The sequence below is a fragment of the Streptomyces sp. NPDC048254 genome (assembly GCF_043201895.1).
In the GTDB taxonomy this organism is placed as follows: Bacteria; Actinomycetota; Actinomycetes; order Streptomycetales; family Streptomycetaceae; genus Streptomyces.
The window spans coordinates 396624-451117 of record NZ_JBICZJ010000009.1 but is presented as its reverse complement, the minus strand read 5'-3'; the positions used below and the strand labels follow the sequence as shown (position 1 = coordinate 451117).

At 70.0% G+C, this 54494-nt stretch carries 58 protein-coding genes and 1 pseudogene (2 of these 59 cut by a window edge); 28 read left to right on the top strand and 31 right to left on the bottom strand.

What is annotated here, in order from left to right:
- The 6 genes from ACGFZQ_RS26805 to ACGFZQ_RS26780 all read right to left on the bottom strand — a co-directional run.
- A protein-coding gene (locus tag ACGFZQ_RS26805) for a hypothetical protein (RefSeq protein WP_393842435.1) crosses the window boundary here: on the bottom strand, positions 1-355 show its 5' end (the start). It extends 989 nt beyond the left edge of the window; the window shows 355 of its 1344 coding nt (coding positions 1-355); the start codon lies at positions 353-355; its stop codon lies beyond the left edge, outside the window.
- Positions 345-1184 carry a hypothetical protein gene (locus ACGFZQ_RS26800; RefSeq protein ID WP_393842434.1) on the bottom strand — a complete coding sequence of 280 codons (840 nt, stop codon included), beginning with the start codon at positions 1182-1184 and terminating at the stop codon, positions 345-347. Before ACGFZQ_RS26800 ends, ACGFZQ_RS26805 begins: the two co-directional genes overlap by 11 nt.
- Before the next feature lie 141 nt (positions 1185-1325).
- The gene (locus ACGFZQ_RS26795; RefSeq protein ID WP_351328461.1) at positions 1326-1634 is read right to left on the bottom strand and encodes a hypothetical protein; all 309 of its coding nucleotides are present in this window, start codon (positions 1632-1634) and stop codon (positions 1326-1328) included.
- A 349-nt stretch (positions 1635-1983) separates the two neighbouring features.
- Positions 1984-3294, bottom strand: coding sequence for a peptidase S8 (locus ACGFZQ_RS26790; RefSeq protein ID WP_393842433.1), 1311 nt, complete (start codon positions 3292-3294; stop codon positions 1984-1986).
- Between the two features lie 370 nt (positions 3295-3664).
- Positions 3665-5032 (bottom strand): peptidase S8, encoded by a 1368-nt coding sequence (locus ACGFZQ_RS26785; protein WP_393842432.1) that lies wholly within the window; start codon positions 5030-5032, stop codon positions 3665-3667.
- A gap of 267 nt (positions 5033-5299) precedes the next feature.
- Entirely contained in the window at positions 5300-5902 is a 603-nt protein-coding gene (locus ACGFZQ_RS26780; protein ID WP_393842431.1) for a TetR/AcrR family transcriptional regulator, read from the bottom strand.
- Between the two features lie 91 nt (positions 5903-5993).
- On the opposite strand from ACGFZQ_RS26780, the gene ACGFZQ_RS26775 reads away from it, so the two are divergent.
- From ACGFZQ_RS26775 to ACGFZQ_RS26755, 5 genes are all read left to right on the top strand, one after another.
- Entirely contained in the window at positions 5994-6902 is a 909-nt protein-coding gene (locus ACGFZQ_RS26775) for an oxidoreductase (RefSeq protein ID WP_393842430.1), read from the top strand.
- Positions 6903-7044: 142 nt separating this feature from the next.
- Positions 7045-7806, top strand: a complete 762-nt coding sequence (locus ACGFZQ_RS26770) for an SDR family oxidoreductase (RefSeq protein ID WP_393842429.1) — start codon at positions 7045-7047, stop codon at positions 7804-7806.
- A gap of 85 nt (positions 7807-7891) precedes the next feature.
- Positions 7892-8662 carry a trypsin-like serine peptidase gene (locus ACGFZQ_RS26765; RefSeq protein WP_393842428.1) on the top strand — a complete coding sequence of 257 codons (771 nt, stop codon included), beginning with the start codon at positions 7892-7894 and terminating at the stop codon, positions 8660-8662.
- Positions 8663-8735: 73 nt separating this feature from the next.
- A complete protein-coding gene (locus tag ACGFZQ_RS26760; RefSeq protein WP_393842427.1) occupies positions 8736-9755 on the top strand; it encodes an NlpC/P60 family protein in 1020 nt (339 codons plus the stop codon).
- A gap of 193 nt (positions 9756-9948) precedes the next feature.
- Complete coding sequence (locus ACGFZQ_RS26755) at positions 9949-10641, top strand: phosphatase PAP2 family protein (RefSeq protein WP_393842426.1); 693 nt, start codon at positions 9949-9951, stop codon at positions 10639-10641.
- Positions 10642-10732: 91 nt separating this feature from the next.
- Here the strand turns inward: ACGFZQ_RS26755 and ACGFZQ_RS26750 are convergent, their stop codons facing one another.
- Complete coding sequence (locus ACGFZQ_RS26750; RefSeq protein ID WP_393842425.1) at positions 10733-12295, bottom strand: FAD-binding oxidoreductase; 1563 nt, start codon at positions 12293-12295, stop codon at positions 10733-10735.
- Positions 12296-12659: 364 nt separating this feature from the next.
- On the opposite strand from ACGFZQ_RS26750, the gene pstS reads away from it, so the two are divergent.
- From pstS to pstB, 4 genes are all read left to right on the top strand, one after another.
- Entirely contained in the window at positions 12660-13790 is a 1131-nt protein-coding gene (gene pstS / locus ACGFZQ_RS26745; protein WP_382535024.1) for a phosphate ABC transporter substrate-binding protein PstS, read from the top strand.
- 143 nt (positions 13791-13933) lie between these two features.
- Entirely contained in the window at positions 13934-14941 is a 1008-nt protein-coding gene (gene pstC, locus ACGFZQ_RS26740) for a phosphate ABC transporter permease subunit PstC (protein WP_393842424.1), read from the top strand.
- Positions 14938-15993 carry a phosphate ABC transporter permease PstA gene (pstA, locus tag ACGFZQ_RS26735; protein WP_393842423.1) on the top strand — a complete coding sequence of 352 codons (1056 nt, stop codon included), beginning with the start codon at positions 14938-14940 and terminating at the stop codon, positions 15991-15993. Before pstC ends, pstA begins: the two co-directional genes overlap by 4 nt.
- A 39-nt stretch (positions 15994-16032) precedes the next feature.
- Entirely contained in the window at positions 16033-16809 is a 777-nt protein-coding gene (gene pstB, locus ACGFZQ_RS26730) for a phosphate ABC transporter ATP-binding protein PstB (protein WP_351708834.1), read from the top strand.
- Positions 16810-16941: 132 nt separating this feature from the next.
- On the opposite strand, the gene ACGFZQ_RS26725 is transcribed toward pstB, so the two are convergent.
- The 3 genes from ACGFZQ_RS26725 to ACGFZQ_RS26715 form a co-directional block, all read right to left on the bottom strand.
- The gene (locus ACGFZQ_RS26725; protein ID WP_393842422.1) at positions 16942-17826 is read right to left on the bottom strand and encodes a hypothetical protein; all 885 of its coding nucleotides are present in this window, start codon (positions 17824-17826) and stop codon (positions 16942-16944) included.
- Positions 17827-17993: 167 nt separating this feature from the next.
- Positions 17994-18992 carry an anion permease gene (locus ACGFZQ_RS26720; protein ID WP_393842421.1) on the bottom strand — a complete coding sequence of 333 codons (999 nt, stop codon included), beginning with the start codon at positions 18990-18992 and terminating at the stop codon, positions 17994-17996.
- Positions 18993-18999: 7 nt separating this feature from the next.
- Positions 19000-19620 (bottom strand): DUF47 domain-containing protein, encoded by a 621-nt coding sequence (locus tag ACGFZQ_RS26715; protein WP_382535013.1) that lies wholly within the window; start codon positions 19618-19620, stop codon positions 19000-19002.
- A 197-nt stretch (positions 19621-19817) separates the two neighbouring features.
- On the opposite strand from ACGFZQ_RS26715, the gene ACGFZQ_RS26710 reads away from it, so the two are divergent.
- On the top strand, positions 19818-20180 hold the full coding sequence (locus ACGFZQ_RS26710; protein WP_382535011.1) for a metal-sensitive transcriptional regulator: 363 nt from the start codon (positions 19818-19820) through the stop codon (positions 20178-20180).
- A gap of 33 nt (positions 20181-20213) precedes the next feature.
- Here the strand turns inward: ACGFZQ_RS26710 and ACGFZQ_RS26705 are convergent, their stop codons facing one another.
- The 3 genes from ACGFZQ_RS26705 to ACGFZQ_RS26695 all read right to left on the bottom strand — a co-directional run bounded on the left by ACGFZQ_RS26705 (position 20214) and on the right by ACGFZQ_RS26695 (position 22631).
- On the bottom strand, positions 20214-20381 hold the full coding sequence (locus ACGFZQ_RS26705) for a hypothetical protein (protein WP_351747093.1): 168 nt from the start codon (positions 20379-20381) through the stop codon (positions 20214-20216).
- A gap of 104 nt (positions 20382-20485) precedes the next feature.
- Entirely contained in the window at positions 20486-21340 is an 855-nt protein-coding gene (locus ACGFZQ_RS26700; RefSeq protein ID WP_351747091.1) for a hypothetical protein, read from the bottom strand.
- 376 nt (positions 21341-21716) lie between these two features.
- Positions 21717-22631 (bottom strand): S41 family peptidase, encoded by a 915-nt coding sequence (locus ACGFZQ_RS26695; protein WP_393842420.1) that lies wholly within the window; start codon positions 22629-22631, stop codon positions 21717-21719.
- 223 nt (positions 22632-22854) lie between these two features.
- Between ACGFZQ_RS26695 and ACGFZQ_RS26690 the strand changes: the two genes are divergently transcribed.
- Both ACGFZQ_RS26690 and ACGFZQ_RS26685 read left to right on the top strand, forming a co-directional pair.
- A complete protein-coding gene (locus ACGFZQ_RS26690) occupies positions 22855-23289 on the top strand; it encodes an NUDIX hydrolase (protein ID WP_393842419.1) in 435 nt (144 codons plus the stop codon).
- Positions 23290-23529: 240 nt separating this feature from the next.
- On the top strand, positions 23530-23667 hold the full coding sequence (locus tag ACGFZQ_RS26685) for a hypothetical protein (RefSeq protein WP_393842418.1): 138 nt from the start codon (positions 23530-23532) through the stop codon (positions 23665-23667).
- A 1763-nt stretch (positions 23668-25430) separates the two neighbouring features.
- On the opposite strand, the pseudogene ACGFZQ_RS26680 reads toward ACGFZQ_RS26685, so the two are convergent.
- The 7 genes and pseudogenes from ACGFZQ_RS26680 to ACGFZQ_RS26650 all read right to left on the bottom strand — a co-directional run.
- Positions 25431-25571 (bottom strand): annotated as a pseudogene (locus ACGFZQ_RS26680) (NUDIX hydrolase); the annotation flags it as partial.
- A complete protein-coding gene (locus ACGFZQ_RS26675) occupies positions 25541-26563 on the bottom strand; it encodes a CHAD domain-containing protein (RefSeq protein ID WP_393842417.1) in 1023 nt (340 codons plus the stop codon). The gene ACGFZQ_RS26675 and the pseudogene ACGFZQ_RS26680, both read right to left, overlap by 31 nt.
- Entirely contained in the window at positions 26544-28901 is a 2358-nt protein-coding gene (locus tag ACGFZQ_RS26670; protein WP_393842416.1) for an RNA degradosome polyphosphate kinase, read from the bottom strand. Before ACGFZQ_RS26670 ends, ACGFZQ_RS26675 begins: the two co-directional genes overlap by 20 nt.
- 196 nt (positions 28902-29097) lie before the next feature.
- Positions 29098-29895: a hypothetical protein gene (locus ACGFZQ_RS26665; protein WP_393842415.1), complete on the bottom strand. Its 798-nt coding sequence runs from the start codon at positions 29893-29895 to the stop codon at positions 29098-29100.
- On the bottom strand, positions 29895-30803 hold the full coding sequence (locus ACGFZQ_RS26660) for an ABC transporter permease (RefSeq protein WP_393842414.1): 909 nt from the start codon (positions 30801-30803) through the stop codon (positions 29895-29897). The genes ACGFZQ_RS26665 and ACGFZQ_RS26660 overlap by 1 nt, the downstream gene beginning before the upstream one ends.
- Positions 30800-31678, bottom strand: a complete 879-nt coding sequence (locus ACGFZQ_RS26655) for an ABC transporter ATP-binding protein (RefSeq protein WP_393842413.1) — start codon at positions 31676-31678, stop codon at positions 30800-30802. The genes ACGFZQ_RS26660 and ACGFZQ_RS26655 overlap by 4 nt, the downstream gene beginning before the upstream one ends.
- Positions 31675-32082 (bottom strand): GntR family transcriptional regulator, encoded by a 408-nt coding sequence (locus tag ACGFZQ_RS26650; protein ID WP_351747074.1) that lies wholly within the window; start codon positions 32080-32082, stop codon positions 31675-31677. Before ACGFZQ_RS26650 ends, ACGFZQ_RS26655 begins: the two co-directional genes overlap by 4 nt.
- Positions 32083-32217: 135 nt before the next feature.
- Here ACGFZQ_RS26650 and ACGFZQ_RS26645 point away from each other — a divergent pair, with 135 nt between their 5' ends.
- Genes ACGFZQ_RS26645 through ACGFZQ_RS26630 form a run of 4 tightly spaced genes read left to right on the top strand, consistent with a single transcriptional unit; the run spans position 32218 to position 36000 of the window.
- Positions 32218-32760: an RNA polymerase sigma factor gene (locus ACGFZQ_RS26645; RefSeq protein WP_351708875.1), complete on the top strand. Its 543-nt coding sequence runs from the start codon at positions 32218-32220 to the stop codon at positions 32758-32760.
- Positions 32757-33566, top strand: coding sequence for a zf-HC2 domain-containing protein (locus tag ACGFZQ_RS26640; RefSeq protein WP_351747069.1), 810 nt, complete (start codon positions 32757-32759; stop codon positions 33564-33566). The genes ACGFZQ_RS26645 and ACGFZQ_RS26640 overlap by 4 nt, the downstream gene beginning before the upstream one ends.
- Before the next feature lie 38 nt (positions 33567-33604).
- Positions 33605-34468 (top strand): ABC transporter ATP-binding protein, encoded by an 864-nt coding sequence (locus ACGFZQ_RS26635; RefSeq protein ID WP_393842412.1) that lies wholly within the window; start codon positions 33605-33607, stop codon positions 34466-34468.
- Entirely contained in the window at positions 34465-36000 is a 1536-nt protein-coding gene (locus ACGFZQ_RS26630; RefSeq protein WP_393842411.1) for an ABC transporter permease, read from the top strand. Before ACGFZQ_RS26635 ends, ACGFZQ_RS26630 begins: the two co-directional genes overlap by 4 nt.
- Before the next feature lie 38 nt (positions 36001-36038).
- Here ACGFZQ_RS26630 and mshD read toward each other — a convergent pair whose 3' ends face one another.
- Positions 36039-36968 carry a mycothiol synthase gene (gene mshD / locus ACGFZQ_RS26625; RefSeq protein WP_393842410.1) on the bottom strand — a complete coding sequence of 310 codons (930 nt, stop codon included), beginning with the start codon at positions 36966-36968 and terminating at the stop codon, positions 36039-36041.
- A 168-nt stretch (positions 36969-37136) separates the two neighbouring features.
- Here mshD and ACGFZQ_RS26620 point away from each other — a divergent pair, with 168 nt between their 5' ends.
- The 3 genes from ACGFZQ_RS26620 (at position 37137) to ACGFZQ_RS26610 (ending at position 41558) form a co-directional block, all read left to right on the top strand.
- Positions 37137-38930 carry a bifunctional metallophosphatase/5'-nucleotidase gene (locus ACGFZQ_RS26620; protein ID WP_393842409.1) on the top strand — a complete coding sequence of 598 codons (1794 nt, stop codon included), beginning with the start codon at positions 37137-37139 and terminating at the stop codon, positions 38928-38930.
- 188 nt (positions 38931-39118) lie between these two features.
- Positions 39119-39280 (top strand): hypothetical protein, encoded by a 162-nt coding sequence (locus tag ACGFZQ_RS26615; RefSeq protein WP_393842408.1) that lies wholly within the window; start codon positions 39119-39121, stop codon positions 39278-39280.
- A 490-nt stretch (positions 39281-39770) separates the two neighbouring features.
- On the top strand, positions 39771-41558 hold the full coding sequence (locus tag ACGFZQ_RS26610) for an ABC transporter ATP-binding protein (RefSeq protein WP_393842407.1): 1788 nt from the start codon (positions 39771-39773) through the stop codon (positions 41556-41558).
- Here the strand turns inward: ACGFZQ_RS26610 and ACGFZQ_RS26605 are convergent.
- The 3 genes from ACGFZQ_RS26605 to ACGFZQ_RS26595 all read right to left on the bottom strand — a co-directional run bounded on the left by ACGFZQ_RS26605 (position 41548) and on the right by ACGFZQ_RS26595 (position 43725).
- Positions 41548-42273, bottom strand: a complete 726-nt coding sequence (locus tag ACGFZQ_RS26605) for a response regulator transcription factor (RefSeq protein WP_393842406.1) — start codon at positions 42271-42273, stop codon at positions 41548-41550. The genes ACGFZQ_RS26610 and ACGFZQ_RS26605 overlap by 11 nt on opposite strands.
- Before the next feature lie 76 nt (positions 42274-42349).
- On the bottom strand, positions 42350-42949 hold the full coding sequence (locus ACGFZQ_RS26600; protein WP_393842405.1) for a PH domain-containing protein: 600 nt from the start codon (positions 42947-42949) through the stop codon (positions 42350-42352).
- A 50-nt stretch (positions 42950-42999) separates the two neighbouring features.
- On the bottom strand, positions 43000-43725 hold the full coding sequence (locus ACGFZQ_RS26595) for a PH domain-containing protein (RefSeq protein WP_393842404.1): 726 nt from the start codon (positions 43723-43725) through the stop codon (positions 43000-43002).
- 196 nt (positions 43726-43921) lie between these two features.
- On the opposite strand from ACGFZQ_RS26595, the gene ACGFZQ_RS26590 reads away from it, so the two are divergent.
- Together ACGFZQ_RS26590 and ACGFZQ_RS26585 are read left to right on the top strand one after the other, a co-directional pair.
- On the top strand, positions 43922-44209 hold the full coding sequence (locus ACGFZQ_RS26590; RefSeq protein WP_393842403.1) for a hypothetical protein: 288 nt from the start codon (positions 43922-43924) through the stop codon (positions 44207-44209).
- The gene (locus ACGFZQ_RS26585) at positions 44206-44604 is read left to right on the top strand and encodes a hypothetical protein (protein WP_393842402.1); all 399 of its coding nucleotides are present in this window, start codon (positions 44206-44208) and stop codon (positions 44602-44604) included. Before ACGFZQ_RS26590 ends, ACGFZQ_RS26585 begins: the two co-directional genes overlap by 4 nt.
- 17 nt (positions 44605-44621) lie before the next feature.
- On the opposite strand, the gene ACGFZQ_RS26580 is transcribed toward ACGFZQ_RS26585, so the two are convergent.
- Positions 44622-44891 carry a hypothetical protein gene (locus ACGFZQ_RS26580; RefSeq protein ID WP_393842457.1) on the bottom strand — a complete coding sequence of 90 codons (270 nt, stop codon included), beginning with the start codon at positions 44889-44891 and terminating at the stop codon, positions 44622-44624.
- Here ACGFZQ_RS26580 and ACGFZQ_RS26575 point away from each other — a divergent pair.
- The 4 genes from ACGFZQ_RS26575 (at position 44790) to ACGFZQ_RS26560 (ending at position 46366) form a co-directional block, all read left to right on the top strand.
- The gene (locus ACGFZQ_RS26575; protein WP_393842456.1) at positions 44790-45299 is read left to right on the top strand and encodes a DUF5753 domain-containing protein; all 510 of its coding nucleotides are present in this window, start codon (positions 44790-44792) and stop codon (positions 45297-45299) included. The two genes, ACGFZQ_RS26580 and ACGFZQ_RS26575, sit on opposite strands and share 102 nt — an antisense overlap.
- The gene (locus ACGFZQ_RS26570) at positions 45296-45517 is read left to right on the top strand and encodes a DUF397 domain-containing protein (protein ID WP_393842401.1); all 222 of its coding nucleotides are present in this window, start codon (positions 45296-45298) and stop codon (positions 45515-45517) included. The genes ACGFZQ_RS26575 and ACGFZQ_RS26570 overlap by 4 nt, the downstream gene beginning before the upstream one ends.
- Before the next feature lie 136 nt (positions 45518-45653).
- Positions 45654-46010, top strand: a complete 357-nt coding sequence (locus ACGFZQ_RS26565; RefSeq protein WP_393842400.1) for a DUF6247 family protein — start codon at positions 45654-45656, stop codon at positions 46008-46010.
- A complete protein-coding gene (locus ACGFZQ_RS26560) occupies positions 46007-46366 on the top strand; it encodes a hypothetical protein (protein ID WP_393842399.1) in 360 nt (119 codons plus the stop codon). Before ACGFZQ_RS26565 ends, ACGFZQ_RS26560 begins: the two co-directional genes overlap by 4 nt.
- Here the strand turns inward: ACGFZQ_RS26560 and ACGFZQ_RS26555 are convergent.
- The 6 genes from ACGFZQ_RS26555 to ACGFZQ_RS26530 form a co-directional block, all read right to left on the bottom strand.
- A complete protein-coding gene (locus ACGFZQ_RS26555) occupies positions 46341-47768 on the bottom strand; it encodes an ATP-binding protein (protein WP_393842398.1) in 1428 nt (475 codons plus the stop codon). The genes ACGFZQ_RS26560 and ACGFZQ_RS26555 overlap by 26 nt on opposite strands.
- Positions 47765-48499: a response regulator transcription factor gene (locus tag ACGFZQ_RS26550; RefSeq protein ID WP_393842397.1), complete on the bottom strand. Its 735-nt coding sequence runs from the start codon at positions 48497-48499 to the stop codon at positions 47765-47767. The genes ACGFZQ_RS26555 and ACGFZQ_RS26550 overlap by 4 nt, the downstream gene beginning before the upstream one ends.
- A gap of 118 nt (positions 48500-48617) precedes the next feature.
- Positions 48618-48845 (bottom strand): hypothetical protein, encoded by a 228-nt coding sequence (locus ACGFZQ_RS26545; RefSeq protein ID WP_393842396.1) that lies wholly within the window; start codon positions 48843-48845, stop codon positions 48618-48620.
- Positions 48846-48886: 41 nt separating this feature from the next.
- On the bottom strand, positions 48887-50041 hold the full coding sequence (locus tag ACGFZQ_RS26540; protein WP_393842395.1) for a S1C family serine protease: 1155 nt from the start codon (positions 50039-50041) through the stop codon (positions 48887-48889).
- A gap of 286 nt (positions 50042-50327) precedes the next feature.
- The gene (locus ACGFZQ_RS26535) at positions 50328-51350 is read right to left on the bottom strand and encodes a LacI family DNA-binding transcriptional regulator (protein WP_351747036.1); all 1023 of its coding nucleotides are present in this window, start codon (positions 51348-51350) and stop codon (positions 50328-50330) included.
- Between the two features lie 107 nt (positions 51351-51457).
- A complete protein-coding gene (locus tag ACGFZQ_RS26530) occupies positions 51458-52246 on the bottom strand; it encodes a response regulator transcription factor (protein WP_351747033.1) in 789 nt (262 codons plus the stop codon).
- Between the two features lie 179 nt (positions 52247-52425).
- Here ACGFZQ_RS26530 and ACGFZQ_RS26525 point away from each other — a divergent pair, with 179 nt between their 5' ends.
- From ACGFZQ_RS26525 to ACGFZQ_RS26515, 3 genes are all read left to right on the top strand, one after another.
- Positions 52426-53262, top strand: coding sequence for an alpha/beta hydrolase (locus tag ACGFZQ_RS26525; protein ID WP_393842394.1), 837 nt, complete (start codon positions 52426-52428; stop codon positions 53260-53262).
- Positions 53263-53361: 99 nt separating this feature from the next.
- A complete protein-coding gene (locus ACGFZQ_RS26520; protein WP_351747028.1) occupies positions 53362-53616 on the top strand; it encodes a MoaD/ThiS family protein in 255 nt (84 codons plus the stop codon).
- 9 nt (positions 53617-53625) lie between these two features.
- On the top strand, positions 53626-54494 hold the 5' portion of the coding sequence (locus tag ACGFZQ_RS26515) for a hypothetical protein (protein ID WP_393842393.1). Its footprint extends 316 nt past the window's final position; 869 of the gene's 1185 nt are visible here — the first part of the coding sequence; the start codon lies at positions 53626-53628; its stop codon lies off the right edge, out of view.

Here is a 54494-nt window from a genome sequence, read left to right as displayed (position 1 = left end):
GCTGGAGGAACTTCTCGTTGGTGAAGTCGACGTTCGCGGTCTCCTTCACGGCGTCGCTGAGCTTGTCGACGGTCCAGGAGGCGGCCTTGGCACAGCCCTGGGCGAGCGAGGAGAGGGGGTCGAGGGTGGAGGTGAGGGGGTCGGTGGTGGAGCCGCCGGTGCTGCCGCCGCTGCCATTCTCGCAGTAGTCCTTCGCGGGACCGCGAATGAGGTCGCAGGCGTCGTTGCTCGCCGTGGGGGACGGAGTGGCGGAGGGCGTGGGGGCGGCGACGGCATGGGTGGCCAGCAGCACTGCGGCCGTTTGAAGGGCGCCGAGGATCGCGCCGACTTTGAGGAAACGGTGGCTAGCGCGCATACGTGAACCCTCCGAACTCCTCCACGGCCCTGGTCATGTCGTCGGCGGTGGAGGCCTGCTGGTCACGACCGACGGGGACTGGGCCGTCCTTCTGCTGGAAGTCGGTGATCTTCCAGTCGTTGTCGACCCACGTCAGTTCATAGGTGGTGGTGTACCAGCTCTCGGTCACCGGGTTGGTCGAGGCTGCACCGGACAGTCCGAAGAGCGAGGTGTACCAGACCGCGACCGTGGCGGCGTCCGTGCTGGACGCGGTGACCTTCGTGCCTACCGGGATGACCCGGGAGACGAAGGTCTCGCCGACCGGTGCGCTGCCGTCGTTGTTAAGGCCGATGTTTGTGAGGAACTTCGCGCTGGAATAGGCGCTGTCCAGCCCCGCTTGTCTGCTCGCGGCGACGTCGGGGGCGTAGATCGTGTTCACGAGCGCGTGTCGCTTGGCCATGACGAACATGTCGGTCGAGCCAAGTGCAACGGAATAGTTCGCCGCCGCGCTCTGCGCCCCCTGCGAGCTGTGCGCGAACCCGGTCGGGATTCCCTCTCCGCTCTTCGTCTCCACCGGCTTCGTGCCGCTCGCCGCCGTTGACGAAGTTGTCGGCTGGCCCCCGCTGCCGCTGCCGCCGTTGCCCGTGGCGGACGACGAGTCCCCGTCCCCGCCCCTGTTCGCGAAGGCGATCGCTGCGATGAGGAGGACGACCACGCCTACGACGGTGACCAGGCTTCTGGAGGAGGAGCGGCCGCCGCGGCGGGACGCGCCGCCGTACGGGTCGCTCTCGGGCAGGCGGGTGCGGGTGTGGCCCGTATCCGGGTAGCCGGGCTCGTCTCCGAGGCTCATGCCGCGTACTCCCCCTCCACGTCGTACCGGAACGCGTAGCAGTACGACGGTAGCCGTGCTGGTTCCCGCGCGGGCGCGGTGTGGTGACTCGACATCAGGGAAACGCAACCTCGGAGCGGGGGAAAGGGAGGTGCAGATTGGCTAGACGGCCATGCCGTACACGATGGTGAACAGGGTGCCGAGTGAGCCGATGATGAAGACTCCGGTCAGTCCGGCGATGATGAGGCCCTTGCCCTGTTCGGCACTGAAGGTGTCGCGGAGGGCCGTGGCGCCGATGCGCTGTTTGGCGGCGCCCCAGACGGCGATGCCGAGGCAGAGCAGGATGGCGACGGCCATGACCACCTGGATCATCGTCTTCGCCTCGTTGCCCAGGCTGCCGAAGGGGCCCCAGTCCGGAGCGATCCCGCCGATGATGGTGTTGATGTCTCCCTTGTCGGCCGCATAGAACACGTAAGTCACCGCCCCTGGTGGGTAGTTCCGTTCGCCCCTGCCGGGTGCAGAGGTCACGCATCATTCTCGCCGAAAACGTCGCCGGAGTATGTCGACTTGACGTCATCGATTGGCGGGTTTCGTACGAAGTGCTCGTACGGTCACTCTGTGTATCACGGCAGGTCACGCCGGGCAATGAGGCCTGAGCGGAACCTGTCGTGTGGTTCCGTCGTTGACCCCCTCTATGACCTGGCACGTTTGATGGCGGCCGGTCGGGTGAGGGGTCGAGACGATGTTCTCACGGTAGTCATGGGGAAATGGCCAGTGGGCCCCGGCACCGGCCGGGGCCCACTGGCTTCCTGAGGTCGTGTCAGCCCGCGAAGGCCGTGGTGCCCTCCGGGGTGCCCCAGCCGGTCGGACCGTCGTAGCCGGTCGTGGCGGTGCAGTAGTAGGAGGTGGTGCAGGTGCCGTTGTTGCCGCTGGTCACGTCGTTGAGGTACGAGGTGCCGGCGTAGTTGTACGGGAACTTGGCCGGGTAGGAGCCGCTGGACGGGGTGCCGGCGAGGGCGTAGACGCCGGCGATGATCGGCGCGGAGACGCTGGTGCCGCCGAAGGTGTACCAGCCGGCGGTGACGCCGTAGGAGTCGTAGACGGAGACGCCGGTCGCCGGGTCGGCCACCGCGGAGACGTCTGAGATCATGCGCTTGGTGCAGGTGGTGTCGGTCTGCCAGGTGGGCTTGGCGTCGTAGGCGGAGCAGCCGGAGCCGGTGCCCTCGGTGCTCGACGTCTTCCACACCGTCTCGGTCCAGCCGCGGGTGGTGGAGGAGGTGGCGAGCTTGGTGCCGCCGACCGAGGTGACGTACTTGGAGGCGGCCGGGTACTCGGCGCCGTAGCCGCTGTCACCGGCGGAGACGGTGATGGCGACACCGGTGTGGTTGAAGTACGAGGAGTCGTACGAGGTGTCGGACGAGGACTCGCTGCCGCCGTAGCTGTTGGAGACGAACTTGGCGCCCAGGGTGACCGCCTCGTTCACCGCGGTGCCCAGGTTGGCCATGGTGGCGCTGGTCGCCTCGACGAGCAGGATGTTGCAGTTCGGGCAGATCGCGGAGGCCATGTCGAGGTCGAGGGAGATCTCCTCGGACCAGCCGGCGTCGGAGGAGGGCAGCGAGGTGGTGGAACCGGTCTGGCTGACCTTCTTGAAGCAGCCGTTGGCCGTCGTGCAGGCGGAGAGGCCGTAGTACGAGCGGTAGGTCGCGAGGTCGGTCTCGGCGTTGGGGTCGTTGTACGCGTCGACGATCGCGATGGTCTCGCCCGAGCCGTTGGAGGCGGCCGCCGAGGTCAGGCCGTAGGCCGCCCGGAGGTTGGTCGGGCTGTAGCCGGAGGGGGTGGTGGCGTCGGCGGCCTTGGGGGTGATGCCGGTCTTCGCGGCCTGCTGCTTCTGGGCGGCGGTGAGGCCGCCGGTGACGCGGTAGGAGTTGCAGGCGAGTTCGCCCGTGTGCCTCGGGGTGGCACAGGGGGTCGCGGTGTAGGTCACCTTGGCGGAGGAGGCGGAAGGTGCCGCGTCGGCCTGGACGGCGGTGCCGAATCCGGTGAGCAGCAGTGCGGCCGTGGCCGCTGCCGCTGTGCCGAGTCGGCGCCAGCCACCGCGCAGGGAGGATCTGTTGGGGGGAGTGGAACGCATGCGTGCAGCCTCCTGAGTTCCGGTATGGGGGAGGAACAGGGGCGGTGCGGGTGCGATCTGGTGCGTTGTGGTGCGCGATGAGAATCCTTTGTTGAGTACGCGACAACAAGAGGGTTCAGGAATCATGACTTCCGCATTGCCGAACGGGGCCTTCGCGTGACCCGTCGATGGCCGCCCGTTGTCCTGCGGGTGACGGATGATTGACCCAACTCACAGAATTTTCACGGGCGTTGCCAAGGTGCCTGAGGCGCGGAAAACGGGTCACGGCCGGCTGCCGTGACCCGTTTCCCTTTCTGTGCCGCCGAGGGGACCCCACGTCCCCCTCACGGTGGCGGCTCCCCGTGACCCGACGGGGAGGTCTTGCCGGGGCCTAGCCGGTGAAGGCGTCGGTCCCTTCCGGAGTGCCCCAGCCGGTCGGGCCGTCGTAGCCCGACTTGGCGGTGCAGAAGTACGACGTGGAACACGAGCCGTTGGATCCACTCGTCACGTCGTTCAGGGCGGAGGTGCCGGCCGCGGCGTACGGGTACTGGGCCGGGTAGTCGCTGCTGCCCGGGGTGCCGGCCAGGGCGTAGACCGAGGCGATGATCGGCGAGGAGGCGCTGGTGCCGCCGTAGGTGTTCCAGCCGGTGCCGTCGGAGCCGTAGCTGTCGTAGACGGAGACGCCGGTGGCCGGGTCGGCGACCGCGGAGACGTCGGCGATCATGCGCTTGGTGCAGGTGGTGTCGGTCTGCCAGGTGGGCTTGGCGTCGTAGGCGGAGCAGCCGGAGCCGGTGCCCTCGGTGGAGCTGGTCTTCCAGACGCTCTCGGTCCAGCCGCGGCTGGTGGAGGAGGTCTTGAGGGCGGTGCCGCCGACGGCGGTCACGTAGCGGGAGCCGGCCGGGTACTCGGCGCCGTAGCCCTCGTCACCGGCGCTCGCGGTGATGGCCACGCCCGCGTGCTTGTAGTACGAGGTGTCGTACGACGTGTCCGACGACGACTCGGCGCCGCCGTAGCTGTTGGAGACGAACTTGGCGCCCAGCTTGACGGCCTCGTTCACCGCGGTGCCCAGGTTGGCGTCGGAGGCCGACTTGGCCTCGACGAGCAGGATGTTGCAGTTCGGGCAGGTCGCGCTGACCATGTCGAGGTCGAGGGACTCCTCACCGGCCCAGCCGCTGTCGGCGGAGGGGAGCGAGGTCGTCGAGCCGGTCTGGGAGACCTTCTTGAAGCAGCCGTTGTCGGTGGTGCAGTCCGACAGGCCGTAGTACGACCGGTAGGTGGCCAGGTCCTCCTCGGCGTTCGGGTCGTCGTACGCGTCGACGATGGCGACGGTCTCGCCCGAGCCGTTCGAGGCGGCGGCGGAGGGCAGGCCGTAGGCCGACTGGAGGTCCGAAGGGCCGTATCCGGTGGGGGTGTCGGAGGCGGCGTCCGGCTTGACGGTCTTCGGCGTCACGCCCTTGAGCGCGGCCTGCTTCTCCATGAAGGCGGTGGTGCCGCCGGTGACCCGCAGGGCGTCGCACGCGGCGAAGCCCTTCTTCGGGGTGGCGCCGCAGCCGGCCTTCTCGTACTGGACATGGGCCTTGGCGACCTGGGCGGCGATGGCCTTGGTGCTGGCCTTGTGGGCCGTGGTGGCGGTGGCCGCGGTGGCGTGTGCCGCGGTGCCGAGTCCGGCGACGAGCAGGGCGGCGGTGGCCGCGGCTGCCGAGCCGACGCGGCGCCATCTGCCGCGTATGTGGGGGGTGTTGGGGGTGGTCGTGCGCAACGTACAGCCTCCTGGATGAGGGGGAGAGAGGCCTGCGGGTGGGGGCCACCGGTGTGGTTGCCGGTGGGGGCGGCGGCCCGCGACGACCATCGCGTTGTTGGGGACGCGACAACAAGACGGGTTTCGGAATCCTGACTTCCGCGTTACTGAAGGGCGGCCTGGGGTTACTGATCATTGGGTCGCGGATGGCCGGAAGTTGGGGTTCGGTTGACCTGGGGGTGCCGGCGGCGGTGGGTCAATGCGCGTTGATCGGGGCGTACCGAGCGGTCAGCGGGGCTTCAGGCCGTGCAGCAGGAGATGGACGTGTTCGTCCAGGCCGGCCAGCGCCTCGTCCGCCGGGAGCATGCAGTTGGCGACCAGGGTGGCCAGACCGTGGATGGCGGACGCCGCGACCAGCGTGATGCGCTCGGGGTCGCCGTCGACGATCTCGTCCCGCTGCTGGGCGTCGGTGAGCAGCCGCACGAAGGAGCCCATGGAGCGGTCGACCGCCTCGGCCAACGGCGTGGAGATGTCCGGGTCGTGCTTGCGGGAGAACATCAGTTCCAGCAGCTCGGGGTTCTCGACGGCGAAGGTCAGATAGGTCCGGGCGAGCGAGACGATGCGCGATTCGAGGGGGGTGTCCGGATCGTGCGCCGACTCCAGGCCCTGGTTGAGACGGTCGTACCCGTTGAGTGCGAGCGCGTCCAGCAGGGCCTGCTTGTCCTTGAAGTGCCGGCCGGGGGCGGCATGGCTCACCCCGATGTCGCGGGCCAGTTCGCGCAGGGACAGCGCGGCGGCACCCTTCTCGCGCAAAGTGCGTTCGGCGCTGGCGAGCAGGGCGGCGCGCAGGTCTCCGTGGTGGTAGGGGCGGCTGTGCGGCATGGGCGTCATCGTAACCCGGATGTTGGCGTCGCCATCTTTGTTGGCAGTGCCATCTTTGTTGTCGTTGACATCATTGTAGGCGCCGCCTACATTGGCGGGCATGGCTGAGAAAACTGGCACATGGAACGCGTCCCGTCTCCCCGACCTCTCCGGCCGTACGGCCGTGGTCACCGGTGCCAACAGCGGCATCGGCTTCACCGCCGCGGACGCGCTGGCCCGGTCCGGTGCGCACGTGGTGTTCGCGGTACGGGACTTGGAGCGCGGGCGTGCGGCCGCGGTGAAGGTGTCCGGCAGTACGGAGGTGCGCCGCCTGGACCTGGCGGACCTGGCCTCGGTACGGGAGTTCGCGGCGGGCTGGGACCGGCCGCTGGACCTCCTGATCAACAACGCCGGCGTGATGATGCTCCCGGAGCAGTCCACCAAGGACGGCTTCGAGATGCAGTTCGGCACGAACCACCTGGGCCACTTCGCGCTGACGAACCTGCTGCTGCCGTTCCTCGAGGACCGGGTGGTGACGGTCTCCTCCGGGCTGCACCGCGGCGGCGACGGCACGATCCACTTCGACGACGTCAACCTGCGCGGCACCTACAGCCCGACCCGCGCCTACGCCCAGTCCAAGCTGGCGAACCTTCTGTTCACCCTGGAGCTCCAGCGCCGTCTGACGGAGGCCGGCTCCCCGGTCCGCGCGCTGGCCGCCCACCCCGGCTACGCGGCCACCAACCTCCAGAGCCACACCGCCAACCCGCTCGCCCGGCTCGGCATGCGCCTCGGCAACCTGCTCGTCGCCCAGGACGACCGCGGGGGCACGCTCCCCACGCTGTACGCGGCGACCCAGGACCTGCCCGGCGCCAGCTACGTCGGCCCGAGCGGCCTCGGCGAGATGCGGGGCGCACCGGCGCTGGCGGGCCGCAGCGCGGCGGCGAGCGACCCGGTGGCGGCCCGCAGGCTGTGGACGCTGTCGGAGGAGATGACGGGGGTGACGTGGCCGCTCGGGGTCGAGGCCGTGTGACCGCCGCCCGGCACACCGCCGCCCGGCACGCCTTCTCCCAGTACGCCTTCTCCCAGTACCCGGACGCCCGTCGGTCCGTCCGCGGCCGCCGGATACGGTGAGCCGGTACGGCGGATACAACAGTTCTCCGGGAGGTGGCCGGATGAGCGGGGGCGTGGACTTCGCGCTCGACGGGCGTACGGCCCTGGTGACCGGCTCCGTGCGCGGACTGGGCCTGGAGATGGCCCGGGGGCTGGCCGGCGCCGGTGCGCGGGTGATCCTCAACGGCCGTGACCCGGCGGCACTGGAGGCGGCGGCCGATGCGCTCCGCGACGAGGGGCTCGACGCGGTGGGCGCGGCGTTCGACGTGACCGACCGGGAGGCCGCCGAGGCCGCGGTGACCGGCCTCGGTGCGATCGACGTCCTGGTCAACAACGTGGGCCACCGCGACCGGCGCGGGGTCCACGAGATGACCCCGGACGAGCTGTCCGCGCTGCTCGACGTCCACCTGACCTCGGCGTACGCGCTGAGCCAGACGGTCGCCCGCGGCCTGGCGGCCCGTGACACCCCGGGCCGTATCGTCAACGTCTCGTCGGTCGTCGGCCAGTTGGGCCGCACCGGGGACATCGCCTACGCCACGGCGAAGGCGGGCCTCGACGGTCTGACCCGGGCCCTGGCGGCCGACCTCGGACCCAGCGGCACGACGGTGAACTCGGTGGCACCGGGCACGTTCGCGACGGACGTCAACGCGGAGCTGGCGAAGGACCCCGAGTGGGCGCGATGGCTGCGCACCCGCACGGCCCTGGGCCGTTGGGGCCGACCCGCCGAGATCGCCGGCATCGTCGTCTTCCTGGCGAGCGACGCGGCGTCCTTCATCACGGGTCAGACGATCGCGGTGGACGGCGGGATGACCACGACGTTCTGAGCGGGGTGCGGTGAGGGCGGTTCACAGGTAAATCTCAGTGAAGCAGGGAACCGTTTCTCACCTTTGTGGGACACAGTGGGGCCTGATGAAGCGCACCTCACGCATCTCTTCAGCCTCGCGCCGTGTCGCGCTCGGCGCGGCGGTCGTGCTCGCCGCCACCTCGGCCTCCGTGGCGGCCGCCGATGACGGGCCCGGCCCGTTCGGGGTGACCGCGCTGGTCGGACCGACCGCGGAGAGCGCGCGGGTCGGGGCGCTGTTCACCGCCGACGAGGCCGGGAGCCTGGCCGGCCACCACTTCTGCACCGCCTCCGTCGTGCACAGCCCGCAGCGGGACCTGATCGTCAGCGCCGCGCACTGCGTCGACGGGGACGACACCACGGGGCTCGTCTTCGTGCCGGGGTACCGGGACGGGCAGGCGCCGTACGGGGTGTGGAAGGTGGGGAGGCGGTATCTGCCCGACGGGTGGGCGAAGGGGCAGGACGAGGACAGCGACGTCGCCTTCGCCGTCGTGGACGAACTGGGCGGCAAGCGGGTCGAGGAGGTGACCGGCGCCAATCGGTTCGTCAGCGGCGTGGCCACCGGGGCCACCGCCGTCACCGTCACCGGGTATCCCGACTCCCGTGAGGTGCCGATCAGTTGCACCAACAAGCCCGTCGCCCACAGCGCCACTCAGCAGCGGATCGACTGCCCCGAGTTCACGGGGGGCACCAGCGGGAGCCCCTGGGTGAACGGGGACCATCAGGTGGTCGGGGTGCTGGGCGGGCACGAGCAGGGCGGTTCGACCGCCGACACGTCCTACAGTGTCGTGCTCGGGAGCGAGGCCGGCGAACTGTACAAGGACGCCGCAGGCGGCTGAGACGGCGTCATGTGCGCCGTCTTGCTGTGAAATAGCGCCACTCTCGGCCGAAATGGCGTTGAACAGCCCTGACATGGGGGAGGGTTGGGGCGTGCGGAAAGTATGGGTGATCGGCGGTGCGGCGGTCGGGCTCGGGCTGAGCTTCGTCATGCTGCTCGTCGTCGGGGTGTACGTCGTCGCCGGGAACCTGCTGGGCGGCGCCGGCGGTGCGACCAAGGCGCTGGCCAAGGGAGCCGTGCCGGCCGCGTACTCCACGCTCGTGCAGAAGTGGGGCAACCTCTGCTCCGCCATCAACCCCGCCCTGCTCGCCGCGCAGCTGTACCAGGAGAGCGGGTTCAACCCGAAGGCGCAGAGCGCGGCGGCCGCGCAGGGGATAGCTCAGTTCATCCCGGGGACCTGGGCCACCCACGGCATCGACGGCGACGGCGACGGGGACCGCGACGTCTGGGACCCGAATGACGCGATTCCGTCGGCCGCCTCCTACGACTGCCAGCTCGCCTCGTACGTCAAGGACGTCCCCGGCGACGTCTCCGACAACATGCTCGCCGCCTACAACGCGGGCGCGTACGCGGTCATCAAGTACAAGGGTGTGCCGCCGTACAAGGAGACCCAGAACTACGTCAGGACGATCACCACTCTCGAGGACAGCTTCGCCGCGCCCGTCAGCCGGCTCTCCCCGACCAAGCAGGCCGCCGGCGCCATCGAGTACGCCCAGAACAAGCTCGGCACCCCCTACCTCTGGGGCGGCAACGGCACAGCTCAGGACGGCGGCCGGTTCGACTGCTCGGGGCTGACCAAGGCGGCGTACGCGCGTGTGGGGATCACGCTGCCGCGCGTCGCCAACGACCAGTACAACGCCGGTCCGCACCCCTCGCGCAAGGAACTGCTCCCGGGGGACCTGGTCTTCTTCTCCACCGACCTCACCAACTCCCGCGCCATCCACCACGTGGGGATCTATGTCGGTGGCGGGTACATGATCGACGCGCCGTACACCGGGGCGGTCATCCGGTTCGACCCCATCGACAGCGCCGACTACTTCGGGGCCACCCGGGTCACCGAGGATGGCGCGAAAGCGCTGCCCACCTCGGTGTGAACGGAGCGTATAACCCACCCCCTGAGCTGGGGCTTTGTGTCTCTCTTCGATAACGTCTGCGTGATCATTCGGTGGAACCTGGAACGTAGTGACGGGGACCGTGCGTTCCTGTTGACGAAGCCGACCACGGGGGTGGCAGCGAGCGGCGCACACGAGGTGCGTCCGGGACGACGACGAAGGGGCCGCAGGCACGATGGCTGTACTCGCCGAATCCGGATCCAACCCCGACGTCGACCTGCTCTACGACATCAACGGCCTGGCCAAGGACGCACCGCACTGGTTCGACCGGGCCGTGGAGTTCGTCGGGGAGTACGGACTGCTGGTCGCGATGGTGCTGCTGGTGGTGTGGTGCTGGTGGTCCGTGCGGCGCCGAGGGGACGAGGACGCCGCGGCCACGACGGCCGCGCTGGTGTGGACGCCGCTGGCCGCCGCGATCGCCGTCCTCGTGAACGTTCCCATCCGCGGGTTCGTCGAGCGGCCCCGGCCGTTCCTCAGCCACCAGGGGCTCGACGTCCTGGTCTCCGGCAAGACCGACTACTCGTTCGTCAGCGACCACGCGACGATCACCATGGCCCTGGGCGTCGGGCTCTTCATCGCGAACCGCAGGTTCGGGCTGGTGGGCATAGGGCTGGCGCTGGTGGAGGGGTTCTGCCGGGTGTACATGGGCGTGCACTACCCGACGGACGTGGTGGGCGGCTTCGCGCTGGGCACGGCGGTCGTCCTGCTCCTCTCCCCACTGGCCACGGCCGTGCTGACGCCGGTGATGAAGGCGGTGGAGGGGTCGCCGAGGGTGGGGTGGATCGTGCGGAGGCGGTCGGCGCCGGTGGGTGTGGTGCCGGGGGCACGTACGCCGATGGACCCTGAGGAACGAGACCTGGCGGCGTAGCCGTGCCCCGTGAGGGGCGCGGGGCTGTATTGATGTGCGGCTCCGCCGTGTGGGCGCGACCAGCCCCCACGCACCCGCGGCCGAAGTGCTCTCACAACCCCTGTGCGTAAGAGAAGAACCGCTTCGGGTCGTACTGCGCCTTCACCTTGCCCAGACGCGTCGCCGCATCCCCGTAGTACGCCTTCTTCCAGTCGGCCAGCGTCGGGTCCGTGTAGTTCTGGTACGCCGCGCCGGAGGCGTACGGCTTCATGGCCGTGTGCGCCCCGTTCAGCCACGTCTGGCCCGTACCGCCGGAGGCACCCGCTCCCCACGACACTATGTACTGCGCCAGCATCCGCGACCGCCGGTGCACGAACGCCGTCGCGGTCGGGGAGACCCGGTTCACCGCACCGCCGAGCGCCGTGAAGGCGATGCTCCCCGCACCGCCGCGCACCGCGCCGATCTGCCGCAGGGCCGTCTGGATGCCGGCCGCCGAGAGCGAGCGGTCGAAGAAGTCGGAGCGGGCCGCGTAGGTCTCCCGGCCCAGCCTGCCCGCCGTGGAGCGGCCCGGCGTGGACCCGGGCAGGTGGCATTGGGGCTCGGTGGCGAAGGAGGAGCAGCCGGCGTAGCTCTCCATCGCCTCCTCGTAGCCGTGGCGGCGCAGCGAGACGGAGGAGGCGTTGGCGCCCGCCTTGTGGGCGAGGGCGTCCACCGCGTTCTGGAGTTCGCCGTACGTGCCCATCGAGAAGCAGGCCACGGAGACGCGCGGGCCGCTGCCCGAGTTCTCCAGGTGCAGGGAGGACCAGATCTCGTCCGGCTGGGAGGGGCCCCACTCCTGCCAGGCCTTGAGGACCTGCGCCGCCTTCGACCAGGGCCAGGTCAGGTACGCGGTCACGGCCTGCGGGGTGGGGTGGGTCTTGAACTGGAGCTCGGTGACGACTCCGAAGTTGCCGTTGCCGGCGCCGCGCAGTGCCCAGAAGAGGTCCTTGTTGGTGCTCGCGTTGGCGATCACCTGCGTGCCGTCCGCCGTGATCAGCGTCGCCTGGGTGAGGCTGTCGCAGGTCAGGCCGTACGCGCGGGACGCGACCCCGTGGCCGCCGCCGAGGACCAGGCCGGAGACACCCACGGTGGGGCAGGAGCCCGCCGGGATGGTCACGCCCTTGGCGGCGAGGCCGCGGTAGACGTCGATCAGCTTGGAGCCGGCGCCGACGACCGCCGTGCCGCCGCTGACCCGGATGCGGTTGAGCTTGGAGACGTCGAGGACCAGGCGGCCGTTGCCCGAGGAGTAGCCGGCGTAGGAGTGACCGCCGTTGCGGATCGAGATCTTCAGTCCGTGGGCCTGGGCGTACGACAGCGTGGTGCGGATGTCGTCCGCGTGGGCCACGTACGCCACCGCGGACGGCTTCAGTCCGTCGAAGCGGGTGTTGTAGAGCTGGTGGGCCGTCGTCCAGTTCGCGTCGCCGGGGCGGACCAGGGTGCCGTCCAGGGTGTGGGCGAGAGCGGTCCAGCCGGCCGGGGCCGCTGCGCTGGTGGTCTTCAGCGCCGTACGAGAGGATGTGGACGCGAGTGGCGCGCCGGTTGTGCGGGACGCGGTGGCGCCGCCGGTGCTGCATCCCGTCAGCGCGGTCGCCGCGAGGGCGGCCGCCCCGCCGGATATGAAGGTACGCCGTTCCATGCCCGTGCCTTTCGTCGGCTTTCGTGGGACGAGACGGCGTCCGTCGCACACGGGTTCCCGTGCGGTGTAACGAACGCTGTGACGCCGTAACGGCTGTGATGGCGAACGGCGAATAAATGTTCGCGTAACCCGGCGGTCGGAACCGACGCGTGCCCTCACTGTGAGCGTTCCGTGACCTAACCGGGTCGACGGCAGGGGTTCACCCTCCGTTTACCTATGGCCATCGGCGGCTTCACCTGTTCTGCCTAATTTCGGCCGTACCCGATGCGGTGAGCGGCCCTATGTGCCCAGTCAGGAGGCCCTCACCCATCACGACTACTTCGCACGCCGCCGAAGGTGGCGCCTCTGGAAGGAACCCCCGAAAGTGAAGCTTCAGCGCAAGAACCGGCTGCGCGCCCTGTCTCTCGGTGCTGTCGCTGTCTCCGGCGCCCTGGCCCTGACGGCGTGCGGCTCGGACGACAACGGTGGCGGCAGCGGTTCGAGCACCTCCTCGGCCTCCGCGAACGCCGGCTCCATCAAGTGCGACGACGCCAAGGGCCAGCTGCTCGCCGACGGCTCCTCCGCGCAGAAGAACGCGATCGACGCCTGGGTGAAGGCCTTCTCCCAGGCCTGTGGCGTGCAGATCAACTACAAGGGCTCCGGCTCCGGCGCCGGTGTGACCGCCTTCACGCAGGGCCAGGTCGCCTTCGCCGGTTCCGACTCCGCGCTGAAGCCGGAAGAGGTCACCGCCTCCAAGAAGATCTGCTCCGGCGGCCAGGGCATCGACCTCCCGATGGTCGGCGGCCCGATCGCCCTCGGTTACAACGTCCCGGGTGTCGACAACCTGGTCCTGGACGCGCCGACGATCGCCAAGATCTTCGACAGCAAGATCACCAAGTGGAACGACGCCGCGATCAAGAAGCTGAACCCCGACGCGACGCTCCCCGACCTCAAGATCCAGGCGTTCCACCGCTCGGACGAGTCGGGCACGACGGACAACTTCACCAAGTACCTGATCGCCGCCACCCCGGACAACTGGAAGTACTCCGGCGGTAAGGCCTGGCAGGCCAAGGGCGGCCAGTCCGCTCCGCAGTCCGCGGGTGTCGCCCAGCAGGTCAAGCAGACCTCCGGCGCCATCGGCTACTTCGAGCTCTCCTACGTCGCGGACGGCGTCAAGGCCGTCTCCATCGACACGGGTGCCAGCAAGCCGGTCGCCCCGTCCACCGAGTCCGCCACCGCCGACATCGCGGCCGCCAAGGTCGTCGGCACCGGCAAGGACCTGGCGCTGCAGCTGGACTACAAGACCAAGGCCGAGGGTGCGTACCCGATGACCCTGGTCACGTACGAGATCGTCTGCGACAAGGGCAACAAGGCCGACACCCTCCCGGCGACCAAGGCGTTCCTGCGCTACATCGCCTCCGAGGACGGCCAGAAGGTCCTCTCCACGATCGACTACGCCCCCGTCCCCGACGACATCATCGCCAAGGTCCGCACCACCATCGAGGGCCTGAGCTAAAGATCCGCGAGTGCGGCCGAGTTCCGCAAGGAGCCCGGCCGCACCGTCCGGTGCACCGCCGCCCGGAGCCGTACGCCCACACGCCGGGGTGTGCGGCTCCTCCGAGCCGCCCCGCAGGACGGCTCCGCAGACCGGAGAACCCGATGGACATATCCACGCAGACGACAGACGCATCTCCCCCCACCCCACAGCCCGGCACGGCCGAGCAGAAGCGCAACGCCCGCGGTGCCACCCGGGCAGGTGACCGGGCCTTCCTCGGTCTCTCCCGAGGCTCCGGCATCCTGCTGCTGGTGATCATGGCCGCGATCGCGGTCTTCCTCACCTACCGTGCCGCCCTCGCGATCAACCGCGACCACGGCAACTTCCTCACCACTTTCGAGTGGAACACCAACCTCATCCCGCCGACCTTCGGCATCGCGGTCCTGGCCTTCGGCACGGTCGTCTCCTCGATCATCGCCATGGCCATCGCCGTCCCGATCGCCGTCGCGATCGCGCTGTTCATCACGCACTACTCGCCGCGCAGGCTCGGCGGCACCATCGGCTTCGTGATCGACCTGCTCGCCGCGGTGCCGTCCATCGTGTACGGCCTGTGGGGCGCGCTGGTCCTGGTACCGCACATGACCGGCCTGTTCGGCTGGCTCGACAAGTACTTCGGCTGGACCGGGATCTTCTCCTGGGACGGCGGTGCCCCCCGCTCGATGCTGACCGTCGGCATCCTGCTCGCGATCATGATCCTGCCGATCATCACCAACGTGAGCCGCGAGGTCTTCCGCCAGGTCCCGCAGATGCACGAGGAAGCGGCACTCGCTCTCGGCGCCACGCGCTGGGAGGTCATCCGCATGTCGGTGCTGCCCTTCGGCCGCTCCGGCGTGATCTCCGCCTCGATGCTCGGCCTCGGCCGTGCGCTCGGCGAGACGATGGCCGTCGCCACCGTGCTCTCCCCGGACTTCGACATCCACGCCAGCCTGCTCAACCCGGGCGGCGGCACCTTCGCCCAGAACATCGCCAGCAAGTTCAGCGAGGCGACCGCGGACGGCCGTGACGCGCTGATCGCGTCCGGTCTGGTCCTGTTCGTCATCACCCTGCTGGTCAACGGCGCGGCCCGCGTGATCATCCAGCGCCGCGCGGAGTACTCGGGGGCCAACGCATGAGCACCGCAGCAGTCAAGCGCCCCAGCACCCTGCAAGGCGCCACCCTCCCCAAGTGGACCCCCTACGCCATCATCGGCGGCTCCATCGTCCTCGGCGTGGTCATCGGCCTCGTCGGCGGCCTGGACAGCAAGATCCAGTGGGGCCTGATCGCCGCCCTCCTCTACGTCTTCGGCACCTACGGCATCGCCGCCCGGGTCGAGGGCCGCCGCCAGGCGAAGGACCGGGTCGCGACCTCGCTGGTGTGGGTCGCCTTCATCGTCGCCGTGATCCCGCTGGTCTCCCTGATCTGGGTGACCATCTCGCGCGGTGTGAAGGTCCTGGACTTCTACTTCCTCAGCCACTCCATGGGCGTGGTCGCCGACTCCGAGGCCGGCGGCGGCGCCTACGCCGCGATCATCGGCTCGCTGGAGCAGGTCGGTCTCGCCACCCTGATCGGTGCCCCGATCGGCATCCTCACCGCGATCTACCTCGTCGAGTACGGCCGTGGCCGGCTCGCCAAGGCGGTCACCTTCTTCGTGGACGTGATGACGGGTATCCCGTCGATCGTCGCGGGTCTGTTCATCCTCAGCCTCATGCTGATCTTCGACATGGAGCCCTTCGGTTTCGCCGGATCCCTGGCCCTGGCCATCCTGATGATGCCGGTCGTGGTCCGCTCCACCGAGGAGATGCTCAAGCTCGTCCCCAACGAGCTGCGCGAGGCCTCGCTGGCCCTGGGCGTGCCGAAGTGGCGCACGATCCTGAAGGTGGTCCTGCCGACCTCCATCGGCGGTATCACCACCGGTGTCATGCTGGCCATCGCCCGTATCGCGGGTGAGACCGCCCCGGTGCTGCTGCTGGTGTTCGGCAACCCGTTCATCAACAACAACCCCTTCGAGGGTGCGCAGTCGTCGCTGCCGCTGTTCATCTACCAGCAGTACGCGAACAGCGCGGGTGCCAACGCCGCGTACGACCGTGCCTGGGCGGCGTCGCTCACGCTGATCGCCTTTGTGATGATCCTGAACCTGGTGGCTCGCGGCATCGCCCGCTGGAAGGCCCCGAAGACCGGTCGCTGACCGGCCTACAGCGACCGACTCCCTGGAAGTGAAGAAGTAATGTCCAAGCGAATCGACGTAAGCGGGCTCACCGCCTACTACGGCTCCCACAAGGCCATCGAAGACATCTCGATGAACATCGAGCCGCGCACCGTCACGGCGTTCATCGGCCCCTCCGGCTGCGGCAAGTCGACGTTCCTGCGCACGCTCAACCGCATGCACGAGGTCACCCCCGGCGGCCGCGTCGAGGGCAAGGTCCTCCTCGACGACGAGAACCTCTACGGCGCCGGTATCGACCCCGTGTCGGTGCGCCGCGAGATCGGCATGGTGTTCCAGCGTCCGAACCCCTTCCCCACCATGTCGATCTTCGACAACGTGGCCGCGGGTCTGAAGCTGAACGGCAACTACAAGAAGAGCCAGCTCAACGACATCGTCGAGAAGTCGCTCAAGGGCGCGAACCTCTGGAACGAGGTCAAGGACCGCCTGAACAAGCCGGGCTCCGGCCTCTCCGGTGGTCAGCAGCAGCGTCTGTGCATCGCCCGCGCGATCGCGGTCGAGCCGAAGGTGCTGCTCATGGACGAGCCCTGCTCCGCCCTCGACCCGATCTCCACCCTCGCCATCGAGGACCTGATCGGTGAGCTCAAGGAGCGCTTCACGATCGTCATCGTGACGCACAACATGCAGCAGGCCGCGCGTGTCTCCGACCGCACCGCCTTCTTCAACCTGGCCGCCGTCGGCCAGCCCGGACGGCTGATCGAGATCGACGACACGGAGCGCATCTTCTCCAACCCGTCGGTCCAGGCGACCGAGGACTACATCTCCGGCCGCTTCGGCTAGGCCGCAACCGACCCCTCGCGGTGCTGCATGGCGGTGCCACCGCGAGGACGCAAGAGGGCCCGCCCCCGGCTCCCGGGGGCGGGCCCGTCTGCGTGTTCCGGCGCCGGGGCGGTCACACCGTTGTTCCGTTGTTCACATCCTGTGGACGGGGAAGGCGACCGGTTCCGCTCCCGAGGCCAGCATCTTGTCCAGGGCCTGTTCGACCGCCCGGAGGCCGGTCAGCCCCATGGTCTGCGCCAGCCGCCGCCAGGTCACCGCGTCCGGGCGGCCGCCTGCTCCGCCCGGGTACGGCCGCCCGGGCGCCGGCTCGGCGGCACACTCGTGCGGCACCAGGGCGAGGGGCTCGTCCGCCGCGGCGAACCGGACCACCGAGGCCGCACTCCGGTCCACCGGCACGATCTCCCCGTCCGGAAAGGTCGCCACGTTCCCCTCGAAGCCCAGCGCTCCCGCGCAGACCAGCGCAAGGGCGTCCGAGCAGTCGTGCACGACACACGTGCCGAACTCCCGGGCGACGCCCTCCTCGACCCTCGTCCCCTCGGCCGAGGTCAGCCCGGACACGAACGACCAGTAGTCCCCGGCCGACCCGGACCCCACCAGACAGACGGTGAAGTGCTCCAGCGGCGCGAGCAGCGCCTGTACGGCGTCCCCGGCGGGGCCGGGCGGCAGCAACCGCACCGCCGACCCGCAGGAACACCGGAACGGTCCGCCGACGGACACCACCTCGACCACCGGGTCGCCGAGCTCCCGCCGGAGCGCGGCCAGCACGTCGAGGACGGCCGCGGTCGGCAGCTCCCGGTCCACCAGCACCAGCTCGACGGGCGCGGAGTACGCCGCCCGGACCCAGTCCAGGTCCTGCGGGAGCGCGCCGAGCAGAGCGGGGGTGAGGCGTACGACACCCTCCTCGCCCACGGCCCGGCCCTCGTCGCCGACGAGCACGACGGTCGACACCCGCGTCGCCGTGTCCGGCCGCCGCGCCATCGCCGCGGCCACGAAGTCCCCGAGGCCGTTGCCGGCCATGACATGAATCGTCCCTGCCCTCAGACCCACCGAAGCCTCACCGGTCCCGTTCCGAAGCCGCACAGGGCGCACGACTTCTCACCAGCCATGATCACACCGAACCCGGGAGGAGAGGGGACCACGGCGGGGTGAGGTCGGGCGGGCGCGGGGCGCGGGGCCGGTGGTTCCTACAGGGCGGCCAGGTTCACGATGCCGAACGCCGCTGCTGCTACCAGGGCCGCCGCCGGCATCGTGATGAACCAGCCCAGGACGATGTTCTTGGCCACGCCCCAGCGGACCGCGTTCACGCGCTTCGTCGCGCCGACGCCCATGATGGCCGAGGTGATGACGTGGGTCGTGGAGACCGGTGCCTTGAAGAGGTACGCCGTGGTGAACATGATCGAGGCCCCCGTCGCCTCGGCCGCGAAGCCCTGCGGGGGATCCAGCTCGATGATCTTGCGGCCCAGTGTGCGCATGATGCGCCAGCCGCCCGCGTAGGTGCCGAGGGAGAGCATCACGGCACAGGCGATCTTGACCCAGGCCGGAATCGCGTCGCCGTACGTCTCATGGCCGGAAATCACCAGTGCCATGACGACGACGCCCATCGTCTTCTGGGCGTCCTGGAGACCGTGGCCGAGGGCCATGCCGGCCGCGGAGACGGTCTGGGCGATACGGAAGCCGCGCTTGGCCTTGTGCGGGTTGGCGCTGCGGAAGATCCACATGATGGCCGTCATGACCAGGTAGCCGAGGACCAGGCCGACGACCGGCGACAGGAACATCGGGATGATGACCTTGTCGACGACGCCGTTCCAGAGGACCTCCGTGCCGCCCGCCAGGGCGGCGCCCACCAGACCGCCGAACAGGGCGTGGGAGGAGGACGAGGGCAGGCCGAAGTACCAGGTGACGAGGTTCCAGACGATCGCGCCGACCAGCGCCGCGAACAGGATGGCCATGCCCTTGGAGCCCTCGGGCGTCTCGATCAGGCCCTCGCTGACGGTCTTGGCGACCCCGGTGCCGAAGAACGCGCCGGCCATGTTCATCACCGCGGCCATGGCGAGCGCCGCCCGCGGGGTGAGCGCCCGCGTCGACACGGACGTCGCGATCGCGTTCGCCGAGTCGTGGAAGCCGTTCGTGTACGTGAAGAAGAGCGCGACCAGAATGGTCACGACGAGCGCGAAGGTGTCCATCGACGCCTCAGGACTCCTTGACGGCGATGGTCTCCACCGTGTTCGCCACGTGCTCGAACGCGTCCGCCGCCTCTTCCAGGACGTCCACGATCTGCTTGAGCTTCAGCACCTCGATCGCCTCGTACTTGCCGTTGAAGAGGTGCGCGAGGAGCTTGCGGTGGATCTGGTCGGCCTGGTTCTCCAGCCGGTTGACCTCGATCCAGTACTCGGTGAGGTTCTCCATCGTGCGCAGGTTGGGCATCGCCTCGGCCGTCAGGTCGGCGGCGCGCGCCAGCACCTCGATCTGCTGCTCGACGCCCTTGGGCAGCTCCTCCACGTTGTAGAGGACGACCAGGTCGACGGCCTCCTCCATGAAGTCCATGATGTCGTCGAGGCACGACGCGAGGTTGTAGATGTCCTCGCGGTCGAAGGGCGTGATGAACGAGGAGTTCAGCTGGTGGAAGATCGCGTGCGTGGCGTCGTCACCCGCGTGTTCCGCTGCCCGCATACGCTCTGCGATCTCGGCCCGGGCGGACGGGTCCGCCCCGAGCAGTTCCATCAGGAGTTTCGAGCCCGTGACGATGTTGTCCGCGGACGCGGCGAACATGTCGTAGAAGCTCGTCTCCCTGGGGGTCAGACGAAAGCGCACTTGGGGTCCTTGGTATGCATGGGTTTCGGTCAGGCTGATGCTAGGCGCATCATCCGGCCACGGCTATCGGGCCGCCCACCAGTGTCGCCCATCGGGCGTGGTGATCAGTACGGGGGCGTCCCGAGGGCCGTATACCCAGCAAAGTTCGTTACCATATACCCACTAGGGGTATATGTATCGGCAATGCGGAGGACGCGATGACGACCACCGAGGCCGGCGCCACGAAGCCCTCCGGGGACGGGGCTCCGGCGACCACGCACGGCTACCACAAGCAGAAGGACGAGCACCTCAAACGGCTGCGCCGGATCGAAGGCCAGATCCGCGGGCTGCAGCGCATGGTCGACGAGGACACCTACTGCATCGACATACTCACCCAGGTCTCCGCCTCCACCAAGGCCCTGCAGTCCTTCGCCCTGCAGCTCCTTGAGGAACACCTGCGGCACTGCGTCGCCACTGCAGCCATTGAGAGCTCCGCTCAGGGCGCCGTCAAGGGTGGTGCGGAGATCGACGCGAAGGTGGAAGAGGCCACCCAGGCCATCGCCCGGCTGCTGCGGACCTGAACCGGCGGACCTGACCTGCGGACCTGGCCGAAGTCAGCCGTCCTCGCGCTCCTCGGCCACGCGCAGCACCTCGTCGATGCTCTCCAGGCTGAGCCGCTCCTCGGCGGCCGACGCCGCGATGATCAGCTCTCCGCACAGCTCGATCTCGGCGAGGGCCACGTGGTCCTGAACTGCCGTACCGCCGACCGGAGCCACGTGCATCACCTCTTCTCTGCCGTCACCGACTTCCTAGAGTAGGGAGCGGTCTACACAACGCGCATGGCACGGACGGGCTAGTTCACAGGTTGTACAGAGCCGGTCCCGGACTAGTGCGCTGGCTGGTTTTCGGCGATCCGGCCCGCGTAGATGTCCCGGGAACGCGGCAACTTTACGTCCACCGGAGTGCCGAAGTCGTACAGCAGGGTCGTCGAGGCGACCGCGACCGTGCCCTTGCTGCTGTCGTTGACGAAGCTGAACCGCTGCCGCAGCTTGCGGATCCGGCCCTGGTCGTCGAGGTACGCGTCGAACGGAACCTCGGCCGTGGCGAACCCTTTCGCCGCGGCGGCGAGGGCCGGCCGGTTGCCGGCGGACGCGGCGCGGGCGGCGGCCGCGAGGTCGGCGGTGCCCCGGTAGTGCCGGACCTCGGCCCCGGCGACCTCGGTCCTGCCCAGGTAGGTCGCGGTGCGGGTGCCGAGGAGCAGCTCGGCCGCGGCGAACGGGTCGGTCACGCCGCCGGTGACCAGGTTGCCGTCGGAGAGGCTCGCGGTCTCCACGCGGACCCATTTGTCGGCGGGCACCCCGGCGCCCCGGTTCTTCATGAACAGCGCGCCCGGGGCGAGGAGTTCGGTGATCGGCCGGTGCTCGGGGGTGCCGGCGGGGTCCTGCGGGAGCACGACCGTGAGTTCGCCGAGCTGGTTGCGGTAGTCGTAGCTGCCCTTGCCGCGGATGGTGACCCGGGTGCCGCCGGTCGCCATCTCCATCGACGTCGTCGCTCTGGAGGTGGCGGCGGCGCGCAGGGTGTCCGCCGCGCGCTTCAGGACGGTGACCGTGTTGTTGCCGGGGTCGCCGCCCGCGCCTTCGGCGGTGGCGCCGCCGCAGGCGGTGGCGCATGCGCCGAGGCCGACCATGAGCCCTACGGTGACGGCCGTCTTTCCAGCGCGCCTGTGCTGCCGCCGATCCATCGCCTGCCTACCCCCAGCCGGTACGTCCGTCACGGGCCCCCTGTCGTTCCGCTTAACGAGGGGTGGGTGGGGCCGTCACGCATACCGGCTGTTTACCGAGCGTGGGTAACGTTGTCAGGGTGGCGGAAAAGGGCGGTTCCGGGTGGGGCGTGCAGGGGCAGCAGCACGATACGAGGCTGGTGGAGCACGGGCCGTTCTGTTACGCGCGGTGTACGTGTGGGTGGCGGGGGCCGGCGCGCAGGGCTCGGAGCCTTGCGCGGACGGACGGGGCGGGACACAGAGCCGAGGGGTGAGCGGCGGCCGTACGGTGAATACGGCCCGGCGGTTCGCGACATCGACGGACCTTTCCCCGAGGGCCGCCCCCTGATGGCCGGCCTCACTGACACGCGGCCTGCTTGACCAGCCACTTCTTCGCCGCCTGCAGAACCTGGTCCGAGTGGGCTCCGCTCCTGAGTGGGATCTCCTCGTCAGGCGGGATCGGCGCGTCGTAGCTACGGCCCGTGCGGTCTGCGTCCTTGAGCTCGGTGAGCACCAGCACGGCGCCGTCGGACAGGCGATGGTCGTTCCTGCCGGTAGGGACGCCGCGGGTGTCCGCACCGAACGACCGTGTGTGCGGCCGTCCCCGGAAGGCGACCACCACGGCCTCGCCCGAGCTGGCGGTCCATCCGTCGGTCAGGACCGCGACCGGGGCGTGGGAGTCGGCCACGGGAGTTCCGTCTCCCCAGGTGTGGGGTGTGCCGTTCTCGCGCGGGCTGCCGTTCCGGATCGTCCACGGGTAGGTCTTGCCGTCGGGATCCACGAACATCCCGACCTTGCCGTCCCCCAGGATCGGGCCCGCGACCGCGAGCATCGGCCACATGTTCCCGCCACGGTTGGCGCGAAGGTCCACGACCCAGCCGCAGGCCCCCGTGCGGTCGGCCTTCGCCACTGCCGCGCGGCCCTGCCGCACGTACCGCTCGTACAACGCGTCAGATCCCTCGACGGCGGGCAGCGACACGTAACCGACGTGATCTCCCAGCGATCGGCCCTCCGGCCCCTGGAAGGAAGCGTCCGGCGAAGCCCTGAGTGCCTCTTTGACCTCCTTGGGGTCGTAGAAGGAACTGTGCGTAGTGCTTACTTCCCGGAGGACGAAGCGAATCGTGTCGTAGGTGTCCGACGGTTTCTGCGCGGCCCGGGCCTGCGCGAAGGCCTGGCGGCGTGTCCGCTCCCAGTCGACCTCATGGCGGAGAAGCGCGTTCTTCTCCATGATGTCCAGCGCCCTCGACAGATAGGACCTGGCGTCGGCCGACATGGCCGGACCCGCTGTCCTGTCCGAGCGATCCGTGCACCCGGTCCCTGCGACAAGAACACTCACCAGTCCGGCACACACAGCCAAACGCAGCGACAGTCCACGCCTCATCCATCCCCCAGCCCCGTGACCATGGGCGACCCTAACCCGATGTCACCTCGGCCTGACAGCACCCCAGTTCGTGGTGCTGTCGGGATTACGGGGCGTTTGCGGGAACATAGGGGTCATGGGATGTGAGTCTCCGGTCCGCGCGGCGGGCTGCGTGCTGTGGCGTCGTTCGCCCGCCGGCAGGGTGGAACTCGCGCTGGTCTACAGACCCAAGTGGGCTGACTGGTCCTGGCCCAAGGGGAAGCTCAAGCGGGGGGAGACCTCCGAAGAGGCGGCTCGACGTGAGGTGCTGGAGGAGACCGGTCACACATGCCGCTTGGGGACAGGGCTCCCCTCGGCTCGGTACATCGACCATCAGGGCCGGCCCAAAGAGGTCCGCTACTGGGCGGCGGAGGCAACCGGGGGGGCGTTCGAGCCCAACGCGGAAGTCAGTGATCTTGTCTGGCTGTCGCCGGACGAGGCCCGTGATCGCCTCACCCGAGACATGGATCGCAGCATGATCTCCCTCGCGCTCATCGCCATCGGTACGGACGAGGACATGAGGGGGCTGTGACGCCGGAGCAACAGGAGCGGCGTTGGGACGGCGCGTCGGCTGTCAGCGTCGCGCACTGGTTGGATGCGCAGTTGGAGAGTGCTCCCGAGCCCAGCGAGGAGCAGCGCGGAGTGCTGACCGCTTTGTTCGACTCCGCTACAGCCGCGGAGGCGGCGGCATGACAGAGAAGACTCCAAAACGCTGTCCGTCCGCCGGGACCGGCGCTTGAACCGAGCCCTTGGTGTCATCCGGGCTACCGGTATGACGGACACCGGCGCAACCGAGTGGGCGCTGACCGTCGCGGCCAATGTCCTCGAACTGGCGTGGAAGCACGGACACGAGGCGCCCGGAGTCGTACCGGACATGACGGTGTCCTACAGGGTGAGGGACTTCGTATGACGGCGGTATGACACAGGTCAGCACACATGAAGACGACCCCCTCATGAAGGTTTGACCTGCTGGTCCTTGCGCCAATTTACCTGCAAGAGATCGGGGTCAAATGGGGCCTTGTCGCTCCGGCCTTCCGGCACCGGAAGAATCACGACTGATACGAGAACCTGCGAGATCACCTCTTTCTTCTCGCTCAGATCCATTTGATGCCATTTGTTCCGACTCCAGCCTCGGAGTAGATTCCTCTTGGATTCTGCTCTGAAGTGTTCCTGCTCTTCTTCTTCTAGCGTCTTAATGTTCCTATTGAGGCGTGTGAGCATGTCGTGGACGTCGCTCCAGTCGACCTCTCCGTTTGCCGCGGAGTCTTTGATCTTCTTGCACTGGGTGACGATCCCGGACAGTTTCTCTGCGCCCCTCCACGGGATGGTTTCAGGCTTGGTCCCCGCGAAATGCTTGTCCAGATAGCTCAAGACCAATTCCTCGAGGAATTTATCTACCGGACCCACTCGACGGCCCACACCCTTGCAGTTCGGGTCATTGCAACGGTAGTAGTCACCATACTTTGCGTTTTTTCCTGTGCTCTTGTTGCCGGTGGCCTTTGAGTGGCAGACCTCGTCAAAGTCATTTAACCGGCCGCACCGAAGAGGTCCCGAGAAGAGGTATTTTCCGACGCGGGTTGTTTCGCTTCCTGCTGCCCCGGTGACAGGGGCCTTCGCCATGCCCCGATGAAGGCGGTTCGCCTTCACCCCGGCCATGATCTGTTTCCAGGTGTCGTAGCCCACCCCGTCGACTTCGAGATCGGCGTGCTCCCATTTTCCTGGTTTGGGCTCGCCTGTATCGGGATCCGTTACGAGTTCACCGTCCAGGATTCGACCACCCCACCAAGCGGGATTGGTAACGGCCCCCTTCACGCCCTGCTCGGACCATGTGCCGCCCCGGGCGGTGAGGATCGGGTTTCCGTCCGAGTCCCTCTCTCGGTTGATCCAACCTGTGATGTGACGCCAAGAGCGTCCCGTAGCCCGCTTCTTGATCATCTGGACCAGGTAGGGCCAATGGGCAGGATTCTTCTTCTCGTTGCCCAGGCGACCTGTTCGCTTGTCTGCTCCGAACCAGCCGAACCGCTGGGGGCCTCCAGGGATTGCTCCTTCCTCGGCTCGGTCCTTGGCGTTGCGCGTCGTCCTCTTGTGGATCTTGCGTACCTCGTCCTCGCCCGTTCCGGAAGTCACTGGACCAGCGATTATTGAGCCGTCGTCATCCACGAGGTTCAGACGGGTCGTGTCTTCGATGAAGACACCTGAGCCATTCATGACCAAGGCGTCTTGCAGGGCGATGAAGTCGCGGGGGAGTCGCCAGACCCGCTCTCGTTCCACCGCGATACATCCCTTGAGCGGGATGCCGGTCTCTTCCTCGTAGCCGTGGGTGATGTCCTTGATCATTTCAAGGAAGGCGGGTCGGACTACTTCGCGCTTGGCCGCCGTGAGGTTGTTGTCCTCGTAGCACACGACGACGGCGCAGTTGTGAGGAGCCGCGTTCCGCGCGTTGTTCTTGTGCTGGCGGCCAATCCCGATGGCGTCGCCCTCCAGCCGGTCGGCGGAGATGCGGGCTAAGGACGCGATGGGTGTTCTCCCGCTGAGCCAATCCTCGACCTTGCCCCCCTGGTCAAGGTGGGCTTGCAGCTCGGGAGCGACGTAGGAGCGGGAGAACGTCTTGGACGGACGCGCGGGGTTCCTCGTATCGATCATGTAACGCAGCGTAGTGCGCCGTATTCGACGATGCTGCTGTTCGTCGCACTTTGGGCGGTGGACCAGGCAGACCTCCAGGTCCCCGTCCACCGGTGAGCGGCGCCACAGGATGCAGCCGGCCGCCAGGACCGGGGTGTCGTTCACACCGCCTCCAGCCGCTGTTTCTGCCACGCCTGCTGGAACGCGAACCGGGCCGCCTCCACCTCGTGCCGCTGGTCGGCGTGGAGGACGCCGAGGGCGTAGGCGGTCGCCGGGGCGATACGCGGGGTGCGGGCGGCGGACGCGGCGGCCGCCGCCGCTTCGGAGGCGTCGCGGTGCCGGTTCAGGGCCTGGCCCGCCGAGAACAGCCGTACGTCCACGGGCGCGCCCTCGCCGCACAGCACCTCACGGGCGTAGCGGTGCAGGCGCAGCAGGAGGCGGACCTGGTGCCAGGGGCCGTCCTGGGGGTGCGGGGACGGGTCCGGGGACAGGCCGTGGACCAGGGCCTCCGCGTTGTAGGGGTGGCCGGCGGTGACCAGGGGGAGGGCCGCGATGGCGTCGGTGAGGCGTTCCTCGGCCGCGGCGGCGAGGGGGCGCAGGTCGGCCGTGGGTGCCGCGGGGGTGAGCGGGACCTCGCTGGCCAGTACCGCGACCTTGTCGGCGACCGCGTGGAAGCGGGAGGAGCCGAGCGCCTGGAGGGCCGTGGAGTGGGCCCTGGTGCGGGCGAGGGTGAGCTGGCGGTCCAGCAGGGCGCCGGCCTTGGCCGCGCCGACGGTGAGGTTGCCGCGTTCGGCCGGGACCTCCGAAGTGGCCTGGCTCGGCAGGGTCGTCGAGCCGGAGAGCCGGTGGAGGGCCAGCAACAGGCGCTCCAGTCTTGCCTCGTAGGCGTGCTCAAGCCCCAACGTGCCCGACAGCCAGGCCAGTTCGGGGCGGATCTCCTCCGACCAGTCGGCCTCAAGGAGGGGGCGGAAGGTGTGCAGGCTGCCGCTGATGCGCCGGGCCGAGCGGCGCAGCGCGCGGGCCGCGTCGACGGACTCCTCCGCCGCGCTCGGCGTTCCGGTCTCCCGGTGCAGGCGCAGCGCGCGGAGGAACTCCGTGGCCTGGGCGCGCAGGTAGCCCGCGAGGGCGTCCCCGGTCACCACCAGGGCCGTCGGGTCCGTCGGTTCAAGATGTTGCTGTGCCACGCCGGCGCCTCCGGGCGTCTATGAGCATCTCCTGGATGTTGCGCAGGGGCTGTCCGTCCGCGTCGGTCGCGTGCCGGGTCCACTCGCCGTCCGCACCCAGGTGCCAGGAGGAGGTGGAGTCGGACATACCGGTTTCGAAGAGCCGGGTGAGCGCGGCCCGGTGGGCCGGGTCGGTGACCCGGACCAGGGCCTCTATCCGGCGGTCGAGGTTGCGGTGCATCATGTCGGCGCTGCCTATCCACACCTCGGGCTCGCCGCCGTTGCCGAAGGCGAAGACCCGGGAGTGTTCCAGGAAGCGGCCGAGGATCGAGCGGACCCGGACGTTCTCCGACAGGCCCGTGACGCCCGGCCGGATCGCGCAGATGCCGCGGACCCAGATGTCGACCGGTACGCCCGCCATGGACGCGCGGTACAGGGCGTCGATGATCGCCTCGTCGACCATCGAGTTGACCTTGATGCGGATGAACGCGGGACGGCCGGCCCGGTGGTGCTGTACTTCCTTGTTGATCCGCGCGATCAGTCCGTCGCGCAGCGACTTGGGTGCCACCAGCAGGCGGCGGTAGGTCTCCCGGCGGGAGTAGCCGGAGAGCCGGTTGAACAGGTCGGACAGGTCCGCGCCGACCTGGGTGTCGGCGGTGAGCAGGCCGAGGTCCTCGTAGAGCCGTGCCGTCTTCGGGTGGTAGTTGCCGGTGCCGACATGGCAGTAGCGGCGGAGCGTCTCGCCCTCCTGGCGGACCACCAGGGACAGCTTGCAGTGCGTCTTCAGGCCGACCAGGCCGTAGACGACGTGGCAGCCGGCCTCTTCCAGGCGCTTGGCCCACTTGATGTTGGCGTGCTCGTCGAAGCGGGCCTTGATCTCGACCAGGACGAGGACCTGTTTGCCGGCCTCGGCGGCGTCGATGAGCGCGTTGACGATCGGGGAGTCGCCGGAGGTGCGGTACAGGGTCTGCTTGATGGCGAGGACGTCCGGGTCCTCGGCGGCCTGCTCGATGAAGGCCTGCACGGAGGTGGAGAAGCTGTCGTACGGGTGGTGCAGCAGGACGTCCCGCTCGCGCAGGGCCGCGAAGATGTCGGGCGCGGACGCCGACTCGACCTCGGCGAGATCGCGGTGGGTGCCCGCGATGAACTTCCGGTACTTCAGCTCCGGCCGGTCCAGGCCGGAGATGCGGAAGAGCCCGGTCAGGTCGAGCGGGCCGGGCAGCGGGTAGACCTCGGCCTCGGAGACCTTCAGCTCGCGGACCAGCAGGTCGAGGACCTCGCGGTCGATGGACTCCTCGACCTCCAGGCGCACCGGCGGCCCGAAGCGGCGCCGCATGAGCTCCTTCTCCAGGGCCTGGAGCAGGTTCTCGGCGTCGTCCTCCTCGACCTCCAGGTCCTCGTTCCGGGTGAGGCGGAAGGCGTGGTGCTCCACGACCTCCATGCCCGGGAACAGCTCCTCCAGGTGGGCGCCGATGACGTCCTCGATGGGGACGTACCGGCCCGGGCTGCTCTCCAGGAAGCGGGACAGCGACGGCGGCACCTTGACCCGGGCGAAGTGCTTGTGGCCGCTCACCGGGTTGCGTACGACCACGGCCAGGTTCAGGGAGAGGCCGGAGATGTACGGGAAGGGGTGCGCCGGGTCGACCGCCAGCGGGGTCAGGACCGGGAAGATCTGGTGCCGGAAGAGCGTGAAGAGCCGCGCCTGCTCCTTCTCGGTCAGCTCGGCCCAGCGGACCAGGTGGATGCCCTCCTCGGCGAGCGCGGGGGCGATGTCCTCGTGGTAGCAGGCGGCGTGCCGGGCCATCAGCTCACGGGAGCGGGCCCAGATCATCTCCAGCACCTCGCGGGGCTGCAGCCCGGAGGCGGACCGGGTGGCCACGCCCGTCGCTATCCGGCGCTTCAGCCCTGCCACCCGGACCATGAAGAACTCGTCCAGGTTGCTCGCGAAGATCGCCAGGAAGTTCGCCCGCTCCAGCAGCGGCGTGTTCGGGTCCTCGGCGAGTTCGAGCACCCGCTCGTTGAACGCGAGCCAGCTGCGCTCCCGGTCGAGGAAGCGCCCCTGGGGCAGTTGGGGCCCGTCGTACGGTGACTCCTCGTAGGCGTCGAGGTCGGCATCGATGTCGGGTTCGAGGTCGGAGACCGCGGCGGCCACGGTGTGCGGGCGGTGCGCGGCGATGGAGCCTACGGAGGGCTGGGTGTGCTGGACCTCGGCTGCCTGGGCGTTCTGCTGACTCATGACCCCATTCTTCCGCGCCCGGGGTGTGACAGGCGCGTCGGAACGCGCGGGTGGGAGCTGAACGACCCCGTTTCCCGCGAACCCCTGAAGGGGCGGCGAAGGCTCTGGTACGGCGGGCTTCATTGGTTGAGCCTCGCAAGACAGCCTGAACCAATGGTTACGAAGACATGGCGTATGGGATAGCTGCGGGAGGCTCGCGGACGTCGAAGATCAGGCCGCGGCGCCCTTCGGGATCACGAAAGCGACGTTCGTGTACGACCTTTCCGCGGATCCCGTGCGCCCTTCCGCCGACGGGGGGACGCACGGGTCCGACGGTTCCTCAGCGGGTTCGGTGGCGCAAGAGGGAGAACGCGCCGGCGACGGCCGCCGCGGCAAGGGCGAGCACTATCGCGGTGGCCGTGAGGTTGAGGGCCCAGAAGCCGTGCAGGGGGCCGTCCAGCGGTTTCCACGCCGCGCGCAGATACAGCCTGATCACCAGGGTCACGGCGGCGGCCACGGCCAGCGCGGGCAGGGTGCGGCGCAGGGCGATCCCGGCGAGCGTGCCGACGGCGAGGCCGAGCAGCAGCAGGGCCGGCAGCAGCGGGCCGCGCGGGATGAAGACGCGGTCCCAGGTCCAGTTGGTGACCAGGGCGCCCCGGTCCGAGGTCCACACCCAGCTGTAGACCAGCGCCAGCAGTCCGCCCCCGGCGAGCAGCGGCACGGCGGCCGCGATCAGCTTCCCCGCCAGCCAGCGGGCCGGGGAGACCGACTGGGTCCAGGCCAGCTTGGCGGTGCCGGACTCCAGCTCCCGGCCGATCAGCGCGGCGCCCGCCCAGGCGGCGACGGCGACGGCGGAGTAGCCGAGGGCCTCGCCGAGGAGGTTGAAGACGTTGTTGGCGTCCGTGAACGCCGAGTAGTCGCAGGTGGGGAGGTTGCCGTCGGCGGAGTAGTGGAAGCCCAGGCAGGCCCGCTCGGCGGGCACCTCGGAGAAGTGCAGCCAGAGCAGCCAGCCCGTCACCAGCAGCCCGAACGCGGTCCAGACGAGCAGTGCCGGGCGGTGCAGCCGGCGCAGGGAGCGCTGGGCGGCCGCGGGACCGGGGGCGGGGGCGGGGGCGGGGGCGGCGGACAGGGCGGTCATCAGGCGGTCGTCTTTCCGGTCAGGCGGCGCAGCGCCAGGAAGCAGCCCAGGGTCAGCAGGGCCGTCACGGCGAGGAGCAGGGCGGTGGTGGTCAGCTGGAGCGGCCAGTAGTGCGAGGCGGGGTGGTAGTCGCCGTAGGGGACTTCGGCGTGCTTGCCCGTCCGCACCGTCCAGGAGCTGTTGGGGAGGGCGAAGAAGGCCTTTCCGGTGCTGGTCCTCGTCGGCCACAGGAGGGGCATGAGCAGCTGGGCGGCGACCCAGACCGCGCCGGTGAGGAGCAGGCCGAGGCCCAGGGCGGGCAGCGTGCGGCGGGACAGCAGGCCCGCCAGCGCGCCCGCCGCCAGCCCGCACAGGGCCAGGGCGACGAGGGTGGGGCCGTTGGTGTGGAAGGTCCAGACGTCGTACCACTGCTTGGCGGTGTCGATACGGCTGTTGCCCGCGGCCCAGGCCAGATGGTGCAGCCACACCAGCAGCGCGGTCCCGGCGGCGACGGCGGCGGCCGGTACCGCGAGCCGGACGGCCAGCCAGCGCACCGGGGTGCTGGACTGGGTCCAGGCCAGCCGGGCGGTGCCGGACTCCAGCTCCTTGCCGAACGCGCCGCCCGCCCAGCCGGCCGCGAGGAGGGGCGGCGCGGCCACGGCCAGGGTGGCGTAGGTGTACCAGTCCTTGTAGCGCAGGATCGCGTTCTGGTCGTACGAACAGTTCCGCCAGTCCGTGCAGCTGTTGTACTGGCGCCAGGCCTCGGCCGCCGCGTCGGCCAGCGGGCCGTACAGGAGCAGGAGCACGGCGGCGGTCACGAGGACGAGGGCCGCCCAGACGGACAGCGCGGGGCGGTGCAGTCGCAGCAGCCAGCGGGTCAGGCGCGGCCGGCCCGGTGCGGTCGGTGCGGTCGGGGCGATGGTGGTCATACGGCGGCCTCCGCGGCGGTCAGGACCGGGGCTTCGGGGTTGCGGAGGTGGGCGAGGACCAGCTCCTCCAGGGAGGGGGCACCGGTGCGCCAGTCGGCGGGCAGCGGGCCCGCCGGGCGGATCAAGGCGCTGAGCTGTCGGCCGGTGGTCCGGGAGTCCACGACGGTGTGCGGGGTGAGGTCCGTGTCGGCGGTGGCGCCGACTCTGGTGTGGGCGGCCAGCAGGTCGTCGATCTCGCCGGCCAGCCGGACCCGGCCGCCGCCGATCAGCAGCAGGTGGTCGCAGGAGTCCTCCAGTTCGGCGACCACGTGCGAGGACATCGCGATGGTGGTGCCGTGCTGGGCGGCCTCCACCATCAGCAGGGCCATCAGCTCGTGCCGGGCCAGCGGGTCGAGGTCGGCCATCGGCTCGTCCAGGAGCAGCAGTTCGGGCCGCTTGCCGAGCGCCAGGGCGAGCGCGACCCGGGTGCGCTGGCCGCCGGAGAGCGAACGGATACGGGACTTCGGGTCCAGACCGCCGCCGGCCACGACATGCTCGGCGGCGGCCGCGTCCCAGCGCTCCGGGTTGAGGTCGGCGCCCATCCGGAGCGTCTCGGCGACCGTGAGCTGCGGGTACAGCGGCTTGTCCTGGGCGACGTAACCGACCCGCCCGCGCGCCTCGGCCGGGGTGGCACCGAGGACGGTCAGCTCGCCCTCGGTCGGGCCCAGCAGACCGGCGGCGAGGGCGAGGAGCGTGGACTTGCCCGCCCCGTTGGGGCCCACCACGGCACACACCCGGCCGGCCGGCAGCCGGAAGCCGCACTCGCGCAGCGCCCAGCCCCCGCGCCGGCCGAAGCGCTTGCCGAGCGCGGCCGCCGCTATCGCGGTGTCGGTCATGAACTCTCTCCTTGCAGGTGCTTTTCGTGTACGGAGAAGTGCTTCTCGAGTACGGCGGTGAAGAGTGCGGCCACGTCGTCCCGGTCCAGGCCGGACGCACGGGCCCGGGCGGCCCAGTCGTCCAGCTCCCCGTGCAGGGGGGACTCGGCCGGGGCGGTGCTCAGGGCGCGTTTCACGAACGTGCCGAGGCCGCGCCGGGCCTCCACCAGGCCCTCCCGCTCCAGCTCCCGGTAGGCCTTGAGCACGGTGTTGGGGTTGATGGCGGTGGCCTCGACCACTTCGCGGGCGGTGGGCAGCTTGTCCCCCGGCCGGAGATGGCCCAGCCGCAGGGCCTGCTTGGTCTGCTGGACTATCTGGACGTAGGTGGCGACGCCGGAGCGCCGGTCGATGCGGTACTCGACCACCCGTTACAACCACCCTTTCACTAATTGAGTAGTGGAAGGGTGGTGCAAGGGTGGGCCGAAAGTCAATCCCGGAAGATTTCCGGACCGGTCCCCGAGTCCGTGAACCGATCGGCCGGGCTCGTGCGATGAGGAGACGTGAGCGGAACGAGAAGCGACGGGGAGCTGCTGCGGGCGATCGCGGCGGACTCCGACCGGCGCGCCTTCGAGGAGCTGTACCGGCGGTACGCGCCGTGGCTGACCGCGCGGCTGCGCGGCCGGTGCGCGGATCCCGCGGTCGTCGACGACGTCGTGCAGGAGACGTTCCTCGCGGTGTGGCGGGGGACCGCCCGGTACCACGAGGAGGGTGACGCCGCCGGCTGGCTGTGGCGGATCGGGTCGCGGCGGCTGGTCGACGCGCTGCGCGGCGACGGCGCCCGGGGCCGGCTGCGGCAGGCGCTGGCGCGGCTGCGGCACCGGGACGAGGCCTCGGCGGAGGAACGCGTGCTCGCGGGGGTGGAGCACGGGGACCTCGCCGGGGCCCTGGTCCGGCTCTCGCCGGAGCTGCGGGCGGTGCTCCAGGCGACGGTGATCGACGGGCTGACCACCCGGGAGGCGGCGGTCCTGCTCGGCATCCCGCCGGGGACGGTCAAGACACGGGCGATGCGGGCCCGCAAGCAGCTGCGGGAGGAGTTGGCATGACCTGGCATGTTGCCGAAGAGGATCTACGGGCCTACGCGCGCGGCGAGCTGGCGGCGCCGCTGCTGTGGTCGGCCGACGCCCACGTCGGCTCCTGCGCACGCTGCCGGGAGGCGCTCGCCGCGGTGTCCGACCCGGTCGCGCTGGACGCCGGCTGGGACCGCCTGGACGCCGAACTGGACGCACCCCGGCCCGGGCTGGGCGAACGGCTGCTGACCCGCCTCGGTGTCGCCGAGCACACCGCACGGCTGCTCACCGCGACCCCGGTGCTGAGCCGCTCGTGGCTGGCGTCGGTCGTGTTCGTGCTGGCGGCGACGGTCGTGGTGGTGCACGAGGTGGACGCCCCGGCCCTGTTCCTGGCACTGGCCCCGCTGCTCCCGCTGGCCGCGGTGGCGCTGTCGTACGGGCCGGCCCTCGACCCCACCCATGAGATCGCCGCGGTCGCCCCGACGCACGGCTTCCGGCTGCTGATGATCCGCACGGTCGCCGCGCTGACCGCGTCCCTCGGTCTCAACTGCCTTGCCGCGCTGGCCCTCCCGGGCTACGGGCTGCTCGCCTTCGGCTGGCTGCTGCCCGCCCTCGCGCTCACCGCGGCCGGTCTCGCGCTCTCCGCCCGGCTGGGCCCGCTGCTCGGCCCCGGCCTGGTCGGCGGCGCCTGGACGCTGCTGATGGCGGTGGCGGCGCTGCACCCCGCGGACACGCCGGTCGCGTTCACGGCGGCGGGACAGTCGGTGGCCGCGGCACTGGCCGCGCTGGCGACGTTCCTGCTGCACCAGGCGCGCGACCGCTTCGACGCCAAGCCCTACTGACCTTCCGACCTTCTGATCCTGATCGCTGGAGCCCCTACGTGAACACCACTGTCTCCGCCGCAGGCCTCACCGTGCGCTACGGCGGCACCCGGGCCCTGGACGGCGTCTCGCTGCGCCTGACGGACGGCGTGACGGGCCTGCTGGGCCCGAACGGCGCCGGGAAGACCACCCTGCTGAAGGTCCTGGCCACGGCCGTACCGCCGGACAGCGGCGGCTTCACCGTCCGCGGCGCGGACCCGTCGGCACAGGCGGGCCGCCTGGCCGTCCGCCGCACGCTCGGCTACCTGCCCCAGACCCCCGGATTCCACCCGGACTTCACGGCCTTCGAGTTCGTCGACTACGTGGCCGTCCTCAAGGAGCTGACCGGCCGGGCCGAACGCCACCGCGAGGTGCGGCGCGTCCTGGACCAGGTCGGGCTCGCGGACGTACGCGGCCGGCGCATCAAGCGGCTGTCCGGCGGGATGCGCCAGCGGGTCGCCCTGGCGGCGGCCCTCGTCGGAGACCCCGGCTTCCTGGTCCTCGACGAGCCGACCGTCCACCTGGACCCCGAACAGCGCATGCGATTCCGGGAGTTGATCGCGGAGGCGGGGGAGGGCCGCACGGTGCTGCTCTCCACCCACCAGACCGAGGACGTGGCGATGCTCTGCCATCACGTGATCGTCCTGGCGGGCGGCCGGGTCCGCTTCGACGGCACCCCCGCCGAGCTGACGGCGCGGGCGGCCGGCCGGGTGTGGAGCAGTACGGAACGCGCCCCGGGCGCCCGGGCGGGCTGGCGCACCGGCACCGGCGCCTTCCGCAACGTGGGCGATCCGCCGGCCGGTGCCGACCTGCTCGAACCGACCCTGGAGGACGGCTACCTGCTCGTCCTCGACGACGAGACCACGGAGGTGGCGGCGGCATGACGACGACGCTCGTGAAGCCGGAGGCGCCGGTGGCGCCCGAGAACAGCCACCGCGGCGCGCCGGTGCTGGCCCTGGCGCTCTTCGAGGCCCGCCAACTGGCCCTGCAGATACCGATGCTGGTCTTCTCCCTCCTCTATCTCGTCTTCGTCGGCTACGAGTTGTTCGGCCGGGACGAGGGCATGGACGCCTATCCGGTCCTGCACGACGCCGACCGGGCCACCCAGGGCGGCCCGGTGCTGCTCTGCATCGCCCTGCTGGTGTGCGTGAACCGGGCGGCGCTGCTGAACCGGCGGCGCGGGCTGGACGAGCAGTTCTCGGTGCTGGTCATGTCGGTGCCGCGGCGCACGCTGGCGCACGCCCTGTCGGTGGTGCCGTTCGCCGCGGGAGTGGCCCTGGTGGTGGGCGTCCAGTTCGGCTGGGCGGCGCTGCGGCCGGGCGCGGTCGGTCACGGCTCGCTCGCCGAACTGGCCGTCGCCCCGCTGACGGTGCTGCTCTCCGGGGCGGTCGGCATCCTGCTGGCCCGGGTCCTGCCGTACCCGGCGGTCCCGCTGCTGTTCGTGGTCCTCCTGGCGGTCGTGGTCAGCCTCGTCGGCGGGATCTCGGGCGGCGTGCACGGCGTCCAGTGGCTCTGGCCGACGGTGATGGAGAACGGCGGCACCCCCGTCCCGGGCGAACTGCTGGGCCGCCCGGCGGGCTGGCACGTGCTGTACCTGACCGGTCTGACGATGCTGGCGGCGGGCGCCGCGGTGCTGGTGGCGGGCGGCCGGACGCGTGCGCTCAAGGCGGTGACGGTGCTGGCCCTGGCCGCCGCGGTGGCCGGCGCGGCCGGGCAGGCCCCGGGCGACTCCGCCGCGTTGCGGGCCGCGCGCAAGGCGGAGGCGGACAGCCCGCAGAAGTTCCAGGTGTGCGTCGAGCGCGACGGCTCCCGGTACTGCGCCTACCCCGACTGGAAGGGCTGGACGGTCGACTGGGCGGGAGTGGTGCACCGGGTGCGGTCGGAGGCGGGCGGCGAGGCGGCGACCACCCGTCTCACCGTGCGCCAGCGCATCGAGGCGGTCACCGACCTGACCACGGACGCCACCCTGCCGTCCAGTTCGACCCGGGGCACGGTGACGGTCGGCACCCAGTGGGGCGGCAACCGGGTCCCCGAGTTCGCGGTCGGGGTCGCCAGGGTCCTGGTGGCGGGCAGCGAACAGGCGTCCTTCGAGATGTGCGACGCCCGGGCGGTCACGACGATGTGGCTGGCCCTCGCCACCGACCCCACTCCGGCGGACACCTTCCGACACCTCCGCATCGACGACAGCCTCACCGGCCCGGCCGCGGTCCTCACCCCGGACGGCGGCAGCATGAGCGTCTCGGCCCAGGAGACCCAGGTCGTACGCGAACTGCTCCGCGAACCGCACGACACGATCGCGGCCCGGGTGAAGGCCCACTGGGCAGAACTGACCTCGTCACGGACGACCGCGGCGGCGGCGGCCCGCCTGCTGGGCGTGACGGTCCCGCAGGGCAAGGACGACTGCGGGGAGGGCTGACTCGGGCCCCCTCCCCCGCCTTCAGTCCTGCCCGCTGCTCACGTCTCCGTCCGGTACATCAGGTCCGTCTCGTGGGTCGTGAAGCCCAGGCGTTCGTAGACCGCCACCGCCGCCGTGTTGTCGGCGTCGACGTAGAGCATCGCCGTCGGCAGGCCCCGGTCGGACAGGTGGCGCAGGCCGATGGTGGTGAGGGACTTGCCGAGGCCGCCGCCCTGGGCGGTGGGGGAGACGCCGAGGACGTAGACCTCGCCCAGGCGTTCCTGGTCGTGGATCTTCGTCCAGTGGAAGCCGACGAGTTCGCCCGCGCGCTCGGCGAGGAAGAAGCCGGCCGGGTCGAACCAGGGCTGGGACTTGCGGTCGTCCAGGTCGCGCTGGGTGAGCGAGCCCTGTTCGGGGTGGTGGGCGAAGGCGGCCGCGTTCAGAGCCAGCCAGGCCGTGTCGTCCTGGCCGGGGACGAAGGCGCGGACCGTCACGCCCTCGGGGAGTTTCGGGTCGGGCAGGTCCAGGTCCGTCAACGGGCGGCGCAGCTGGCGCAGTTCGCGGAACAGGGTGAGGCCGAGGACCTGGGCGAGATGGCGGGCCGCCGAGTGGCCGCCGTGGGCCCAGACGCGCAGCCGCTTGCCGGAGGCCGCGAGGAGGGCGGAGCCGAGGGCGCGGCCGTGGCCGTGGCCCCGGTGGGCGGGGTGGACGACGAGTTCCGCGGCCGGTGCCTCCACCGGGTCGGTGTCCTCCAGCTGGGCGTAGCCCACGAGTTCGTCGCCGACGGTGAGCAGCAGATGGGAGACGCCCTCGCGGGCGCCGCCGCGGATCTGGATACGGCCCTGCTCGGACACCGGCTGCTGGCCGTCGGAACGGGCCGCCTCCGCCAGCAGCCCCAGCACGGCCTCGGCATGGTCCGGGGCGAGCGCGGAGTAGGTGTCGATGGAGCGGGAGTACATGGGCGGCCGTGCGGTGTCGTCGCTGGTCATGCGTACGAGGGTACGGGTCCTGACGGACAAAGTGGGGGCAAGGGCGAAGGTAAAGGGCGGGGCAAAAGGCAACCAGGATGTAACCATGAACCCCCTGTTGCGCTACGCGCGTTGATCCTAGGCTGCGCCGGACCGGGCCACTTCTCAGCAGACCCACAGGGGGGTTCCATGCAAGCGAAGTCCAGACCGTCCAGACGCCGTGCGTACGCTCTGCTCGCGTCCGCCGCCACGCTCGCCACCGCCGCCGCGCTGGCGGGTGCGCTGCCCGCCGACGCGCACACCGGCAAGGGGCACGGGCACCACGCCGACCGCTACCAGGACGTCCAGCTCCTCTCCTTCAACGACCTGCACGGCAACCTGGAGCCGCCGTCCGGCTCCTCCGGCCGGGTCACCGAAACCCAGGCCGACGGGACGACCAGGACGATCGACGCGGGCGGTGTCGAGTACCTCGCGACCCACCTGCGCCAGGCCCGCAAGGGCAACCCGTACTCCGTCACGGCCGCCGGCGGTGACATGGTCGGCGCCTCCCCGCTGATCTCCGGGCTCTTCCACGACGAGCCCACCATCGAGGCGCTCAACAAGCTCGACCTGGACGTGACGACGGTCGGCAACCACGAGTTCGACGAGGGCGCCAGGGAACTCGCGCGCCTCCAGAACGGCGGCTGCCACCCCACCGACGGGTGCTACACCGACAAGAAGTTCAAGGGCGCCGACTTCCCCTACCTGGCCGCCAACGTCCTCGACGACAAGACGGACAAGCCGATCCTCAAGCCTTACTGGGTCTGGAAGAAGAAGGACGTCAAGATCGGCTTCATCGGCGTCACCCTGGAGGGCACGCCCGGCATCGTCTCCGCCGACGGCGTCAAGGGGCTGGCCTTCAAGGACGAGGTCGAGACGATCAACAAGTACGCCAAGGTGCTCCAGCGCCAGGGCGTCCAGTCGATCGTGGCGCTGGTGCACGAGGGCGGCTTCCCGGCCTCGTCCAACTACAACTACGACTGCGACTCCGCGGGCGCCGGCAGCGGCATCTCCGGCCCGATCGTCGACATCGCGAAGAACGTGACGCCGGCCGTGGACGCGCTGGTCACCGGGCACACCCACACCGCGTACGTCTGCACGATCGACGACCCGGCCGGCAACCCCCGCATGGTCACCTCCGCCGCCTCCTTCGGCCGCCTCTACACCGACACCACCCTGACGTACGACCGCCGTACCGGCGACATCGCGCGGACGGCCGTGAAGTCGGCGAACCACGTGGTCACCCGGGACGTCGCCAAGGCGCCCGACATGACCGCGCTGATCGGCAAGTGGAACACCCTCGCCGCCCCGATCGGCAACCGCGCCATCGGCTACATCTCCGCCGACGTCAACAGCACCGGCACCGAGTCCCCGATGGGCGACCTGATCGCCGACGCCCAGTTCGCGTACGGCAAGGAGCTGGACCCGGAGACCGACCTGGCCCTGATGAACCCGGGCGGGGTGCGAGCCGGGCTGACGTACACGGCCAAGGGGAGCGAGGGCGACGGCGTGGTGACCTACGCCGAGGGCTTCACGGTCCAGCCGTTCGCCAACACCGTCAACCTCCAGGACTTCACCGGGGCCCAGGTCATCCAGGTGCTCAAGGAGCAGGTGAGCGGCGGCAACGCGGCCGCCCCGAAGATCCTGCAGCCGTCGAAGAACCTCACCTACACCCTGGACCTGACGAAGACGGGCGCGGACCGGGTCGTCACCGACTCCATCCGCCTCAACGGCACCGCCATCGACCCGGCGGCCACCTACCGCGTCGCCACCAACTCCTTCCTCGCGGGCGGCGGCGACGGCTTCACCACCCTCGGCCAGGGCACCGGCGACGTCGTCGGCACCGACGACCTGTCGGCCCTGGCGGACTACCTGACGGCCAACTCCTCGGCCACGGCCCCGATCGCACCGCCGGCCGCGAACCGGATCACGATCGTGCAGTAGTCACCCGCCTCGGCCCCGCCCCGGGCCCGGTACGCACCCCCGTGCGTACCGGGCCCTTTCTGCTGGATAAAACCTATGTGAGGCAGCGAACGGTTCCCGGTTGCTCCTGAAAATTCATCTCACCCGCAATTCATGGACGTCTAACTGAAAATGGCTTTCTCCGGCTCTCGGATCACGTAATGTTTTCCATGTCGAAAGCGAACGGCGCGGACGACAGAACGAAGGAGAAGATCATGAGCTTCCACAAGATCGTCCCGGTGAAGAAGGCCGACAAGCCCGCCCCGAAGCCGGCGCCGAAGAAGAAGGACTGCAAGAAGTCCCAGCCCAAGCGCCCCGTGGGCAACCGCTGACTCGCCGGCCCAGAGGAGGAAATTTCCATGAGCTTCCACAAGATCGTCCCCGTCAAGAAGACCCACAAGCCCGCTCCGGCCCCGAAGAAGCCCGCGCCGAAGAAGCCGGCTCCGAAGCGCCGCCCGGTCGGCGACGAGCGCTGACAAAGAATTTACAGACGTAATTCAAATCAATTCACAGGTTGTTGCAGCGGGGCAGTAGAGAAACTGTTGCAGAACCACGACAGAAGTCACCGCAGAGAGGTAGAAGATCATGAGCTTCCACAAGATCGTCCCTGTCAAGAAGCACCGCAAGCCGGCCCCGGCCCCGAAGAAGCCCGCGCCGAAGAAGCCGGAGCCGAAGCGCCCCGTCGGCGACCAGCACTGACGAACGCCGTGAGGCGGGGTCACCGGTTACGCGTGGTCGCACCGGTGGCCCCGCCTCGGCCATCTCCGCCCGGACCGGGCCCCGTACACCCCCCACCGATACCTCTGAAGGGAGTTGTCGACCATGAGAGAAGCCCGGGTGGCCTTCCGCCGCTTCTGGCCGCTGACCCGCGGCGACCGCAGGTGGCTCGGCGCGATCATCGCCTGCGTGGTGGTGTCCGCGCTCGCCGAGACCGCCGCGATCCTGCTCTTCGCCGACCTCACCGACAACGCCCTCAAGGCCGGTTCGCTCTCCGCCTTCTGGGGCCCGGCCGGCGCCTGGCTGCTGGTCGCCGCACTGGGCGCGTTCGTCGGCTACCTCGGCAACTCGCTGGCCACCTGGACCGCCGAACGATTCGTACTGCGCCTGCGCGCCAAGGTCTTCCGGCACGTCCAGGACCTGCCCCCGCACTTCTTCCAGCGGCACCGCCAGGGCGACCTGGTGGAACGCCTCACCGGTGACGTCGAGGCCATCGAGCAGATGGTCGTGTCCGGTGTCGTCGGCACCGTCGCCGCCGCCTTCTCCGCCGTCTTCTACGCGGCCGCCGCCTTCTGGCTGCGCTGGGACCTGGCCCTGGCCACCTTCGTCCTCGCGCCGCTGTTCCTGTTCGCCGCCCGCCGCTTCTCCGGCCGGATCAGGACGGCGTCCCAGGACGAGCGGGTCGCCGACGGCGCGATCACCTCCGTGGTCGAGGAGTCCCTCGGCAACGTCGTCCTCACCCAGGCGTACAACCGCCGCCGGGACGAGGAGAAGCGCCTCGACGTCGAGGCCCGCGCCTGGATGCGGGCGAGCGTGCGCGGGGCCCGGCTCAGCGAGATGTACGCGCAGTTCGTCGAGGTCGTCGAGACCCTCTGCGTGCTCGCCGTGATCGGCCTGGGCGTCTGGGAGATCTCCGCCGACCGGATGACCCTCGGCCAGCTGCTCGCCTTCGCGGCCTTCCTCGGCTACCTCTACCCGCCGATCCGCAACCTCGGCCAGCTCGGCCTCACCCTCACCGCGGCCACCGCGGGCGCGGAGCGCATCGGCGAGATCCTGGACGCCGAACCCGCCGTCACCGACCCCGCCCGGCCGGTCGGCCCCTGGCCGGTGCGCGGCTGGGTCGGCTTCCACAACGTCTCCTTCCGCTACCCGGAGTCCCGCCGCGCCTCCCTCCGCGACGTCGACTTCGCGGCCGGGCCGGGCGAACTGGTCCTGGTCACCGGCAAGAGCGGCGCCGGCAAGTCCACCCTCTCCAAGCTCCTCACCCGCTTCTACGACCCCTCGGCCGGCGTGATCTGCCTGGACGGCGTCCCGCTCACCGACGTACCCCTGGAGTTCCTCCGCGAGAACGTCGCCCTGCTCCCGCAGCAGACGCTGATCCTCAACGGCACGGTCCGCGAGAACATCGGGTGCGGACGGCCGGGCGCGACCGACACGGAGATCGAGCAGGCGGCCCGGGACGCCGCCGCCCACGACTTCGTCGCCGCGCTCCCCGAGGGCTACGACACCCACATCGCCCCCGGCACGGCCGCCCTCTCCGGCGGTCAGCTCCAGCGGATCGCCATCGCCCGCGCGATGCTCCGCGCCGCCCCGGTCCTCGTCCTGGACGAGCCGACGGCGGGCCTCGACGCGATCGCCGCCCGCCAGGTGGTGACCCCGCTGCGCAGGCTGATGGCGGGCCGTACGACCATCATGATCACGCACGACCTCACCCTCGCCCCCGACGCCGACCGCATCCTGGTCGTCGACCACGGCCGCCTGGTGGAGGCGGGCACACACGCCGAACTCCTCGCCCGCGACGGCGCCTACGCCGCCCTGGCCCATCCGCTCCCCGAGGCCATCGCGGCGGCACCGGCAGCGGCCCCGGACGAGACGATGATCCTCAGGTGGTAGCAGTGCTCCTGAGCGTGTACCCCGTCCCGCGCACGGTGTGGATGAGCCGCGGTTCGCCGCGGCTCTCCAGTTTCCGCCGCAGGTACATGATGTAGACGTCCAGCGTGTTGGAGGCCGGCTCGAACTCGAACCCCCACACGTCCCGCAGGATCCGCTCCCGGCTGAGCACCCGCCCCGGGTGCCGCAGCAGGAACTCCAGCAGCGTGTACTCGGTCCTGGTCAGATCCAGCGGCCGGTCCCCGCGGCGCACGGTCCGGCTCCGCAGATCCATCGAGACGTCGTCATGGGCGAGGAACCGGTCCCCGGCCGGGGCCGGCACCGTCTCCCGCCGGGGACTGCGCCGCAGCAACGCCCTTACCCGGGCGAGGAGTTCCTCGGGCGCGAAGGGCTTGGCCAGGTATCCGTCCGCGCCGTTGTCGAGGGCGACGATGCGGTCCCCCACCGCGTTCCGCCCGGTGATCATCAGAATCGGCACGGTGGATCCGGAGGCCCGGATCCGCCGGGTGGCCGCCAGCCCGTCCAGCTCCGGCATCTCGACGTCCATCAGCACCAGGTCCGGCTCGCACTCCGGGGCCCCGAGGAGATCGAGGGCCACTCTGCCGTCCCCGGCGAGGAGCGTCTCGTACCCCTCGAACCTGAGCAGCCGGCCGATCCCGTCCCGCACGGCCGCGTCGTCGTCGGCCAGCAAAATCTTCCTCGCCAGTTGACTCGCCATCTGACAAAAGTGTGACGAGGCGCTGTGAGAGACCTGGGCCGGAGATGTGGCTGGGCTACGGCTGCCGGGCGGGCGGTCACAGCGGGGCCAGGGCGAACACGGCCGCGATGATCAGCGCCGCCAGTGCCAGGGCCGCCACCACGGTCCACGTCTTGCGCCGCGCGACCCGCCGTACGATCCGCTCCTCGACGTCCGGGCGTCGCTCCCAGGCGAGGCCCCGGTACGGGGCGGCGGCCAGACAGAGATCGGTGACCTCGGCGTACGGGTCGTCCAGCTGCCAGTCGTTGAGCTGAGGGAGTGTGAACCGACGGCCTTCGAAGTCGTACAGGTAGGCGACCCACTCCGGATACGTCGACCCGGCGCCGTTGCCCTCGGCACGCTCCACCCGGATGTCGTACACCTCCCGCCAGGCCCAGGTCCGTGCCCGCAGGGCCCACTGCGCGGTGATGCCGTGTGCCGTGACCCGGGTGTGTGCCCGGTACTGGTTCAGCGGGACCATGACCAGGATCGTCACGAGCAGCAGCCCGATCCCCAGAGAGCCCCATCTGCGCAGCCCGCCGTCGGCCGTGTCGACCCGCACGAGCGCCACCCCGATGATCACGCCCGCCGCCGCGAAGTACCGCCCCGGCAGCCTGCGCCGTCTACGGTACAGCCGCTCCACGCCGCTCTCGGCCATGGCCGTCCCCCCTTCCCCCGGGGGAGAGGATGAGCCAGCCTGCTGTGACCTCAGTTGGGACCCTGCGCCACTCCGGTGCTCCAGTACCACTGGAGTACGGCGCCGAGGACGACGCCCGAGGCCACTGGTACGCCCACCATGAGCAGGAAGGGATGGTCGGGGCGCTCCGCCAGCACCAGTCCCAGGCTGACCACGATCATCACGACCATCATCGCGACTGCGCCGTAGGACCCCCACAGCCACGCCTTGCGGCGGGTGGCCCCCCGCAGGATCCGCTCCTCCACGTCCGGGCGCCGCTCCCAGGCGAGGCTGCGCTGTGGGGCGGCGGCCAGGGACAGCTCGGCGACCTCGGCGTAGGGGTCGTCGAGCTGCCAGTCGTCGAGGTGCGGGAGCAGGAAGCGGCGCCCCTGGAAGTCGTACAGGTAGGTGAGCCACTGGGGAGCCATCCGTCCGGAACCGCGCGGGACCGGCTCGACCCGGATGTCGTACACCTCGGACCAGGACCAGGTACGCGTGCGCAACGGCCCCTGTTTGGTGATGCCGGCGGTCGTGACCCTGGTGTACGCCCGGTACTGCTCCAGCCCGATCCGTACCAGCGCCGCGGCCATCAGCAGCGCGAAGACCGGCGGCGCCCACCGGAATCCGCCGTCGCCTTCGGCGCTGAGACGGCCGGTCTGGAGGAGTCCGTTCATCATCAGCACCCCCAGCAGCAGGAGGTGCGCCCCGGGCGGCCTGCGCCGTCTCCGGTACTCCCGCGTGTCCCCACCCATGTCCATGCGCCGTGCCCTCCCCGGGCGCACCGAACGGGTGCGCGACTGGGGAGAGGATAGGCCGCCTCTTTGTGCGGTTCCCATGCAGGCCAGGAAGGGGGGTGCCGGGGCCGGGGTCGGGCTCGCGGTCGGGGGGTGCCCCGAATGGGTGAAGCCGTCTGATGTTGAGCCGACGGGTCCGTGACGGGACTATGGTGTGTTTATGGCAGACAACACGACCATCCAGGTGTCCCGGCAGGCCCGTGATCACCTCGCCCAGGTTGCCAAGGAGCGGGGCCTGACCTTGGGGCAGCTCGTCGAAGATCTGGCGGCGCAGCAGCTCACGGCTGAGCAGATCGCCGAACGAGTGGCGGCCACCCGCCAGGTGCTGCGGGAGCGGATGGGCTGCACCCTGACCGACGAGGAGTTCGACCAGGCGCCCAACGTGCTGGCCAATATCTACGCGATGGCGACCGAGAAGATGCACGCGCAGCGGGGTAAGGCTGCGTGATCATTCTCGACACGACCGCTGTCGTCGCGATGATGCGAGGACACCGGGCTCTCCATCTGCTGGCTGACAACGTCGCCGGCACCCCCGGAGACTGGTTGCACATTCCCGCGCTGTGCCTCATGCACGCCGAAGCGAAGGAGAAGGGCGCTGCCAGCGACGTCCTCCGCCTGGCGGGTGTCATGGTCGACCCGCTCGGCCAGGCAGCGGCGGCCACGGTCGGTGCGATGTACCGCGAAGGCTGGGGCGGAACCGATGTCTGCCATGCCCTTTACGTCGCCGAACCACACCTGGAGACCGGCGGCATGTCGATCATCCTGACCGGCCAGGAGGACGACTACCCACCCGGCATCCTCACGGTCGACATCGACTCCCCGGGCATGCTCGGTTTCAACTGAGGCCCCCCGACGGCATCTCATCCGTCGCGCTCCAGCAGGCGCCCGCCCCGGCTGACGGCGATGCGGATCACGTCCTCCAGGGACTCGGTCGCCCTGGTCAGCGCGGAACGTACGGCGTACTCGCCTGCTTTCTCGTCAGCGAGGACGGCTCGGGCTCCGGCGAGCACGTCCTTGCCCGAGGCGAGGTGAGCCACCTCGACGCTGTTCTCCAGACCGAGGACTTCGCTCGTGACGTGTTGTCCGGGGCGCTGGCAACGGCAGCCGGAGACGAGTCGGTCGAGGAGCAGGTGGCCGCGCGACTCGGTCGGCAGTACCTGCTGAGGCAGAAGCCGCAGCCCGAAGTCCGCGTCATCGTGGACGAGTTCGCGTTCCGGCGTCCTGCCGCCCAGGGCGAGACCTGGCAGGACCAGCTGCGTCATCTTGAGGCCGCCGCGCTGTGGCCCAACGTGACGCTCCAGGTACTCCCCTTCTCTGCGGGGGCGCATCATCATATGAGCGGGTCGCTGACGCTGCTCTGGCAGCGGGAGGGGGGCGCCGTCGCCTACACGGAAGGCAACAGCAAGGGTTGGTTGTTCGAAGATCCGGACGAAGTCCTGCGGGAGCGACTGTCCTACGATCGGCTCCGCGACCTGGCACTGTCCCCGCCGGACTCGCTCGCGTTCATCAGGGACCTACTGGAGGAGCGCGGACCATGACCCGCACCCCCGACCTCAGCACCGCGGTGTGGCGCAAGTCGAGCTACAGCGACGGGGGAGACAACAACTGCGTCGAGGTCGCCGACGGCCACCCCGGCATAGTCCCCGTCCGGGACAGCAAGGTCTCGGAGGCCCGCCCGCTCGTCTTCTCGGCCGCTTCCTGGTCCGTGTTCGTGGCCGGGGTCAAGGGAGAGGCCGGTCGGCGCACATCTGGGTGACATATGCCCGAGGCCCTGATGTTCGAAGGGTTTCCGCCCCCACGCTGGATCCCGTGACCACGACACGAACGACGGATCCACGGAGCGCGAGGCGGCTATGGTCGTAGACCTGAAGCGTCGAAGGAGGGCACCTGTCATGACCGCTCACGCCGCGGAGAACGACCAGGTCATCCCGCCGATGCCGGAGCGGACGCCGAAGGCGCTGCGTGCGGCCATTGCCGAGCATGCTCCCGTGCTGCTCCCCGACTTCGACAGGCACTGGAAAAGGTCGATTTCCTCAAGCGCCGACACCTTCAATCTCCCCCCTGTGCCGGCGTTCATGGCCTTCTGGTGGGGCGAGTACGCCCTTGCCCGCGACCCCAAGCTGGACGCGCACGTGCACGATCTCGAACTTCGGGCCTCCGAGTCCACCGAGGGCGCCGAAGCCAGGGCCCTTCTCGAAGAGGCGTCGAAGATTCGTCACCGTGTGCAAAAACTGGAGCCCGGCGAGTGACCGACGGGCTTATGGGGCCACCTTGGCAGATGGACTGGCGGCTTGATGCCCTTGCCGCCTTCGAGGAACTGCCCGATCACGTTCGTGAGATTGTCCTCGCCGCGCGCGCCGAATTGGTCACGGCGAAGGACCCCTATTTCCGAGGCATCGAGACGGACGCCTGCCTCCCCAATGGTATGCAGGTCACACCGGTCCGATCCAGTGATCCGAAGGGCCCTCGTGCGCTCTTCTTCGACGACGAGAACGGCTGGCTCATGTATTCGTTTGCGCCCCGCATCGAAGACCCCCAGATCATCGTGGAACAGGTCTTCTGGCTGGGAGTCCAACCGTCTACGGCGCCTCCGGCGGAGCCGTAGGCGCCCCCGGCAGTCGTACCGTCGCCACCGTGCCACCGCCGTTCGCGCGGGCCAACGTGACGTCACCACCGGCCTGTTGGACCGTGCGGGCCACGATGGACAGGCCCAGGCCCGAGCCGGGCAGGGCCCGTGCGCTCGGGCTGCGCCAGAAGCGGTCGAAGACGTGGGGGAGTTCGTCCTCGGGGATGCCGGGGCCGTGGTCGCGGACCGTGAGGACGCCGCGGTCCAGGGCGACGTCGATCGTGCCGCCCTCCGGGCTGAACTTCACCGCGTTGTCGAGGATGTTGACGATCGCGCGCTCCAGGGCGGAGGGCTCGGCGCGCACGAACCACGGCCGTACGTCCGACGTGATCTTCAGCTCCGGGCCGCGCAACTGGGCGCGACGCAGGGCCGCCTCGACCGTGTCCTGCAACGCCACCACCTGGACGCGTTCGCCGCGCTGGCCCTCCGACCGGGACAGCTCCTGGAGGTCGCCGATCAGCGACGCCAGCTCCGTCATCTGCGCCTTCACCGAGGCGAGCAGCGCCTTGCGGTCCGCCGGGGGGATCGGGCGGCCCGTCTCCTCGCTGCGGGTGAGGAGTTCGATGTTCGTGCGGAGGGAGGTGAGGGGGGTGCGGAGCTCGTGGCCGGCGTCGGCGATGAGCTGTTGCTGGAGCTCTCGGGAGTTCGCGAGTGACGTCGTCATCGAATTGAACGAGCGCGAGAGGCGGGCGATCTCGTCGTCGGCCTCCTCTTCCACGGGGATGCGGATGCTCAGGTCCTCGGTGCGGGCGACGTGCTCCACGGCTTCGGTGAGTTCGTCGACGGGACGGAGACCGGCGCGGGCGACCGCGAGGCCGGCGGCTCCGGCGCCGATGACTCCGATGCCGGAGACGAGCAGGAGGATCAGGGCGAGGTCTTTGAGGGTGTCCTGGGTGTTCTTCAGGGGAGCGGCGGCGACCAGACCGACGTAGGTGCCGGTATCAGTGGGGAACACCTGGACCATCACGCGTACGGCGTTACCGTCGCCATCGGTGCCGTTGCGGAAGTAGAGCGTGTCGGTGTCCCCGGACTTGATGATGTTCTTGTCGTCCTGAGTGACCTTGACCTTGCCCGTGGAGCCGGGGAAGAGGCAGACCCTGCCGTCCACCGTGACCGCCTGACCGAAATTGGTCCGGTAGCTGTTGGCGTCCTGAGGTGTGTCGGAGCAGTCGGTGAGGGCGTGGCTGAGAATGTCGTACACCACGGGCCCGCGCTGCTCCTTCTGCAGGTCGTTCCGGAGCTGGTCGTACAGCTTCCCCTGCACGATGAACCAGCACGTCACCGACACCGCCGCCACCGCGAACGCCACCGCCGCCGCGACCAGCATCGACAGGCGGGCGCGGATCGGGAGGTTGCGGAAGCGGCGGGCGAGCCTGTTCACTCCGCGCCGCCCTGGCGCAGGACGTACCCGACGCCGCGCACGGTGTGGACGAGGCGGGGTTCGCCGCCCGCCTCGGTCTTGCGGCGGAGGTACATGACGTAGACGTCGAGGGAGTTGGAGGAGGGCTCGAAGTCGAAGCCCCAGACGGCCTTGAGGATCTGCTCGCGGGTGAGGACCTGGCGTGGGTGGGCCATGAACATCTCCAGGAGCGTGAACTCGGTGCGGGTCAGCTCCACCTGGCGGCCGGCCCGGGTGACCTCGCGGGTCGCCAGGTCCATGCGCAGGTCGGCGAAGGTGAGCGCCTCGTCCTCCACGCCCCCGTCGGTCACCGTGCCCGCGTAGGAGCTGCGGCGCAGGAGGGCCCGGATACGGGCGAAGAGCTCGTCGAGTTCGAAGGGCTTGACCAGGTAGTCGTCCGCCCCGGCGTCGAGGCCGGTGACGCGGTCGCCGACCGTGTCGCGGGCCGTCAGCATCAGGATCGGGGTGGTGTCGCCGGCCCCGCGGATCCGGCGGGCGGCCGTCATGCCGTCCATCCGCGGCATCTGGATGTCGAGGACGATCAGGTCCGGCTTGTAGGCCGTGGCCTTCTCCAGCGCGTCCGCCCCGTCGACCGCGACCTCGGTCTCGTACCCCTCGAAGGCCAGGCTGCGCTGGAGGGCTTCGCGTACGGCCGGCTCGTCGTCGACGATCAGGATGCGCTGGGGGTCACGGTCGCCTTCGGCGGGGCTCATCGCTCGCGGTTCCTCGGGGTGTGATGGATCGGGGTGCGGTGGTTCGTGGTGGGACGCCTCTCAGCCTCGCATGTTTCCGGGCTGTCGGGTATGCACGCTCGTGGGGTGGAACACACCCCTAGCCGCGTACCAGCGTCATACGGCTCAGCGGCACCTTGCGCTGGTGCGGGCGGGCCGCGGTCATGCGCAGCCCCATCAGCTCCGGGGCCGGCACGATCTCCGGGGCGCGCGGGGCCGGGGCCACCGCCGCCTCGGTCGGCGCGTTGAGCTCGTACGCCACCTCGAGGGCGAGGTCGAAGCCGGCCGGGTTGTGACCGCTCGTGTGGTGCGAAACCTGCTTGATCATGACGTACTCCCTTGCGCTCGGTGTGCTCGTGGTGCCGTGCTTCAGCTGGTGGAGCCCGCCCGCAGCTTGGCCAGGTCGGACTTGACGGTGTTGATCGGGATGGCGAAGCCGAGGCCGACGCTGCCCGCGTCCGAGGAGGACGAGGAGGACGAACTGGCCGAGTACATCGCCGAGTTGATGCCGATGATGTTGCCGCCGGCGTCGATCAGCGCGCCGCCGGAGTTGCCGGGGTTCAGCGAGGCGTCGGTCTGGATCGCCTTGTAGGTCGTCGTCGACGAGCCCGTGTCGCCGTTGAACTGCTGGCCGCCGAAGGAGAACGGCCACTGGCCGTTGCCGCCGCCCTGGCTCTGCTGGTCCTGGCCCTCGTCGGTGGAGACGGTCACGTCCCGGTTGAGCGAGGAGACGATGCCGCTGGTGACGGTGCCGCTGAGGCCCTCGGGGGAGCCGATCGCGACGACCGTGTCGCCGACCTGGACGCCGTCGGAGTTGCCGAGGGTGGCGGGCTTGAGACCGGACGCGTCCTGGAGCTTGACGAGGGCGAGGTCCTTGGCGCTGTCGGTGCCGACGACCTCGGCGGTGTAGGACTTGCCGGTGCTGGTCGTCGCCTTGATCGACTGGGCGCCGGAGATCACGTGGTTGTTGGTGACGATCTCGCCGTTGCTGCTGATGACGACGCCGGAGCCGGTGGAGGTGCCGTTGCTGAGGGTGGCGGTGATCTCGACGACGCTCGGGCTGACGGCGGCGGCGATCGTGGCGACGTCGCCCTTCTTGCTGGAGGGCACCACGCTGGTGGTGGTGGAGCTGGAGACGACGTCGTTCTTGCCGGTCAGCTCCTGGAAGGCGTACGCGGTGCCGCCGCCGACGGCCGCCGCGACGATGGCGACCGCGGCGAGCAGGGCTATCGGGCCCCGGGTGCGCTTCTGCTTCGCGTGGGCCGAGTGCTCCGGGTGCTCCGCCGTGTGCAGGGGCGGCTCCGCCGAGTACTCCGGGAGCTGCGCGGTCTCCGGCTCCATGGTGACCTGCGGGGCGGCCTGCTGCAGCGGCTGCTGCACCGGCTGGTGGGCCGGCGGAGGCGGCCACTCCGGGTTCACGGGGGTGGAGGCGTGCTGCTGCTGGGGGTACGCGCCCTGGTAGGCGTCACCCTGGGGACCCTGGGGGTTCTCGTACTCGCCGCTGCGGCGGAGGCTCTCGGTCATGACAAGTAGCTTGTCCCGTGACCATGAGAGCTACCTGAGGGCCCGCTGAGAACGCCGCGAGAAGCGCGTTTGCCCGATATAAGGAACCTTCTCGCAGGTCGGGCAGGGTTCTCATGAACCGTTCATGAAGGGTTTCCTGTGGGTCTTGCGGGGTTCTGCGGCTGCGGCCCGGTGGGGGCCGTTCGCGCAGTTCCCCGCGCCCCTTAAAGCAGGGCGTCACGGTGAACGCCCCTTTAGGGGCGCGGGGAACTGCGCGAGCAACCACGACGCACCCGCAGCCGACGAATTACCCGCACCCGCACGAACCCCGCACCACCAGCCGCGAAGGAAACGTCTTCAGGCGCTCCCTCCGCGACCCCGCCACCCGCACCCCGTCGTCGAGGACCAGGTCCACCGCCGCCCGTGCCATCGCCGGGCGGTCCGAGGCGATCGTGGTCAGCGGCGGGTCCGCCAGCGCCGCCTCCTTGATGTCGTCGAAGCCGGCCACCGCCAGCTCCCCCGGCACGTCGATGCGCAGCTCGCGGGCCGCCCGCAGCAGGCCGATCGCCTGGTCGTCGGTGGAGCAGAAGAACGCCGGCGGCCGGTCGGGGCCGGCCAGCACCTCCAGGGCCACCCGGTACGCGTCGTACCGGTTGTACGGTGCCTCGAACAGCCGGCCCTCCGTGGTCAGGCCCGCCTCGTTCATGGCCCGCTTCCAGCCCTCGACGTGGTCGGAGACCGGGTCGCCGACGGCCGGGGTCTCGGCGGTGCCGCCCATACAGGCCACGTACTCGTAGCCGTGCTCCAGCAGATGCCGTACGGCCAGCTGGGCGCCGCCCAGGTCGTCGGTCACCACCGCGACGTCGTCGATCGCCTCCGGGTGCTCGTGCAGCAGCACCACCCGGGCGTCCCAGGCCTCGATCTCCGCGGCGGCCTGGTCGTTCAGCGCGTGGGAGACGAGGATGAGGCCCGACACCCGCATCCCGAGGAACGCGCGCAGATAGTGGACCTCGCGCTCGGCGACGTAGTCGGTGTTGCCGACCAGCGCCATCTTCCCGCGCTCCGACGCGGCCTGCTCCACCGCGTGCGCCAGCTCGCCGAAGAACGGCTGACGGGCGTCCGGGATGATCAGGCCTATGAGGTCCGTGCGCCGGGATGCCATCGCCTGGGCGACCCGGTCGGGCCGGTACCCCAGTTCCTTGATCGCGGCGAGGACACGCTCGCGCGTGGCCGGTGCGACCGGCCGGGGTCCGTTGTTGATGACATAACTGACCACGGCGGTCGAAGTCCCCGCCAGCCGCGCCACATCATCCCGAGTCACCTTGGCCACGCGCGGAGTCTACGCGGATGGACCCGCTCTGGGCAGGGCGTATCGAAGCTTCGCTTGCGGAAGCAATGCCCTGTCCGGGCGACGGCCATGCCTCGCCCGGACCACCACTACGCCTCCGTCGGTACCTCGACCGCGTCCAGGGCCGCCGAAGCGTCCGCATCCTCCGGCTTTGGACCCTCCGCCCGGGCCCTCGCCTCGTCGCTGACCCGCTCGCCCCGCTCGCCCTTCTCGGGGGTAACGAATCGGTAACCGACGTTCCGGACGGTTCCGATCAAGGACTCGTGCTCCACGCCGAGCTTGGCGCGCAGCCGTCGTACGTGTACGTCGACGGTCCGGGTGCCGCCGAAGTAGTCGTACCCCCAGACCTCCTGGAGCAGCTGTGCACGAGTGAACACCCGGCCGGGGTGCTGGGCCAGGTACTTCAGGAGCTCGAACTCCTTGAAGGTGAGGTCGAGGACCCGTCCCTTGAGTTTGGCGCTGTACGTCGCCTCGTCCACCGAGAGGTCGCCGTTGCGGATCTCCATGGGTGAGTCGTCGTTGACGATCTGCTGGCGGCCCATGGCGAGCCGCAGCCGGGCCTCGACCTCGGCCGGGCCGGCGGTGTCGAGGAGTACGTCGTCGATGCCCCAGTCGGCGGTGACGGCGGCGAGGCCGCCCTCGGTGACGACCAGGATCAGCGGACAGCCGGGGCCGGTCGACCGCAGCAGCTGGCAGAGGCTGCGCACCTGCGGGAGGTCGCGGCGGCCGTCGATGAGGATGACGTCGGCGCCCGGGGTGTCGACGAGGGCGGGGCCCTCGGCCGGGGCGACCCGCACGTTGTGCAGAAGCAGCCCGAGGGCCGGCAGCACCTCCGTCGAAGGCTGGAGGGCGTTGGTCAGGAGCAGCAGAGAACTCATATGTCTGGTTCCTCCTCGGTCCCTGCGAGGACTGTGTGCAATGACACTGCGCTGCGCTCCCGAGCCTCCGTATATCCGCGGTCACCTGGAGTTTCCCGCTTCGTATACAGAGCTTCCGAAAGCACAAAAGGACCCGGTGGCGGCGCTGCCCGAGTCCTCTGCCCAGCAGAATAGCCCACATGAGCATCGGTCCGGCAGGTCGTGTGGCACGTTCCATCGTTCGTCCGACATATGAGACGAGCAGAAACGCCTCTATGCGGACGTTTCTGCGCACGGACGACGGGGTTTCCATCGATTCCGTATACGATCCCGCCTCCGTCGTATACGACGGCTCCCGGTCACCTTCCCGTGACCTGGTGTTCGTCCTGGCCCACGGCTTCACCGGCGACGTGGACCGGCCGCATGTACGACGGGTGGTCGCCGCTCTGACGGATTACGCCCCGGTGGTCAGCTTCTCCTTCCGAGGCCACGGCCGCTCCGGCGGGCGCACCACCGTCGGTGACCGCGAGGTCCTCGACCTGGCGGCGGCGGTGCGCTGGGCGCGCCGCTTCGGGCACAGCCGCGTGGTGACCGTCGGCTTCTCGATGGGCGGCTCGGTGGTGCTGCGGCACGCGGCGCTGAACGCCGGGGTGGACGCCGTGGTCTCGGTGTCGTCCCCCGCCCGCTGGTACTACCGGGGCACCGCCCCCATGCGGCGCGTCCACTGGCTGGTCACCAGACCGGAGGGCCGACTGGTCGGCCGCTACGGCTTCCGCACCCGTATCCACCACCGCGACTGGAACCCGGTGCCGCTGTCCCCGGTGGAGGCGGTGCCGAAGATCGCCCCCACCCCGCTGCTGATCGTGCACGGCGACAGCGACGGCTACTTCCCGGTCGACCACCCCCGGATGCTCGCGGACGCCGCCGGCGGCGCGGCCGAGCTCTGGCTGGAGCCCGGCATGGGCCACGCCGAACACGCCGCGGACGACCGGCTGCTGGCCAGGATCGGCGACTGGGCGGCTTCCCGGGCGGGCTAGCCTGAGCCTGTACAACAGCCACACAGGTACACAGCCACACACAGTTACACAGTTACACAGCCGACCGAATTGTTCTTGCTGAGTCTCTTGAGGAACCTGATGCCCAAGGTCACGGTGCGCTACTGGGCCGCCGCGAAGGCCGCGGCCGGGATCGCCGAGGAGCCGTACGACGCGGACACCCTCGCCGAGGCGCTGGACGCGGTGCGTGCGCGACACCCCGGGGAACTCGCGCGCGTCCTGCGGCGATGCTCCTTCCTCGTCGACGGTGACCCCGCGGGGACGCGCGAGCATGAGACGGTACGGCTGGCCGAGGGCGGCACGGTCGAGGTGCTCCCGCCGTTCGCAGGAGGGTGAGCGAGACCGATGACCAACCAGCCGTACGAGGACTACGACCCGTACCAGCAGCCCCCCGCCCAGCCCCAGTGGGGGTACGAGGAGCAGCAGTACGCCACCCAGCAGTGGCAGGGGCAGACCTGGGAGACGCAGACGCACGCGCCGGTGCAGGCGGCACAGCCGCAGGCCCCGGCGGCGGAGACGGCGTACATGCCCCAGCAGACGTACGCACCGGCACAGCAGCAGGCACAGCAGCCGCATCCGCACGCAGAGCAGGCGCACGCACAGCAGCAGCCGGCCTACACACAGCATCCGCAGCACCCGCAGCAGGCACCGCAGCCGCAGCAGGCATCGCAGTCGGCGCACACGCCCCCGACGCCGGCGCCCGCGCCCGGCTCCGGACCCGCTGAGCCCGGCTCCGGCTCCGGTTCGGGCTACGGTCCCGCGACCCTCGCCGGCAACGCGCGCATCACCGACGCGCAGCGGGCCCGCCTGGAGGGCCGCTCGCCGATCATCGAGCCGGGGATGCAGCCGGCGCTGCTGACGGGCCTGCTGGGCCTGCTGCTGGCGGTGGCGGCCCCGATCTCCTCGTACGCCCTGGTGGTGCCCCTGGTGATCCTCCAGGCGGTGACGGCGGCGGGCTGGTTCCGGCTGAACGGCATGTGGCCGGCCCGCCAGGGCATCGCCCTCGCCTTCCTGGGCGCGCTGGCGGCGGACGGCGCGGTACTGGTGGCGGGCCGCGACCAGGCCCCGGCGGCGATCCTCGGCCCGCTGGGCATCTGGGTCCTGCTCTCCCTGGTCCTCCAGCTCCGCTCGCACGCGGACCCGGACACCCGTATGTACGGACTGATGGCCACGGTCGCCGCCTCCGCGCTGGCGATCATCGCGACGGGCTTCCT

Excerpts from the sequence above, each read along its gene's own strand:
- ACGFZQ_RS26800 (WP_393842434.1), bottom strand. The coding sequence starts at position 1,184 with ATGAGCCTCGGAGACGAGCCCGGCTACCCGGATACGGGCCACACCCGC.
- ACGFZQ_RS26790 (WP_393842433.1), bottom strand. The coding sequence starts at position 3,294 with ATGCGTTCCACTCCCCCCAACAGATCCTCCCTGCGCGGTGGCTGGCGC.
- ACGFZQ_RS26780 (WP_393842431.1), bottom strand. The coding sequence starts at position 5,902 with ATGACGCCCATGCCGCACAGCCGCCCCTACCACCACGGAGACCTGCGC.
- ACGFZQ_RS26775 (WP_393842430.1), top strand. The coding sequence starts at position 5,994 with ATGGCTGAGAAAACTGGCACATGGAACGCGTCCCGTCTCCCCGACCTC.
- ACGFZQ_RS26770 (WP_393842429.1), top strand. The coding sequence starts at position 7,045 with ATGAGCGGGGGCGTGGACTTCGCGCTCGACGGGCGTACGGCCCTGGTG.
- ACGFZQ_RS26765 (WP_393842428.1), top strand. The coding sequence starts at position 7,892 with ATGAAGCGCACCTCACGCATCTCTTCAGCCTCGCGCCGTGTCGCGCTC.
- ACGFZQ_RS26760 (WP_393842427.1), top strand. The coding sequence starts at position 8,736 with ATGGGGGAGGGTTGGGGCGTGCGGAAAGTATGGGTGATCGGCGGTGCG.
- ACGFZQ_RS26755 (WP_393842426.1), top strand. The coding sequence starts at position 9,949 with ATGGCTGTACTCGCCGAATCCGGATCCAACCCCGACGTCGACCTGCTC.
- ACGFZQ_RS26750 (WP_393842425.1), bottom strand. The coding sequence starts at position 12,295 with ATGGAACGGCGTACCTTCATATCCGGCGGGGCGGCCGCCCTCGCGGCG.
- pstC (WP_393842424.1), top strand. The coding sequence starts at position 13,934 with ATGGACATATCCACGCAGACGACAGACGCATCTCCCCCCACCCCACAG.
- pstA (WP_393842423.1), top strand. The coding sequence starts at position 14,938 with ATGAGCACCGCAGCAGTCAAGCGCCCCAGCACCCTGCAAGGCGCCACC.
- pstB (WP_351708834.1), top strand. The coding sequence starts at position 16,033 with ATGTCCAAGCGAATCGACGTAAGCGGGCTCACCGCCTACTACGGCTCC.
- ACGFZQ_RS26725 (WP_393842422.1), bottom strand. The coding sequence starts at position 17,826 with ATGGCCGGCAACGGCCTCGGGGACTTCGTGGCCGCGGCGATGGCGCGG.
- ACGFZQ_RS26720 (WP_393842421.1), bottom strand. The coding sequence starts at position 18,992 with ATGGACACCTTCGCGCTCGTCGTGACCATTCTGGTCGCGCTCTTCTTC.
- ACGFZQ_RS26710 (WP_382535011.1), top strand. The coding sequence starts at position 19,818 with ATGACGACCACCGAGGCCGGCGCCACGAAGCCCTCCGGGGACGGGGCT.
- ACGFZQ_RS26705 (WP_351747093.1), bottom strand. The coding sequence starts at position 20,381 with ATGCACGTGGCTCCGGTCGGCGGTACGGCAGTTCAGGACCACGTGGCC.
- ACGFZQ_RS26700 (WP_351747091.1), bottom strand. The coding sequence starts at position 21,340 with ATGGATCGGCGGCAGCACAGGCGCGCTGGAAAGACGGCCGTCACCGTA.
- ACGFZQ_RS26695 (WP_393842420.1), bottom strand. The coding sequence starts at position 22,631 with ATGTCGGCCGACGCCAGGTCCTATCTGTCGAGGGCGCTGGACATCATG.
- ACGFZQ_RS26690 (WP_393842419.1), top strand. The coding sequence starts at position 22,855 with ATGGGATGTGAGTCTCCGGTCCGCGCGGCGGGCTGCGTGCTGTGGCGT.
- ACGFZQ_RS26685 (WP_393842418.1), top strand. The coding sequence starts at position 23,530 with ATGACGGACACCGGCGCAACCGAGTGGGCGCTGACCGTCGCGGCCAAT.
- ACGFZQ_RS26670 (WP_393842416.1), bottom strand. The coding sequence starts at position 28,901 with ATGAAGCCCGCCGTACCAGAGCCTTCGCCGCCCCTTCAGGGGTTCGCG.
- ACGFZQ_RS26665 (WP_393842415.1), bottom strand. The coding sequence starts at position 29,895 with ATGACCGCCCTGTCCGCCGCCCCCGCCCCCGCCCCCGCCCCCGGTCCC.
- ACGFZQ_RS26660 (WP_393842414.1), bottom strand. The coding sequence starts at position 30,803 with ATGACCACCATCGCCCCGACCGCACCGACCGCACCGGGCCGGCCGCGC.
- ACGFZQ_RS26655 (WP_393842413.1), bottom strand. The coding sequence starts at position 31,678 with ATGACCGACACCGCGATAGCGGCGGCCGCGCTCGGCAAGCGCTTCGGC.
- ACGFZQ_RS26640 (WP_351747069.1), top strand. The coding sequence starts at position 32,757 with ATGACCTGGCATGTTGCCGAAGAGGATCTACGGGCCTACGCGCGCGGC.
- ACGFZQ_RS26630 (WP_393842411.1), top strand. The coding sequence starts at position 34,465 with ATGACGACGACGCTCGTGAAGCCGGAGGCGCCGGTGGCGCCCGAGAAC.
- mshD (WP_393842410.1), bottom strand. The coding sequence starts at position 36,968 with ATGACCAGCGACGACACCGCACGGCCGCCCATGTACTCCCGCTCCATC.
- ACGFZQ_RS26620 (WP_393842409.1), top strand. The coding sequence starts at position 37,137 with ATGCAAGCGAAGTCCAGACCGTCCAGACGCCGTGCGTACGCTCTGCTC.
- ACGFZQ_RS26615 (WP_393842408.1), top strand. The coding sequence starts at position 39,119 with ATGTCGAAAGCGAACGGCGCGGACGACAGAACGAAGGAGAAGATCATG.
- ACGFZQ_RS26610 (WP_393842407.1), top strand. The coding sequence starts at position 39,771 with ATGAGAGAAGCCCGGGTGGCCTTCCGCCGCTTCTGGCCGCTGACCCGC.
- ACGFZQ_RS26605 (WP_393842406.1), bottom strand. The coding sequence starts at position 42,273 with ATGGCGAGTCAACTGGCGAGGAAGATTTTGCTGGCCGACGACGACGCG.
- ACGFZQ_RS26600 (WP_393842405.1), bottom strand. The coding sequence starts at position 42,949 with ATGGCCGAGAGCGGCGTGGAGCGGCTGTACCGTAGACGGCGCAGGCTG.
- ACGFZQ_RS26595 (WP_393842404.1), bottom strand. The coding sequence starts at position 43,725 with ATGGACATGGGTGGGGACACGCGGGAGTACCGGAGACGGCGCAGGCCG.
- ACGFZQ_RS26590 (WP_393842403.1), top strand. The coding sequence starts at position 43,922 with ATGGCAGACAACACGACCATCCAGGTGTCCCGGCAGGCCCGTGATCAC.
- ACGFZQ_RS26570 (WP_393842401.1), top strand. The coding sequence starts at position 45,296 with ATGACCCGCACCCCCGACCTCAGCACCGCGGTGTGGCGCAAGTCGAGC.
- ACGFZQ_RS26565 (WP_393842400.1), top strand. The coding sequence starts at position 45,654 with ATGACCGCTCACGCCGCGGAGAACGACCAGGTCATCCCGCCGATGCCG.
- ACGFZQ_RS26550 (WP_393842397.1), bottom strand. The coding sequence starts at position 48,499 with ATGAGCCCCGCCGAAGGCGACCGTGACCCCCAGCGCATCCTGATCGTC.
- ACGFZQ_RS26545 (WP_393842396.1), bottom strand. The coding sequence starts at position 48,845 with ATGATCAAGCAGGTTTCGCACCACACGAGCGGTCACAACCCGGCCGGC.
- ACGFZQ_RS26540 (WP_393842395.1), bottom strand. The coding sequence starts at position 50,041 with ATGACCGAGAGCCTCCGCCGCAGCGGCGAGTACGAGAACCCCCAGGGT.
- ACGFZQ_RS26530 (WP_351747033.1), bottom strand. The coding sequence starts at position 52,246 with ATGAGTTCTCTGCTGCTCCTGACCAACGCCCTCCAGCCTTCGACGGAG.
- ACGFZQ_RS26525 (WP_393842394.1), top strand. The coding sequence starts at position 52,426 with ATGAGCATCGGTCCGGCAGGTCGTGTGGCACGTTCCATCGTTCGTCCG.
- ACGFZQ_RS26520 (WP_351747028.1), top strand. The coding sequence starts at position 53,362 with ATGCCCAAGGTCACGGTGCGCTACTGGGCCGCCGCGAAGGCCGCGGCC.